This is a genomic window from Buttiauxella cochleicola (assembly GCF_021283185.1).
Lineage (GTDB): Bacteria > Pseudomonadota > Gammaproteobacteria > Enterobacterales > Enterobacteriaceae > Buttiauxella > Buttiauxella massiliensis.
This window is the reverse complement of sequence record NZ_JAJSOS010000006.1, coordinates 1-55,190: the sequence shown is the minus strand read 5'-3', so window position 1 is coordinate 55,190 and position 55,190 is coordinate 1. Positions and strand designations below refer to the sequence as shown.

General features: G+C 50.4%; 62 protein-coding genes and 1 tRNA gene (1 of these 63 running past the window's edge). 21 read left to right on the top strand and 42 right to left on the bottom strand.

Features of this window, described 5'->3' with window-relative positions:
• The 6 genes in view from flgG to flgB are tightly spaced (at most 31 nt apart) and all read right to left on the bottom strand, a layout consistent with a single transcriptional unit that may run on beyond the window.
• On the bottom strand, window positions 1–734 hold the 5' portion of the coding sequence (flgG, locus tag LVQ76_RS10625; RefSeq protein ID WP_064517889.1) for a flagellar basal-body rod protein FlgG. It extends 49 nt beyond the left edge of the window; only the first 734 of its 783 coding nucleotides appear in the window; the start codon lies at window positions 732–734; the stop codon falls past the left edge of the window.
• Between the two features lie 31 nt (window positions 735–765).
• Complete coding sequence (locus LVQ76_RS10620) at window positions 766–1,521, bottom strand: flagellar basal body rod protein FlgF (RefSeq protein WP_151992601.1); 756 nt, start codon at window positions 1,519–1,521, stop codon at window positions 766–768.
• Window positions 1,522–1,540: 19 nt separating this feature from the next.
• Complete coding sequence (flgE, locus tag LVQ76_RS10615) at window positions 1,541–2,749, bottom strand: flagellar hook protein FlgE (protein WP_232865542.1); 1,209 nt, start codon at window positions 2,747–2,749, stop codon at window positions 1,541–1,543.
• A 27-nt stretch (window positions 2,750–2,776) separates the two neighbouring features.
• Window positions 2,777–3,454, bottom strand: a complete 678-nt coding sequence (gene flgD / locus LVQ76_RS10610; RefSeq protein ID WP_064517883.1) for a flagellar hook assembly protein FlgD — start codon at window positions 3,452–3,454, stop codon at window positions 2,777–2,779.
• An 11-nt stretch (window positions 3,455–3,465) separates the two neighbouring features.
• Window positions 3,466–3,870 carry a flagellar basal body rod protein FlgC gene (gene flgC / locus LVQ76_RS10605; RefSeq protein WP_151992603.1) on the bottom strand — a complete coding sequence of 135 codons (405 nt, stop codon included), beginning with the start codon at window positions 3,868–3,870 and terminating at the stop codon, window positions 3,466–3,468.
• Window positions 3,871–3,873: 3 nt separating this feature from the next.
• Window positions 3,874–4,290: a flagellar basal body rod protein FlgB gene (gene flgB / locus LVQ76_RS10600; protein ID WP_064517881.1), complete on the bottom strand. Its 417-nt coding sequence runs from the start codon at window positions 4,288–4,290 to the stop codon at window positions 3,874–3,876.
• A gap of 152 nt (window positions 4,291–4,442) precedes the next feature.
• Here flgB and flgA point away from each other — a divergent pair, with 152 nt between their 5' ends.
• The 3 genes from flgA (at window position 4,443) to flgN (ending at window position 6,065) form a co-directional block, all read left to right on the top strand.
• Window positions 4,443–5,102, top strand: coding sequence for a flagellar basal body P-ring formation chaperone FlgA (flgA, locus tag LVQ76_RS10595; RefSeq protein WP_232921596.1), 660 nt, complete (start codon window positions 4,443–4,445; stop codon window positions 5,100–5,102).
• A gap of 119 nt (window positions 5,103–5,221) precedes the next feature.
• Window positions 5,222–5,542 (top strand): flagellar biosynthesis anti-sigma factor FlgM, encoded by a 321-nt coding sequence (gene flgM, locus LVQ76_RS10590; RefSeq protein ID WP_151992605.1) that lies wholly within the window; start codon window positions 5,222–5,224, stop codon window positions 5,540–5,542.
• Window positions 5,543–5,642: 100 nt separating this feature from the next.
• Window positions 5,643–6,065, top strand: coding sequence for a flagella biosynthesis chaperone FlgN (gene flgN / locus LVQ76_RS10585; RefSeq protein ID WP_232865544.1), 423 nt, complete (start codon window positions 5,643–5,645; stop codon window positions 6,063–6,065).
• 47 nt (window positions 6,066–6,112) lie between these two features.
• On the opposite strand, the gene LVQ76_RS10580 is transcribed toward flgN, so the two are convergent.
• The 5 genes from LVQ76_RS10580 to rimJ form a co-directional block, all read right to left on the bottom strand.
• Complete coding sequence (locus LVQ76_RS10580) at window positions 6,113–6,598, bottom strand: cold shock domain-containing protein (RefSeq protein WP_232865583.1); 486 nt, start codon at window positions 6,596–6,598, stop codon at window positions 6,113–6,115.
• Between the two features lie 112 nt (window positions 6,599–6,710).
• Entirely contained in the window at window positions 6,711–8,246 is a 1,536-nt protein-coding gene (gene murJ, locus LVQ76_RS10575) for a murein biosynthesis integral membrane protein MurJ (RefSeq protein ID WP_232903871.1), read from the bottom strand.
• Window positions 8,247–8,363: 117 nt separating this feature from the next.
• Window positions 8,364–9,287 (bottom strand): Gfo/Idh/MocA family protein, encoded by a 924-nt coding sequence (locus tag LVQ76_RS10570; RefSeq protein WP_232921595.1) that lies wholly within the window; start codon window positions 9,285–9,287, stop codon window positions 8,364–8,366.
• 3 nt (window positions 9,288–9,290) lie between these two features.
• Window positions 9,291–9,941: a YceH family protein gene (locus tag LVQ76_RS10565; RefSeq protein ID WP_232921594.1), complete on the bottom strand. Its 651-nt coding sequence runs from the start codon at window positions 9,939–9,941 to the stop codon at window positions 9,291–9,293.
• Window positions 9,942–9,950: 9 nt separating this feature from the next.
• Window positions 9,951–10,535, bottom strand: a complete 585-nt coding sequence (gene rimJ, locus LVQ76_RS10560; RefSeq protein ID WP_034456200.1) for a ribosomal protein S5-alanine N-acetyltransferase — start codon at window positions 10,533–10,535, stop codon at window positions 9,951–9,953.
• A 241-nt stretch (window positions 10,536–10,776) separates the two neighbouring features.
• Between rimJ and mdtH the strand changes: the two genes are divergently transcribed.
• From mdtH to solA, 7 genes are all read left to right on the top strand, one after another.
• A complete protein-coding gene (gene mdtH / locus LVQ76_RS10555) occupies window positions 10,777–11,985 on the top strand; it encodes a multidrug efflux MFS transporter MdtH (RefSeq protein ID WP_232865548.1) in 1,209 nt (402 codons plus the stop codon).
• Between the two features lie 75 nt (window positions 11,986–12,060).
• Window positions 12,061–12,708 (top strand): glutaredoxin 2, encoded by a 648-nt coding sequence (gene grxB / locus LVQ76_RS10550; protein WP_232921593.1) that lies wholly within the window; start codon window positions 12,061–12,063, stop codon window positions 12,706–12,708.
• Window positions 12,709–12,878: 170 nt separating this feature from the next.
• On the top strand, window positions 12,879–13,439 hold the full coding sequence (locus tag LVQ76_RS10545) for a lipoprotein (RefSeq protein ID WP_151992611.1): 561 nt from the start codon (window positions 12,879–12,881) through the stop codon (window positions 13,437–13,439).
• 133 nt (window positions 13,440–13,572) lie between these two features.
• Window positions 13,573–14,619, top strand: coding sequence for a dihydroorotase (pyrC, locus tag LVQ76_RS10540; RefSeq protein WP_232865551.1), 1,047 nt, complete (start codon window positions 13,573–13,575; stop codon window positions 14,617–14,619).
• Between the two features lie 73 nt (window positions 14,620–14,692).
• Window positions 14,693–14,938 carry a DNA damage-inducible protein I gene (gene dinI, locus LVQ76_RS10535; RefSeq protein WP_064517858.1) on the top strand — a complete coding sequence of 82 codons (246 nt, stop codon included), beginning with the start codon at window positions 14,693–14,695 and terminating at the stop codon, window positions 14,936–14,938.
• A gap of 352 nt (window positions 14,939–15,290) precedes the next feature.
• Window positions 15,291–15,545: a biofilm formation regulator BssS gene (gene bssS, locus LVQ76_RS10530; RefSeq protein WP_034456211.1), complete on the top strand. Its 255-nt coding sequence runs from the start codon at window positions 15,291–15,293 to the stop codon at window positions 15,543–15,545.
• A gap of 135 nt (window positions 15,546–15,680) precedes the next feature.
• Window positions 15,681–16,799: an N-methyl-L-tryptophan oxidase gene (solA, locus tag LVQ76_RS10525; RefSeq protein ID WP_232865552.1), complete on the top strand. Its 1,119-nt coding sequence runs from the start codon at window positions 15,681–15,683 to the stop codon at window positions 16,797–16,799.
• Between the two features lie 67 nt (window positions 16,800–16,866).
• On the opposite strand, the gene trhO is transcribed toward solA, so the two are convergent.
• Window positions 16,867–17,916: an oxygen-dependent tRNA uridine(34) hydroxylase TrhO gene (trhO, locus tag LVQ76_RS10520; protein ID WP_232903875.1), complete on the bottom strand. Its 1,050-nt coding sequence runs from the start codon at window positions 17,914–17,916 to the stop codon at window positions 16,867–16,869.
• A gap of 232 nt (window positions 17,917–18,148) precedes the next feature.
• On the opposite strand from trhO, the gene LVQ76_RS10515 reads away from it, so the two are divergent.
• The 3 genes from LVQ76_RS10515 to LVQ76_RS10505 all read left to right on the top strand — a co-directional run bounded on the left by LVQ76_RS10515 (window position 18,149) and on the right by LVQ76_RS10505 (window position 20,951).
• On the top strand, window positions 18,149–19,069 hold the full coding sequence (locus LVQ76_RS10515) for a Kdo(2)-lipid IV(A) acyltransferase (protein ID WP_232865554.1): 921 nt from the start codon (window positions 18,149–18,151) through the stop codon (window positions 19,067–19,069).
• Window positions 19,070–19,223: 154 nt separating this feature from the next.
• Window positions 19,224–20,447, top strand: a complete 1,224-nt coding sequence (gene mdtG / locus LVQ76_RS10510; RefSeq protein ID WP_232865555.1) for a multidrug efflux MFS transporter MdtG — start codon at window positions 19,224–19,226, stop codon at window positions 20,445–20,447.
• A gap of 129 nt (window positions 20,448–20,576) precedes the next feature.
• Window positions 20,577–20,951, top strand: coding sequence for a MysB family protein (locus LVQ76_RS10505; RefSeq protein ID WP_120066517.1), 375 nt, complete (start codon window positions 20,577–20,579; stop codon window positions 20,949–20,951).
• Window positions 20,952–20,954: 3 nt separating this feature from the next.
• Here the strand turns inward: LVQ76_RS10505 and LVQ76_RS10500 are convergent, their stop codons facing one another.
• The 3 genes from LVQ76_RS10500 to mdoG all read right to left on the bottom strand — a co-directional run bounded on the left by LVQ76_RS10500 (window position 20,955) and on the right by mdoG (window position 25,303).
• Entirely contained in the window at window positions 20,955–21,176 is a 222-nt protein-coding gene (locus LVQ76_RS10500; RefSeq protein ID WP_370639859.1) for a YceK/YidQ family lipoprotein, read from the bottom strand.
• A gap of 67 nt (window positions 21,177–21,243) precedes the next feature.
• Window positions 21,244–23,775 (bottom strand): glucans biosynthesis glucosyltransferase MdoH, encoded by a 2,532-nt coding sequence (gene mdoH / locus LVQ76_RS10495; protein WP_232921592.1) that lies wholly within the window; start codon window positions 23,773–23,775, stop codon window positions 21,244–21,246.
• Window positions 23,768–25,303, bottom strand: a complete 1,536-nt coding sequence (gene mdoG, locus LVQ76_RS10490) for a glucans biosynthesis protein MdoG (RefSeq protein ID WP_151992924.1) — start codon at window positions 25,301–25,303, stop codon at window positions 23,768–23,770. Before mdoG ends, mdoH begins: the two co-directional genes overlap by 8 nt.
• 294 nt (window positions 25,304–25,597) lie before the next feature.
• On the opposite strand from mdoG, the gene mdoC reads away from it, so the two are divergent.
• Window positions 25,598–26,752: a glucans biosynthesis protein MdoC gene (mdoC, locus tag LVQ76_RS10485; RefSeq protein ID WP_232903876.1), complete on the top strand. Its 1,155-nt coding sequence runs from the start codon at window positions 25,598–25,600 to the stop codon at window positions 26,750–26,752.
• Here mdoC and LVQ76_RS10480 read toward each other — a convergent pair.
• Together LVQ76_RS10480 and ymdB are read right to left on the bottom strand one after the other, a co-directional pair.
• Entirely contained in the window at window positions 26,733–28,220 is a 1,488-nt protein-coding gene (locus LVQ76_RS10480; RefSeq protein ID WP_232865584.1) for a phospholipase D family protein, read from the bottom strand. The genes mdoC and LVQ76_RS10480 overlap by 20 nt on opposite strands.
• Complete coding sequence (gene ymdB, locus LVQ76_RS10475; RefSeq protein ID WP_232865558.1) at window positions 28,171–28,695, bottom strand: O-acetyl-ADP-ribose deacetylase; 525 nt, start codon at window positions 28,693–28,695, stop codon at window positions 28,171–28,173. The genes LVQ76_RS10480 and ymdB overlap by 50 nt, the downstream gene beginning before the upstream one ends.
• Before the next feature lie 183 nt (window positions 28,696–28,878).
• Here ymdB and adiC point away from each other — a divergent pair, with 183 nt between their 5' ends.
• Both adiC and LVQ76_RS10465 read left to right on the top strand, forming a co-directional pair.
• Complete coding sequence (gene adiC / locus LVQ76_RS10470) at window positions 28,879–30,210, top strand: arginine/agmatine antiporter (protein WP_064517817.1); 1,332 nt, start codon at window positions 28,879–28,881, stop codon at window positions 30,208–30,210.
• Window positions 30,211–30,222: 12 nt separating this feature from the next.
• Window positions 30,223–32,526, top strand: coding sequence for an Orn/Lys/Arg family decarboxylase (locus LVQ76_RS10465; protein WP_232921591.1), 2,304 nt, complete (start codon window positions 30,223–30,225; stop codon window positions 32,524–32,526).
• Here the strand turns inward: LVQ76_RS10465 and LVQ76_RS10460 are convergent.
• From LVQ76_RS10460 to csgB, 21 genes are all read right to left on the bottom strand, one after another.
• The gene (locus LVQ76_RS10460) at window positions 32,516–33,130 is read right to left on the bottom strand and encodes a 4'-phosphopantetheinyl transferase superfamily protein (RefSeq protein ID WP_232921590.1); all 615 of its coding nucleotides are present in this window, start codon (window positions 33,128–33,130) and stop codon (window positions 32,516–32,518) included. The two genes, LVQ76_RS10465 and LVQ76_RS10460, sit on opposite strands and share 11 nt — an antisense overlap.
• Entirely contained in the window at window positions 33,121–34,350 is a 1,230-nt protein-coding gene (locus tag LVQ76_RS10455) for a beta-ketoacyl-ACP synthase (RefSeq protein ID WP_232865561.1), read from the bottom strand. The genes LVQ76_RS10460 and LVQ76_RS10455 overlap by 10 nt, the downstream gene beginning before the upstream one ends.
• Window positions 34,347–35,078, bottom strand: a complete 732-nt coding sequence (locus LVQ76_RS10450) for a 3-ketoacyl-ACP reductase FabG2 (protein WP_232865562.1) — start codon at window positions 35,076–35,078, stop codon at window positions 34,347–34,349. Before LVQ76_RS10450 ends, LVQ76_RS10455 begins: the two co-directional genes overlap by 4 nt.
• A gap of 12 nt (window positions 35,079–35,090) precedes the next feature.
• Window positions 35,091–35,549 (bottom strand): hotdog family protein, encoded by a 459-nt coding sequence (locus tag LVQ76_RS10445; protein ID WP_232921589.1) that lies wholly within the window; start codon window positions 35,547–35,549, stop codon window positions 35,091–35,093.
• Window positions 35,542–36,714 (bottom strand): beta-ketoacyl-[acyl-carrier-protein] synthase family protein, encoded by a 1,173-nt coding sequence (locus LVQ76_RS10440; RefSeq protein WP_232921588.1) that lies wholly within the window; start codon window positions 36,712–36,714, stop codon window positions 35,542–35,544. Before LVQ76_RS10440 ends, LVQ76_RS10445 begins: the two co-directional genes overlap by 8 nt.
• Before the next feature lie 2 nt (window positions 36,715–36,716).
• On the bottom strand, window positions 36,717–37,292 hold the full coding sequence (locus LVQ76_RS10435) for a DUF3261 domain-containing protein (protein ID WP_232921587.1): 576 nt from the start codon (window positions 37,290–37,292) through the stop codon (window positions 36,717–36,719).
• Entirely contained in the window at window positions 37,292–39,610 is a 2,319-nt protein-coding gene (locus LVQ76_RS10430) for an MMPL family transporter (RefSeq protein WP_232921586.1), read from the bottom strand. Before LVQ76_RS10430 ends, LVQ76_RS10435 begins: the two co-directional genes overlap by 1 nt.
• Window positions 39,582–40,187 (bottom strand): outer membrane lipoprotein carrier protein LolA, encoded by a 606-nt coding sequence (locus tag LVQ76_RS10425; protein WP_064517799.1) that lies wholly within the window; start codon window positions 40,185–40,187, stop codon window positions 39,582–39,584. The genes LVQ76_RS10430 and LVQ76_RS10425 overlap by 29 nt, the downstream gene beginning before the upstream one ends.
• Window positions 40,180–40,605 (bottom strand): acyl-CoA thioesterase, encoded by a 426-nt coding sequence (locus LVQ76_RS10420; RefSeq protein WP_232921585.1) that lies wholly within the window; start codon window positions 40,603–40,605, stop codon window positions 40,180–40,182. The genes LVQ76_RS10425 and LVQ76_RS10420 overlap by 8 nt, the downstream gene beginning before the upstream one ends.
• The gene (locus LVQ76_RS10415; RefSeq protein ID WP_232865566.1) at window positions 40,599–42,293 is read right to left on the bottom strand and encodes a glycosyltransferase family 2 protein; all 1,695 of its coding nucleotides are present in this window, start codon (window positions 42,291–42,293) and stop codon (window positions 40,599–40,601) included. The genes LVQ76_RS10420 and LVQ76_RS10415 overlap by 7 nt, the downstream gene beginning before the upstream one ends.
• The gene (locus LVQ76_RS10410) at window positions 42,284–42,634 is read right to left on the bottom strand and encodes an ApeI family dehydratase (RefSeq protein ID WP_232921584.1); all 351 of its coding nucleotides are present in this window, start codon (window positions 42,632–42,634) and stop codon (window positions 42,284–42,286) included. Before LVQ76_RS10410 ends, LVQ76_RS10415 begins: the two co-directional genes overlap by 10 nt.
• Window positions 42,621–43,937, bottom strand: a complete 1,317-nt coding sequence (locus LVQ76_RS10405; protein WP_232921583.1) for an AMP-binding protein — start codon at window positions 43,935–43,937, stop codon at window positions 42,621–42,623. The genes LVQ76_RS10410 and LVQ76_RS10405 overlap by 14 nt, the downstream gene beginning before the upstream one ends.
• Entirely contained in the window at window positions 43,930–44,499 is a 570-nt protein-coding gene (locus LVQ76_RS10400) for a COG4648 family protein (protein WP_232865569.1), read from the bottom strand. Before LVQ76_RS10400 ends, LVQ76_RS10405 begins: the two co-directional genes overlap by 8 nt.
• Window positions 44,500–44,502: 3 nt before the next feature.
• Window positions 44,503–44,751 (bottom strand): acyl carrier protein, encoded by a 249-nt coding sequence (locus LVQ76_RS10395; RefSeq protein ID WP_064517788.1) that lies wholly within the window; start codon window positions 44,749–44,751, stop codon window positions 44,503–44,505.
• A 19-nt stretch (window positions 44,752–44,770) separates the two neighbouring features.
• Window positions 44,771–45,043 carry a phosphopantetheine-binding protein gene (locus LVQ76_RS10390; RefSeq protein WP_064517787.1) on the bottom strand — a complete coding sequence of 91 codons (273 nt, stop codon included), beginning with the start codon at window positions 45,041–45,043 and terminating at the stop codon, window positions 44,771–44,773.
• Window positions 45,044–45,081: 38 nt separating this feature from the next.
• Window positions 45,082–45,852: a lysophospholipid acyltransferase family protein gene (locus LVQ76_RS10385; protein WP_232921582.1), complete on the bottom strand. Its 771-nt coding sequence runs from the start codon at window positions 45,850–45,852 to the stop codon at window positions 45,082–45,084.
• Entirely contained in the window at window positions 45,852–46,574 is a 723-nt protein-coding gene (locus LVQ76_RS10380) for a beta-ketoacyl synthase chain length factor (protein WP_232903890.1), read from the bottom strand. The genes LVQ76_RS10385 and LVQ76_RS10380 overlap by 1 nt, the downstream gene beginning before the upstream one ends.
• Before the next feature lie 217 nt (window positions 46,575–46,791).
• The gene (locus tag LVQ76_RS10375; protein WP_232903891.1) at window positions 46,792–47,109 is read right to left on the bottom strand and encodes a YmdA family protein; all 318 of its coding nucleotides are present in this window, start codon (window positions 47,107–47,109) and stop codon (window positions 46,792–46,794) included.
• A gap of 112 nt (window positions 47,110–47,221) precedes the next feature.
• Window positions 47,222–47,551: a curli assembly chaperone CsgC gene (csgC, locus tag LVQ76_RS10370; protein WP_154149409.1), complete on the bottom strand. Its 330-nt coding sequence runs from the start codon at window positions 47,549–47,551 to the stop codon at window positions 47,222–47,224.
• 62 nt (window positions 47,552–47,613) lie between these two features.
• Window positions 47,614–47,997, bottom strand: a complete 384-nt coding sequence (locus LVQ76_RS10365) for a curlin (RefSeq protein WP_232865573.1) — start codon at window positions 47,995–47,997, stop codon at window positions 47,614–47,616.
• Window positions 47,998–48,045: 48 nt separating this feature from the next.
• Window positions 48,046–48,501 carry a curli minor subunit CsgB gene (csgB, locus tag LVQ76_RS10360; protein WP_232865574.1) on the bottom strand — a complete coding sequence of 152 codons (456 nt, stop codon included), beginning with the start codon at window positions 48,499–48,501 and terminating at the stop codon, window positions 48,046–48,048.
• 767 nt (window positions 48,502–49,268) lie between these two features.
• Between csgB and csgD the strand changes: the two genes are divergently transcribed.
• From csgD to csgG, 4 genes are read left to right on the top strand one after another with little or no spacing between them, the layout of a single operon-like run.
• Window positions 49,269–49,934, top strand: a complete 666-nt coding sequence (gene csgD / locus LVQ76_RS10355) for a biofilm master transcriptional regulator CsgD (RefSeq protein WP_232865575.1) — start codon at window positions 49,269–49,271, stop codon at window positions 49,932–49,934.
• Window positions 49,935–49,938: 4 nt separating this feature from the next.
• Window positions 49,939–50,328 carry a curli production assembly/transport protein CsgE gene (csgE, locus tag LVQ76_RS10350; RefSeq protein ID WP_154149417.1) on the top strand — a complete coding sequence of 130 codons (390 nt, stop codon included), beginning with the start codon at window positions 49,939–49,941 and terminating at the stop codon, window positions 50,326–50,328.
• Between the two features lie 9 nt (window positions 50,329–50,337).
• A complete protein-coding gene (gene csgF, locus LVQ76_RS10345; protein ID WP_154149419.1) occupies window positions 50,338–50,751 on the top strand; it encodes a curli production assembly/transport protein CsgF in 414 nt (137 codons plus the stop codon).
• Window positions 50,752–50,792: 41 nt separating this feature from the next.
• Entirely contained in the window at window positions 50,793–51,626 is an 834-nt protein-coding gene (csgG, locus tag LVQ76_RS10340) for a curli production assembly/transport protein CsgG (RefSeq protein WP_154149421.1), read from the top strand.
• Window positions 51,627–51,670: 44 nt separating this feature from the next.
• Here the strand turns inward: csgG and LVQ76_RS10335 are convergent, their stop codons facing one another.
• The 4 genes from LVQ76_RS10335 to ghrA form a co-directional block, all read right to left on the bottom strand.
• Window positions 51,671–52,150, bottom strand: coding sequence for a DUF1097 domain-containing protein (locus LVQ76_RS10335; protein WP_232865576.1), 480 nt, complete (start codon window positions 52,148–52,150; stop codon window positions 51,671–51,673).
• A gap of 102 nt (window positions 52,151–52,252) precedes the next feature.
• Window positions 52,253–52,807, bottom strand: coding sequence for a TorD/DmsD family molecular chaperone (locus tag LVQ76_RS10330; protein WP_064517763.1), 555 nt, complete (start codon window positions 52,805–52,807; stop codon window positions 52,253–52,255).
• A gap of 37 nt (window positions 52,808–52,844) precedes the next feature.
• On the bottom strand, window positions 52,845–53,582 hold the full coding sequence (locus LVQ76_RS10325; RefSeq protein ID WP_232921581.1) for a phosphatase: 738 nt from the start codon (window positions 53,580–53,582) through the stop codon (window positions 52,845–52,847).
• A gap of 81 nt (window positions 53,583–53,663) precedes the next feature.
• A complete protein-coding gene (ghrA, locus tag LVQ76_RS10320) occupies window positions 53,664–54,605 on the bottom strand; it encodes a glyoxylate/hydroxypyruvate reductase GhrA (protein ID WP_232921580.1) in 942 nt (313 codons plus the stop codon).
• 206 nt (window positions 54,606–54,811) lie between these two features.
• Between ghrA and LVQ76_RS10315 the strand changes: the two genes are divergently transcribed.
• Window positions 54,812–54,899: transfer RNA gene (locus LVQ76_RS10315), tRNA-Ser, on the top strand.
• Window positions 54,900–55,190: the final 291 nt, after the last annotated feature.

Below are 55,190 nucleotides of genomic sequence, written 5' to 3'. Positions count from 1 at the left end.
TTACTGTTGATTTCGTAAGCGCGCTGAACCTGGATCATATTCACCAGCTCTTCTGCCACGTTCACGTTAGAGGTTTCAACATACCCCTGGTACAAAAGCCCCGCGCCGTTAAGCCCCGGAGTACTTTCATTAGGCGTTCCGGAGGACTGGGTTTCGGCATAGAGGTTTTCACCCAGGCTTTCCAGACCCGTGTCGTTCATAAAGGTGGTCAAGTTAAGCTGGCCTACCTGCACGGGTTGCGCCTGACCCTGCTGAGTCACACTCACGATGCCGTCACGTCCAACGGTAATCGTCAGGGCGTTAGCAGGAATGGTGATTGCTGGCTGAACCTGGAAACCACCCGCCGTCACCAGTTGGCCGTTTTGATCAACCTGGAATGAACCATCGCGCGTGTAGGCACTGGTTCCATCCGGCAGTTGTACCTGGAAGAAACCCTGACCTTTGATAGCCACATCTTTACTGTTGTTAGTCTGAGAAAGGTTACCCTGGCTATGCAGACGCTCAGTGGCGACCGGACGCACACCCGTACCAATCTGCAAACCTGAAGGCAACGTGGTTTGCTCAGAAGATTGCGCACCAGGCTGGCGAATAGTCTGGTAAAGAAGATCTTCAAACACAGCACGCTGACGCTTAAAACCGTTGGTGGAGACGTTTGCCAGGTTGTTGGCAATCACATCCATGTTGGTTTGCTGGGCATCAAGACCGGTTTTGGCGATCCATAAAGAACTGATCATTTTGAATTCCTGTTAGTTTCGCGGCTGATTATCACGTCATCGACAGCAGTTGGTTGGCCCGTTGCTCGTTTTCATCCACGCTCGAAATAATCTTCATCTGCATTTCAAAACGACGGGCGTTGGAAATCATGTCCGCCATGGCTTCAACCGGTTTAACGTTACTGCCTTCCAGTACGCCAGGCATCAAAGAGATGCTGGCATCGGCTTGTAAAGTCGCACCGCGCGTGGCTTGGGCAGCCGGGCTCAAACGGAAAAATCCATCATCGCCACGTACAACTTCTGTACCGGTAGCTTTCACCAGTTTCAGGCGGCCAATCGGTGCTACCGTATTAGGCTGGTCACCCGCGTTAAGTGCAGAAATGGTGCCATCAGCCGCGATAGTTAGCTGTGCGCCTTGAGGAACAGCAATCGGGCCACCTTCCCCCATCACCGGTTGCCCGCCGATGGTCAGTTGCCCGGCAGGACTCACCTGCATATTGCCGTTACGGGTATAAGCTTCTGTACCATCAGCACTTTGTACCGCCAGCCAACCATCTTGTTGCAGGGCAACATCCAGCGGGCGTTGAGTGTAATCAAGCTGACCTTGGGACATATCAGCGCCAGGCGTTGACGCGGTCACCAGCGTACGCGTTGGCAAAGAAAGCCCTTCCACCGGAACTGCGCGCAAAGCAGTTAGCTGTGCACGAAAGCCGGGAGTTGAAGCATTCGCCAGGTTGCTGGCCGTCACCGCTTGTTGATTCAGCGTCTGACTGGCCGCGCCCATGGCGGTATAAATTGCGTGATCCATTAAGCTTTCCCGTCAGTGCTTAGCGCAGGTTAACCAGGGTGTTAAGTATCTGGTCCTGGGTTTTGATGGTCTGCGCGTTAGACTGGTAGTTGCGCTGTGCGACAATCATATTGACCAGTTCTTTACTCAGATCGACGTTTGAGGCTTCCAGCGCACCGTTAGTCAGCGTACCGAAGTTACCTGAGCCTGCCGTACCCAACAGCGCAACACCTGAAGCATTGGTCGCCGCCCAGACGTTGTTACCCTCAGAGGACAAGCCTTCCGGGTTGGCAAAGTTGGACAACACAATCTGCCCGAGCAATTGGTTTTGTTCGTTGGAGTAGTTACCGACTACGGTTCCATCTTCATTGATCTGATAGCTCACCAAATCGCCTGGCTTGTAGCCATTCTGGTTCGCGGCAACGATGTTGTTGGAGCCGGTGTTTTGCTGCATGGAGTTGAGGAAGCTGAGATTGAATGTCGCAGGCGTTGCACCATTAATAGCCTCAGTCTTAAAATCGCTAGCGGTACCTTTGGTTAAGACACCACTACTACTGAACTCCAGAGATGTCCCTTTTTGAATCGGGCTCCCCGCAACGCTGCTGTCCTGGGTATAAACATCCCAGGTATTTGCCGTAGAAGACTTCACAAAGAAGACGTTCATATCATGGGAGTTACCCTGGCTGTCATAGACAGTGATTGAGCCTTTTTTGTTGTAACTCTCTGAATCTGCTGGATCAAACTTCGCGTTGGCGGGCACCTTATCAGTAGAGTTCAGGTTAATCTGCATTGAGGCCGTGGTAGTGATTTTCGCCGCCATCAAAGTATTCGGAATTGAAAGCCCTACCGGGTTTGCCCCTTCCTGAATCGTTGGCGGTGTGCCGGTTGCCGGATAACCCGTCAGTTGCATACCCTGCATGTTCACCAGGTTGCGGTTTTGATCCAGTTTGAACTGACCGTTGCGGCTGTAATAGACCGAACCGTTAGTGTCCACCATACGGAAGAAACCATTCTGGCTAATCGCCACATCCAGGCCACGCCCGGTGTTGGTCGTAGTACCGTCGCCAAAGTCCTGCGTGATGCCTGCGACTTTAACGCCCAGACCCACTTTAGAACCTGCAAACATGTCAGCGAAAGATACGCTGCCGGACTTAAAGCCATAGGTGGCGGAGTTGGCAATGTTGTTACCAATTACGTCCAGGTTGGTGGCGGCGGCATTCAGGCCGCTGACCGCTTGAGAAAAGGCCATGTCTTACTCCTGCAAAGGGTTATAGGCTTAAATAATCTGCCTGATGTCGTCGAGAGTGGAGGTGCCGTAAGTACCGAGGTCGAGCAAGGTCTTGCCATTACTGAGTGTCACACCGTTGACCATCGCAAAATTGAGCGGCTGAGCAACCAGCTGTGTCCCACCATTGGTGGCATTGATAGCGACGTTATAAGCACCGTCTGGCGCCGTCGAACCGTCCGTCATCGTCCCATCCCAGGTAAAGGTATGAACGCCTGCGCTTAGACCACCAATATCGAGCGTGCGTACCACTTTGCCGGTGTTATCGGTGATCGTTGCGGTAACTTTATCGGCGGCTTGTTGCAGCTCCACACCAAACGGCGTGGTCGCCTCTTTGCCTGCCAGAATTTTAGAACCAGGGATCATCACGCCATGACCAATCAGGGCGCTTGCCTGAACTGACTGGTTATTGTTTAACTGGCCTGACACTGAACCGAGCGTGGTGTTGAGTTTTTCAATACCGCTCACGGTACTGATTTGCGCAAGCTGCGTAGTCAGTTCGTTATTTTGCAGAGGGTTGGTCGGGTCCTGGTTTTTGAGCTGCGCAACCAGCAGGGTCAGGAAACTACTTTGAAGATCGGCAGCATTGTTCCCGGTAATGCTGCTATTTCCCGATAAAGTATTAACACCACTGGTCGTGGTGTCGTTCATATTAACGGCTATGCCCATCAGTCACTCCTTTACTGACCAAGAGTCAGGGTTTTCAACATCATGCTTTTCACCGTGTTGAGTACTTCCACATTTGCCTGGTAGCTACGGGAGGCAGACATGCTGTTGACCATCTCACCTACCACATCAACGTTTGGCATCCGCACGTAACCTTTAGCGTCAGCGAGCGGGTTACCCGGCTGAAAGACCAGCTTGTCCGGAGCCTGGCTCTCTTCAACACCCGTCACTTTCACACCACCGGTTTCAGCACCCGGTGCTGCATCCACCTGGAAAATAACTTGCCTGGCACGGTACGGTTGACCATCCGGGCCAGTGACGCTGTCGGCGTTAGCCAGGTTACTCGCCGCCACGTTCATACGCTTGGACTGCGCGGCCATCGCTGAACCGGCAATATCAAAAATATTCAGTAAAGCCATCTATTAGCCACCCTGTTGCAGCACAGACATCATGCCCTTGATTTGGCCGCCGAGAACTGTCAGGTCTGACTGGTATTTCAGGCTGTTATCGGCAAATTGTGTACGTTCGCGGTCCATGTCGACGGTGTTACCATCCATAGATGGTTGGTCAGGAATGCGGTAGAGGAGATCAAGCTGTGGGACAGTTTGAGTTTGTGCCGGAATATGGCGCGAAGAGGTAAGAGCAAGCGAGACACCGCTGCCTTCAACACGTCCTCTGTCCATCACTTTTTTCATTTCACTGGCAAAATCAATATCGCGAGCCTGATAACCTGGGGTATCGGCATTAGCGATATTCCCTGCCAGAATTTCCTGACGCTGGGCGCGCAAATTTATCGCTTCTTGCTGAAATCGCAGCGCGGCATCCAGTTTGTCTAGCATGTTCCCTCCGCATAATTAGGATTTGTCCGACAGCTTAAAGCCCCTTACGCGTGCGTTATCGTTGGAATAGACACAAAATGCGTCGCTATTTGTCGCCTTGATCAATTCCGAGTGCGGTTAAAATCACTGCAACCTGAACAAGGAGAGACGTTATGAACGGTCTGAAAACCTGGAGCACGATTGCGCTTTTACTGGCATGCCCACCGGCATTTGCCAGTATTCTGGATGCACCTTTGAACCAGTTTTTTCAGCAACGTCTGGCGGGCATAAGCGATGAAGTATCGGTAAAAGTGAAAACTCCCGATGCACAATTACCCTCCTGCCCGCTTCCGGATTTTTCAATGCCGGGTAATGGCCGCCTGTGGGGAACTGTGAGCGTGTTAGCTCGATGTGGTGATACCAAACGATTTATTCAGGCAGAAGTGCAGGCTATTGGAAATTACGTCGTTGCAGCCCAGGCGCTACCACGTGGCAGTGTCATTAATGAAAGTCAGGTACAACTTAAACGCGGGAGATTGGATCAACTCCCTCCGCGTGCCATGTTGGATATCCGCCAGGCAAATGATGCTGTAACTCTGCGCGACATCGCACCAAATCAGCCAATTATGCTGTCGATGGTGCGTCAATCATGGCGAGTCAAAGCCGGGCAACGAGTCCAGGTGGTGGCTGCAGGTGAAGGTTTTAGTGTGAATAGCGAAGGTAAAGCACTGAACAATGCCTCTGTCGCACAGAATGCGCGGGTACGAATGGATTCTGGTCAGATTGTGAGCGGAACAGTCGACGTTGATGGGAATATTCTGATTAACTTGTAATATTCAACGGGTGATTAAGAAGGGTATAAAGGTTCTGCGGCGACTGCCGATAGTGTGTTAACAGATGATAGATATTGGCAGGCTCAAATGCTGCGAGCCACCTCGATGAGGATAGAATAATGAGCATTGATCGCACTTCTCCTTTGAAACCGGTAAGTACCGTACAACCACGTGAAACATCAGAAGCTCCAATTCAAAAGAGCCGTCTGGAAAAAAGTACCACGCCAAACAGCACCAACGTGACACTCAGTGACGCGCAGGCTAAGTTAATTCAGCCAGGCAGCGGTGATATTAATATGGAACGCGTTGAAGCACTCAAAACTGCGATCCGTAACGGTGAGCTTAAAATGGATACCGGCAAAATCGCCGATGCATTAATCCAGGAAGCTCTCAGCGATACCCAAAATAATTTAAGTGGCGGGAAGGCGACCAGGCCGTAAGTCCCCAGGAGCATAGATAACTATGTGACTGGGGCGCACGGGTGCAGTCAACGCACCAGCAGCTTGAAGTATGACGGGTATATATCGAGTAAATAATTGCATGAATCGTCTGTTAGAAGTGATGGATCAAATGACTGTGGTGCTCAACTCTCTTAAAGAGGTGATGGACGCCGAGCAGCAACAACTATCCGCAGGCCATGTGAATGGCAGTGCATTGCAGCGCATTACCGAAGATAAAAGCTCGTTACTTGCGACGCTGGATTATCTCGAACAGCTTCGCCGTGACGCACAGAAAGCCGAAAACACCAGCAGCACGGATATTAGCCAGCGTTGGCAGACGATTACGCAGAAAACGCAGCACTTACGTGATATCAACCAGCATAACGGTTGGCTATTAGAGGATCAGTTAGCGCGTAATGAACAAGCGCTGGCGGTACTCAAACCGCATCAGGAACCTAATCTTTATGGGGCTGATGGGCAGGCGACCACTGTCAGTCGTGGTGGGAAGAAAATAACGATTTAGTGCCAGAAAGAATAAGGGCGGTTTCAAAGCACCGCCCTGGTAACGCGTTAAAGACCCTTCAGAATCTTCATTGTTGCTTCAACATCAATTTCATCTTCAGAGAAGATCAACGTTGTTCCCTGGAAAGTGGTCACTGCCAGCTTTTTCAAGGTACGCATCTCACCCTGTTTCGGGTCAGCCTTCGGACGAATGCTATTCATCAATACGCCCACAGACAGCACCGCATTCTCTTTATCAATCTTGGTTTCGGCAGGCACTTCTTCGCTGTAAACCAGGAAGGATTTAATCGACGTGATTTTGATGCGCTCGCCTGCGATATAAATGTACTTGCTATCAGGTTCAACCTTCACAGCAAACGCCGACAGGCCTTTATTGTTGGTCGTTGGCTCGAAAGTGACTGATGCATCTTTCTTAATCAGTTCAGGGTTGGCGACCTTAATCACATGAAAATAACGATTGTCACCGTTTTCATCTTTGATAAAACCGAAACCTTTATCTTCAAACCAGGTTGTGATTGTCCCGTGCATCGCTATTACCGCCTAATTAATCGTTCAATAAGTCAAATTTTGCAGCGCGCAGTTTAATGCAGAATGCGCGTGCCGACTATGCCTTTGGCACGTGTCGGCACGATAAATTGCCATCACGCTACATTGTGCGTCGGGCAAAATCCTTCACTCTGAATCCCAGGACCGTAAGCGTTGCGAAATAAGCCGCGATACCTGCCACGACAACGGCCATTAAGCGCAGTAAACGGTACGGCATGGTGCCCAGATCCCAGGCAGGCATGATGTGCATCACGCCAAGCAGAACCGCCGCCATCACAATGACACCAGCAAACAGACGCCAGAGGAATGCGCTCCAACCCGGCTGAGGTTGGAAAATATCCTGTTTACGCAGTTGCCAGTATAGCAGGCTGGCATTCAGACACGCCCCCAGACCAATCGACAGCGACAGCCCGGCGTGCTTGAGCGGGCCAATAAATGCAAGGTTCATTACCTGGGTTAAAATCAGCGTCACGATGGCGATTTTAACCGGGGTTTTGATGTCCTGGCGCGAATAAAAACCAGGCGCCAACACCTTCACTACGATCAGCCCCATCAAGCCGACGGAATAAGCCACCAGCGCACGTTGCGTCATAGAGGCATCAAAAGCGGTGAACTTGCCGTACTGGAACAGTGAAACGGTGAGCGGCTTAGCCAGAATCCCCAATGCAACCGCACTTGGCAGCGCCAGCAGGAAACACAGACGTAAACCCCAGTCCATCAGGCGTGAATATTCATCGTGATTACCGCTGGCAAAACTTTTCGCCAGTGAAGGCAGCAAAATGGTACCCAGTGCCACACCAAGCACACCAGATGGGAATTCCATCAGACGGTCAGCGTAGTACATCCAGGACACAGAGCCGGATGCGAGGAACGAGGCGAAAATGGTGTTGATGATTAATGAGATCTGGCTGACGGAGACGCCAAGAATGGCAGGTCCCATCTGCTTAATCACCCGCATTGCACCTGCATCTTTCAAGTTCACACGCGGTAAAACCAGCATGCCAATCTTTTTAAGATGCGGTAACTGATACGCCAGTTGCAAAACACCACCAACGGTAACCGCCCACGCCAACGCCAGAATCGGCGGGTTAAAGTGCGGTGCGGCAAAGAGTGCAAAGCCAATCATGCTGAGGTTTAAGAAGGTTGGCGCGAACGCGGGGACCGAGAAGCGGTTCCAGGTATTCAGTATCGCCCCACACAGCGAGGCCAGAGAGATCAGGAAAATATACGGGAAAGTAATTCGTAGCAGGCTGGAGGTGAGCGCGAATTTATCGGCAGTATCCGCAAAGCCAGGTGCTGTGACCAGAATAACCCACGGTGCTGCAATCATCCCGATAACAGTAACAACCGCCAGTGCCAGCGTCAGCAGTCCGGAAACATAAGAGACAAACACGCGTGTTGCGTCTTCACCTTGCTTACTTTTGTATTCAGCAAGAATCGGGACGAACGCCTGCGAAAATGCACCTTCGGCGAAAATACGGCGCAAAAGGTTCGGTAATTTGAATGCCACAAAAAAGGCATCCGTCGCCATCCCTGCCCCAAAAACCCTTGCCACAATGGCGTCACGTGCAAATCCGAGCACGCGAGAAAACATCGTCATCGAGCTGACTGCTGCCAGCGATTTTAATAGATTCATTTATTATATGGTTCCACAAACATCAACGCCTGCAAGGCAGGCGTTGTTAAGGGCATTTCGATCAGGCGCTTAGTCTACCGATACCCAGCCGAATTACTACTATCAGATGTTACCGCATTATTCGCTCATGGCATCGCGCCACAGTTTCTCGACCACGCGCTGGGCCATCAATGCCTGCTCACCGGAGGTTTCAGGAACTGTCTGATTTGCCACACAATCAAGAAAATGACGCGCACATCCAGCGAAACCGCGTTGTTCGAGTGTGGTTTGCCAGCCCGGAATTGGACGATTCACCACGCCATTGCCGCACTCTTCACGCCATTCACGCATATCTGTAACATCGTACAAACCACCCTCTGTGACCGCCTGAACCCACTCACGTTGGCTACCCGCCCGGCGATGCATACTGGTGGTGATTTGTATGTTGCCCCGGGCAAAGTGATGCTCAGCAAAAAGCATCTGCCCCTGGTCGTTGGTCAACAGGGTCCCACTTTGCAATTGTGCTTCACCGCCAGACAGCCACAGTGCGGTATCAACCACATGCAGATAATCATCAAGCAAGGTAAAACGCAGATCGTTGGGCCCAACGCTGTCTGCTCGATGTTTATCCATCCGTACTGATGAACCATTCGCCAGTGTCGCTTTCAGATCCTGGTACAACGGTGAAAAACGGCGGTTAAAACCAACCATTAGCGTACGCTTTTGACGCTGTGCCATTTCCACTAAGCGTTCAGCATCGGCAAGGTTTTCAGCAAGCGGCTTATCCACACAAACATGGACACCTGCCTGCAATAACTCGCTCACTACCGCGTAATGGCTGCTGGTCGCACTGTGAACGAACACGGCATCACACTGTGCCGCAAGTTCAGCAATAGAAGGAATATAGGGGATACGCCAGGTGTCACAGACTTTCTGCGCTTTCGCCTGTGTTGGGGAAAATGCCCCCTGAAGCGTCCAGTCGCTGGAGGCCCCCAGAACGGGTAACCATGCTTTTTGTGCAATGCCACCTAAACCGACAACGCCTACGCGAAGTTTAGTCATCAATTAATCTCCGAGATGAGCGAGCAATGAATCCAGGCGTTGCTTAAGATCGGCAACTTCATTTTCGAGCTGTTCGACACGCGCCGTTAAATCACCAGCAGGTGTAACGCTGCTTTCTTGCGCTGTTACCTGGGACGCATCAACCTCTCCGCTGAAAAGATGCATATAGCGGCTTTCGCGTTTGCCTGGTTCGCGCGGTAAACGCACCACAAAAGGGCCGTCTTCGCGATTCGCGAGATGTTCAAGGGTCGCTTCTACCTGCGCCATATCGCTGAATTCAAACATTCTTCCGGAGCGGGTGCGCAATTCTCCTGGCGTTTGGGCGCCACGTAGCAGTAAGGCAGTGACCACCGCAACTTCTGCCGCAGAAAGTTTAAGGTCACCAAACTCTGAATTACAGAAACGTTGCTCATATTTCGTTACGCGATTGCCAAACCCGCTGACGGTGCGCAAAAAATGGCGTTTGACCAGAGTATCCAACGTTTCCTGAACATCATGCTCTTTCAGATCCATCACCGGCTCGCGGTTGGTCTTCTGGTTACATGCCGTCACCACACCGTTGACCGACATCGGATACTGTTCGGGAGTGGTCACCTGCTTTTCCATCAAGCTACCCACCACTCGCGCTTCAACCGCAGTTAACTGATATTTCATTTCTTGTCCTTAACGGCCAGGGGTCCATTCTTTGGTGGTTAGCGCGGTCAAAACATGATCCCGCCACACGCCATCAATCAGTAAATACTCTTTGGCATAGCCTTCTTTTTCAAAACCAAGGCGAGCGAGCAGATCGCCGCTGCGCTGGTTATGCGGCATGTAGTTCGCCATGATGCGATGGATATGCTGGCTACGCTGCATATAGCGAATAGCCGTGGTCAGTGCTTCAAACATCATTCCCTGCCCTTGCCATTTCTCACCAAGTGAGTAGCCGAGATAGCAGGCATGAAATGAGCCCCGTACTACGTTGGAGAAGTTGGCAACGCCAAGGATCTCTTTCTCTTCTGGATCGAGCAGCGCAAAGTAATAAGCGCTACCGGTTTTATGCATTTCGCTAATCATGCCAAGCCGCGCTTGCCAGCCGGAAGGATAGCAATGGCTGTCATCACGAATGGGTTCCCAGGGTTTCAGGAACTGACGGTTTTCGGCGTAATAATCTGCCAGACGCCAGGCATCTCGCTCGTACACCAGACGCACCACCATGCGGTCCGTTGTTAAGCGTACTTTCGGCACGTTACTGCGGTAGCCAAACATGTTCACCCTACTCCTCACATCCCACGTATTTTTGAGCCCACGTAATTACTATACCTGCCCCTTGCGATGGAAGGAAAACAACAACATGCAGATTTCTCATCCGGTCATACTTTTTTCGATTAACGAGTTAAATCAAAGCGCCGGATTGATAAAAAAATATTGTCACCGTACGCCCTGTCAAAAACCCTGAGAGCAGTGGAGAATAGAGGTTTGTCACACTTTTAAGTTCCCTGGAGGGGAGATGTCACGGGTAGCGCAGGCCAGGAGCCTGGGTAAATACTTCTTATTGCTCGATAACATGTTAGTTGTATTAGGCTTCTTCGTGGTTTTCCCTCTTATTTCCATTCGCTTTGTCGACCAAATGGGTTGGGCGGCGTTAATGGTCGGCATTGCGCTGGGCCTGCGTCAGCTTACTCAGCAAGGGCTGGGTATTTTCGGTGGTGCTATCGCCGACCGGCTAGGTGCCAAACCGATGATTGTCACCGGAATGCTGCTGCGAGCCGTTGGTTTTGCGCTGATGGGCATCGCTCATGAACCCTGGGTTTTGTGGCTGTCGTGTTTTATTTCCGCTATCGGCGGCACGCTATTCGACCCACCGCGCGCAGCCCTTGTCGTCAAACTGGTGCGTCCACATCAACGAGGTCGTTTCTTCTCGATATTAATGATGCAAGACAGCGCTGGAGCAGTCATTGGGGCGCTGCTCGGCAGTTGGCTGCTGCAATACGATTTTCGTCTGGTGTGCGGTGCGGGCGCGGTGATGTTTGTGATTTGTGCGATGGTCAACGCCTGGCTGCTTCCAGCTTATAAACTCTCTACCATTCGCACGCCAATGCTTGAAGGCATGGGGCGCGTGCTGCGTGACAAACGTTTCATCACTTATGTGTTAACGCTGGCCGGATATTACATGCTGGCGGTGCAGGTGATGTTAATGCTGCCGATTATGGTGAACGAAATTGCCGGTACGCCTGCCGCCGTGAAGTGGATGTATGCCATTGAAGCGGCACTATCCTTAACTCTGCTATACCCGATTGCGCGCTGGAGCGAAAAACGCTTCCGTCTCGAGCAGCGCCTGATGGCGGGTTTATTCCTGATGTCACTCGCCATGTTACCGATGGGATTGGCTAACAACCTCCAACAACTGTTCACTCTGATTTGCGTGTTTTATGTTGGTTCAATCATTGCGGAACCTGCCCGTGAAACGCTGGGCGCATCACTTGCTGACTCCCGCGCTCGCGGCAGTTACATGGGCTTTAGCCGACTGGGTCTGGCGATTGGCGGCGCATTTGGTTACGCCGGTGGCGGTTGGTTATTTGATGCCGGGAAAAGCATCAACCAGCCGGAACTTCCGTGGCTGATGTTAGGGATTATAGGTTTCATCACGCTTATCGCATTATGGTGGCAATTTAGCCCGAAACCGATAGACCCCTCTATGCTTGAGCCCGGCAGCTAGTTTGCAGCCCCTGGTATTCTCCTCCATACTCAAAAATTGACGGATTTTTCCTGACGATTGATATGGAGGAGTAACGTGAAGCTTTATATTTACGATCACTGCCCTTTCTGCCTTAAAGCACGCATGATTTTTGGCTTAAAGAATATCCCCGTTGAGCTGGTCGTCTTGCTAAACGACGATGAAGTAACCCCGACGAAAATGATTGGCAGGAAAATGGCGCCAATCCTGCAAAAAGATGACAGTCGCTACCTGCCTGAAAGCATGGATATCGTGCACTACGTCGACAAACTTGATGGTGAACCACTTTTGACCGGCGCTGCTAATTCGGCCATCAGTGACTGGTTGCGTCACGTCAATAGCTATGTCCAACACCTGTTATTGCCGCGTATTGCGAAAGCGCCTTTTGATGAGTTTGCCACGCCTGCTGCCCGTGCTTACTTCACACAGAAAAAAGAGGCAATGATCGGTTCTTTTGCCGATCATCTGACGCATTCACCGGGTCTGACCAAAAAAATCAGCGACGACTTACGCAAGCTCGATAAACTTATCGTACAGCCCAATGCCGTCAACGGTGAGTTGTCCGATGACGATATCCACCTCTTCCCGCTGCTGCGTAACCTGACGCTGGTTGCCGGAATTGAGTGGCCGAGTCGTGTTGCGGCATACCGCGATAATATGGCCAAACAGACTCAAATTAACCTGCTGTCATCCCACGCTATTTAAAGATTGTTAATGGTTCTAAGGCGGGTAAGTTAACCCGCCTTTATCTCATGATTAAGAAACTCATTGTGTCTAATAAAAAATTAAGCCTTTTCCTGTAGCACGCCCGGCACTGGTACATCATGATGCTTTATGTCAGGATCTGTGACCGATGCAGCATGTTAAGGATATCCATGAAAAAAATAGTATTAGCCGCAGCCTTGATGCTCAGCGGATTAGTGGTGGGTTGTAACCAGCTAACGCAATACACCGTCAGCGAACAGGAAATCAACCAGGCGCTGCATAAACGGAATAATTTCTCTAAAGACATTGGCCTGCCAGGCGTTGCCGATGCCCATATTGTCTTAACTAATTTAGCCAGTGCGATTGGCCGAGAAGAACCAAACAAAATCACCCTGACTGGTGATGCCAAACTGGATATGACATCTTTGTTCGGCAATCAAAAAGCTAATATCAAACTTAAACTCAAAGCCCTGCCAACCTTTAATAAAGAGCAAGGTGCTATCTATTTGCAAGAAATGGAAGTGGTAGACGCAACCGTCGAGCCTGAGAAAATGCAGACGATCGTCCAGACACTGATTCCCTATCTCAATCAGTCGCTACGCAATTACTTCAACCAACAGCCAGCTTACGTGTTGAGTGAAGATAACAGTGCAGGCGAAAAACTGGCGAAGAAATATGCCAAAGGGATTGAGGTCAAGCCAGGCGAAATCATTATCCCGTTCACCGAGTAAGCCCTCAAACACAGGGGAGGCACATCCTCCCCAAGAAAATCTCAACGAAAATGGTGCAAAGCTAAACGTTTGCGCTTATCCTTTGTGCCCGGCATAAATCATCGTTATTTCCTTCCTACGCCGGAGCACTTTCATGACCGTATTACCTCAGGTATTAAAAATTCGCCGCCCAGACGACTGGCATGTTCACCTTCGTGATGGTGATATGCTAAAAACGGTTGTGCCTTATACCAGCGAAATTTATGGTCGCGCGATTGTGATGCCAAACCTGGCGCCGCCAGTGACAACGGTTGAAGCTGCCATTGCTTATCGCCAGCGTATTCTCGACGCCGTACCGCAAGGGCATAGTTTTGAGCCTTTAATGACCTGCTACCTGACTGACTCTCTGGACCCGAACGAAGTTGAACGTGGGTTTAACGAAGGTGTGTTTACTGCGGCAAAACTGTACCCGGCAAATGCGACAACTAACTCAAGCCATGGTGTCACCAGCACTGCTGCGATTTTGCCAGTACTTGAGCGCATGCAGAAAATCGGTATGCCGCTGCTGATTCACGGTGAAGTAACTCACGCTGACATTGATATTTTTGACCGTGAAGCACGCTTTATCGAAACTGTGATGGAACCGCTGCGTAAGCAACTGCCGGAACTAAAAGTGGTATTTGAACATATCACCACCAAAGACGCCGCACAGTATGTGAAGGAAGGCAATTCCCTGTTAGGTGCAACTATTACCCCGCAACACCTGATGTTTAACCGCAACCACATGCTGGTTGGCGGCGTGCGCCCTCATCTGTATTGCCTGCCTATTTTAAAACGCAGCGTGCATCAGGAAGCGTTACGCGCGCTGGTAGCAAGCGGATGCGACCGTGTGTTCCTGGGGACTGACTCCGCACCACACGCACGTCATCGTAAAGAAGCAAGTTGTGGTTGTGCTGGCTGCTTTAACGCCCCTTCTGCTTTGGGTGCTTACGCGACGGTATTTGAAGAGATGAATGCAATGCAGCACTTCGAAGCGTTCACATCCCTCAATGGCCCGCGTTTCTATGGTTTACCTGTTAACGAAGAGACTATCGAACTGGTTCGCACGCCGGTTGAAATGCCAGAAACCATCGAAACATCCGATGACAGCATCGTGCCATTCCTGGCCGGTGAGAAAGTAGCCTGGTCAGTTAAAGCATAATTTTTACCGCCCCCTGTTGCATTACTGGCAATATGACTGTATAAATATCCAGTATATTATATAGGGGGCTGTTATGCGTATTGAAGTCACTATTGCCAAAACTACATCTCTGCCACCAGGCGCTATTGATGCGCTTGCCAATGAACTTTCACGCCGTATTACTCAACACTATCCTGAAAACGTTAACCACGTTCAGGTACGTTATGCAGCTGCAAATAACCTGTCGGTTTTAGGGGCTACCAAAGAAGACCGCGATCGCATTAGCGAAATATTGCAAGAGACCTGGGAAAGCGCTGACGACTGGTTTGCTGCGGATTAAAAAACATAATGGGAATGGGCTGGCTTTAGATCAATTCGCCGTTCATTTCAGGTAAAAATTCCCTCGTTGTTATCTTTATACCGGGTGTCGCCATCCGGTTTTTTTAATTGTATGAAATTTACTCATTTAAATAATTTCCCTTCTTATACGTTACCCAGAATCATCTGATTCAATAAAGAATATCATGCCGGTTTATTGTGCAATTAAGCGCTTTATTGTAAAAAAAGTGTTGCAGGGTATTTATTTCTCCGTCGAATTAGCTTAATCATTGATATACTTAACTGGCTTCACATTAAACAAGCATTAAACCTCACGAACCGTTGTCTCAAACACACGTATAAAAGGGGTTATGATGGAAAAAAATAGTGATGTTATCCAGACCCATCCCCTTATCGGATGGGACATCAGCACCGTTGATAGCTACGATGCGCTGATGCTTCGCCTGCACTACCTGACCTCGAATACGCAAAAGCACGACGAAACTGAAATCGGTCAAACTTTATGGCTGACCACGGATGTTGCCCGGCAATTTATTTCTATTTTAGAAGCCGGGATTGCTAAGATTGAATCTAGTGATTACCAGGTAAACGATTATCGTAAGCATTGATTGTCGATGCTGCTCAAATAACGCAAGGCACCGTAGAGGTGCCTTTTTTATTATTCAGGTTTCGCTCAATTGCCAGTCGGTCGAGAATTAATTAACCTGCTATATACTTTTTGCCAGAGAGAAGAGAAAAGCATCATGCATTATGACCTTATCATCGTCGGTAGTGGTTCCGTTGGCGCAGCCGCCGGATGCTATGCCACTCACTCCGGCTTAAACGTGCTTATGATCGACAGCAACCACCCTCCCCACCAGCAAGGTAGCCATCATGGTGATACTCGCCTGATGCGCCACGCTTATGGCGAAGGGGAAAAATATGTCCCGCTGGTGTTACGCGCTCAGACTTTATGGGATGCGTTGCAGGAAATCAGCGGTGAGAAAGTCTTTCATCGCACTGGTGTGATTAACCTCGGCCCTGAGGATTCAGCATTTATATCAACGGTGCAAAGCAGTGCGCAAACCTGGTCACTACCGCTTGAAACGCTGACGGCTGAACAAGTGATGACACGCTGGCCGCAAATTACCGTTCCTGAAAACTATCTTGGCTTGTTTGAGCCAGATTCTGGTGTGCTGCGCAGCGAGTTGGCGGTGGAAACTTATATCCGTCTGGCAAACCAGGGTGGTTGCGCGCAGCTGTTTAATTGCCCGGTGACGGACATTCGCCATACCTCAGACGGTGTGGTAGTCGATACCCCAGAAGGCGAATTTACCGCCGATAAACTTTTGGTGAGCGCAGGAACCTGGGTCTCTAAATTATTACCCGAACTGCCCGTAACGCCATGGCGCAAAATCTTTAGCTGGCATCAGGCCGACGGGCGCTATAGCGAAAAAAATAACTTCCCAGCGTTTACCGCTCAATTGCCTGACGGGAGCCAGTACTACGGGTTCCCGGCTGGTGAAGATAACGAGCTGAAACTGGGCAAGCATGATGGCGGGCAGATGATAAGCGAGCCGCAACAGCGTAAACCGTTTGGCGCTATCGCCACCGACGGCAGCGAAGTGTTCAGCTTCTTGCGCCAGATAATGCCAGGTGTGGGGGTTTGTATGCATGGCGCGGCCTGCACTTACGATATGTCACCGGATGAAGATTTTATTATTGATACCCTGCCCGGTCATGACAACACGATGGTGATCACCGGCCTGAGCGGGCATGGTTTTAAATTCGCTTCGGTGCTGGGGGAAATTGCCTGTCAATTTGCACTGGGCAAAGAGTCGAGTTTCGATCTGACGCCGTTTTCGCTTTCACGATTTAGCTAGTATTGAATAATGTCGGATGACGCTTACGCTTATCCGACCTACTTAAGCGCAAGCGACATCCATTTTTTCACTCTGGGTCAGGAATGCCCAACGTGGTGTTCAACACGCCACGCGATTTATTGAAAATCTTATTGCCGTTTTCACGGCCAGCGCGGCGGCGGCGCTGTTCTTCAGGTGAGAGTGCCAGTTCTTCGCGGCAAATGTCGCTACAGCATCCGGCATATTTCTCAGCGCAGCTTGGGCACTGAATAAACAGCAAATGGCAGCCGTCATTTTTGCAGTTGGTGTGGCTGTCGCAGGAAGCGCCACACTGGTGGCAATGCGCAATCACATCATCCGAAATGCGCTCGCCCATACGCTCGTCAAAGACAAAGTTTTTGCCGACAAAGCGCACTGGGATCCCTTGCTCACGAGCACGACGGGCGTATTCAATAATCCCGCCTTCGATGTGGTAGACGTTCTTGAATCCGTTATGCATCATCCAGGCGCTGGCCTTTTCACAGCGGATCCCACCGGTGCAATACATGACGATTTTTTTGTCTTTGTCGTCCTGCAACATATCTACCGCTTTCGGCAACTGCTCACGAAACGTGTCTGCGGGGATTTCCATAGCGTCCTGGAAATGGCCCACTTCATATTCGTAATGGTTCCGCATGTCGATAAACACGGCATCCGGGTCGTCGAGCATCGCGTTAACGTCTGCGGCTTTCAGATAAGCACCGACATTGCTGGCATCAAACGACGGGTCATCAATCCCATCGGCAACAATACGGTCACGCACTTTCATGCGCAGCACCCAGAACGACTTTCCGTCGTCTTCAAGCGCGATATTCAGACGCACGCCATTGAGCGCGGCATGGAAACCGTAGAGTGTTTCGCGGAAGGCATCGACACGGCTTTGAGGAACGCTAATTTGCGCGTTGATCCCTTCATGGGCGAGATACACGCGACCAAAAACATTCAGCGCGGTAAAAGCCTGATAAAGCGCATCGCGCGTGGTTTGAGGTTCTTCAATATGGAAATATTTATAGAATGAGATTGTGGTGCGTGGCTCGGTTTCAGCCAACATACGCACGCGCAATTCATCATTCGATATGCGGTTGTGTAACACTGGCATGGTGTTCGCTCGGCTATCGTTGATAAGAAAAAACTGGGCAGCATCATAAAGCAATTATCGTTAATTTACATCCACGTATTTTGCGCTACATTTCAATTATTACTTCGCATTTAATTCAACAATTGCTGAAATATCAAACACTCTGCTGCCGTTAATTTTGGATGTTCCATGATTAATGTCACAATAGACCGACTCAAGAAGATCCGGCATTTGCCGTCACAATAGGTTTTACATGACGAACTTACCGCAATTCTCGCGCGCTTTGCTTCACCCCCGCTATTGGGGAATCTGGTTTGGTATTGGCCTGCTGTATCTCATTACCCTGCTCCCCTACCCCGTGATTTATCGAATTGGCTGCGGCCTCGGCCATTTAGCTATGCGGTTTATGAAACGCCGCGTCAGAATTACCCGCCGGAATATTGAACTCGCTTTCCCACACGTCACGCCCGAAAAGCGTGAATATTATCTGAAGAAAAATTTCGAGTCCGTGGGGATGGGGCTGATGGAAACCGGCATCGCCTGGTTCTGGCCAACATGGCGTATCCGGCGCTGGTGCGACGTTAGCGGCGTCGACCAGATTCATGCGGTACAAGAAGCCAAACGCGGCGTACTCCTGATTGGTATTCACTTCCTGACGCTTGAATTAGGTGCACGCATGTTCGGCATGAACACACCCGGCATTGGCGTTTACCGTCCGAATGACAATCCCCTGTTAGACTGGCTGCAAACCTGGGGTCGAATGCGCTCCAACAAAAGCATGATCGATCGTAAAGATCTCAAAGGGATGATCCGCGCGCTCAAACAGGGCGAGATCATCTGGTACGCGCCTGACCATGACTACGGCCCGCGCGGCAGCGTCTTTGTACCATTTTTTGGCGTTGATCAGGCGGCTACAACCACCGGCACCTATACGCTGGCACGCATGTCAGGTGCGGCGATTGTCCCGATGGTGCCACGCCGCAAACCTGACGGAAAAGGCTATGAGTTGATTATTCTACCTGCAGAGTTTTCACCACCATTAGAAACCCCGGAAGGCACAGCGCTGTGGATGAACAAAATCATCGAAGAATGCATCATGATGGCGCCTGAGCAATACATGTGGCTGCATCGCCGTTTTAAGACACGTCCAGAGGGTGTGCCGTCGCGTTACTGATTCGCTATTCGATTAAGTCATAGGGCGACGTAAAGTCGCCTTTAATCGTTCTAAAACTGCATTTCATAAACATTGCCACTCTCCATTCATCAGGCGCATAATTAGCAAGGTAATAATTCCCCCGCATATCTTCTCTGCACTAAACTGGAGCGTTATGACTCTCCCCGAGAGCAACATCAACTGGAAAAGAAATCTCACCGTCGCCTGGCTTGGGTGTTTTCTGACCGGCGTCGCATTCAGCCTGGTCATGCCTTTCCTGCCCTTGTACGTCGAAAGTCTTGGCGTGACGGGCCACAGCGCATTGAATATGTGGTCGGGCATCGTTTTCAGTATTACGTTCCTTTTCTCCGCGATAGCATCGCCTTTCTGGGGCGGGCTTGCCGACCGTAAAGGCCGCAAAATCATGCTGCTGCGTTCAGCGCTTGGCATGTCTATCGTGATGGTGTTGATGGGCTTTGCGAGCAATATCTGGCAATTTTTAGCGCTGCGCGCCCTGCTCGGTTTGCTGGGTGGATTTGTCCCCAATGCCAACGCGCTGATTGCGACTCAGGTTCCGCGCCATAAAAGCGGCTGGGCGCTCGGCACATTATCGACCGGAGGCGTGAGCGGTGCGCTGCTCGGCCCAATGATTGGCGGTTTTTTGGCGGATACTTACGGCCTGCGCCCGGTGTTTTTCATCACCGCCGCCGTGTTATTTACCTGCTTCGTTTTCACTCTTTTCTGCATCCGCGAGCAATTCACGCCGGTTAACAAGAAAGATATGCTGCACGCGCGTCAGGTTCTCATGTCGCTTAAAAACCCAAAACTAGTGCTGAGTCTGTTTGTCACCACCATGATTATCCAGGTGGCGACCGGTTCGATTGCACCAATTCTGACGCTTTATGTGCGCGAGCTGGCAGGGAATGTCAGTAACCTGGCGTTTATTAGCGGCATGATTGCTTCCGTTCCCGGTGTGGCCGCGTTGATAAGCGCACCGCGCCTCGGGAAGCTGGGTGACAGAATCGGGCCGGAGAGAATTTTAATCTGCGCGCTGGTGATTTCGGTTCTGCTACTTATCCCCATGTCGATGGTGCAAACGCCATGGCAGCTTGGCGTGTTACGTTTTCTGCTCGGTGCCGCCGACGGCGCGCTGTTACCCGCCGTACAAACGCTGCTTATCTACAACTCCAGCAACCAGATTGCCGGGCGTATCTTTAGCTACAACCAGTCTTTCCGCGATATTGGTAACGTCACCGGCCCGCTGGTCGGGGCCGCCGTTTCGGCCAACTACGGCTTCCGCACGGTATTTTTAGTCACCGCTTGCGTGGTGCTTTTCAACGCGCTTTACTCCTGGATTAGCTTGCGACGCCCTACTGAACGAGTGACGGCTCCCGATTAAGGAGCAGAGACAACTCGAAGTACGACGAGGATTAAATTTCATACTTGCAACTTTGCAAACAGCGTCAACAATTAACTTGAAATTGCACCGGAGCGCGTGCTCCCTGACCTGTAACAAAAGGAGATGAGTATGAGTCTGTACGCGACGCTGGAAGAGGCCATTGATGCCGCACGCGAGCTTTTCCTTGTAGACAACCCTGAACTTGATGAAGAGAGTGCCAGTGTTCAGCAACTGAACATTCAGAAGTACATTCTTCAGGATGGCGACATCATGTGGCAGGCTGAATTCTTTGCCGATGATAGTGAAGATGGCGAATGTTTCCCGATGCTGAGCGGTGAAGCGGCACAAAGCGTGTTTGATGGTGACTTTGATGAAATCGAGTTACGTCAGGAATGGATTGAAGAAAACACGCTGCATGAATGGGACGAAGGTGAATTTCAACTTGAGCCGCCGTTAGATACCGAGGAAGGGCAAACTGCGGCTGATGAATGGGATGAGCGGTAACGCTTATTCGTACGGGCCGTGGCTGGCATCAATCGGCAGCAACAGGGTGTCGAAGACCAGCGAAAACGGTAAGTCTAATACCGTGATATAGCGCCATGCACTATCACGCACGTCCCACTGCACGCCGGGGTAATACTGATTACCATGTCCCTGCCCCGGTACTGCACGGCTGATAATGCTGCCACAGCCGCTGAGCAAGCACGCAACCGTTATCACAACCATCATTCTTAACATGCTTTTACTCCAAAAAAATACCGGCCCGAAGGCCGGCATTGTGAGCGCGTTTGCCGGGTTACTTAGTCGGCAACGCCTCAGGGTTAAGCTCAACCGTTTTGTAGCTATCCACCCACGAAGAGTAACGCTGCGGGTTGGACCACACACGATAATGCAGACGGGACATAGTCACCGGGTCGCTTAAAAGCACCAGACGACGATCGCGGTTCAGCTTATCAGGCGTTTCGTTCAGCGCCTGTTCAACGTGACGATCGCGGGCGATTTCCAGCACCTGGCTGGCACGGTGACGTGCAGTTGCCATTGCGGTTGCCAGGGCATTAAACGACGGGTTAAACACCGCGTGCATAAAGCCATCGTCCAGCGTGCGGCTGCGGTTCAGCTTCAGGTAGTTGTCGGTATCGACCAGCACCTGCGGAGGAGAATACTCTTCCGGGATCAGGAACAGCTTCCAGCGCTTGGTGCGTAAACCGAGGGTCGCGCGGCTCGACAGCACCGAAACAAACGGCGACAGGATCAGCGAGAACACGATTGGCGCAAGCCAGAACAGGAAGCGTAAATCCAGCCACGCCATGCCAACAGCCCACACCAGACCCAGCAGAAGCTGAGAACCGTGGCGCATAAACGCTTCGCCCCAAGGGGTTGAATCGTCATCACGCTGTGGTGAATTCCAGACCACTTCCCAACCGAGGAACGCGCTCACCACAAACACTGTGTGGAACAGCATACGTACCGGTGCCAGCAGCACGGAGAACAGCACTTCCAGCAACAGAGAAGCCGTTACGCGGAAGAATCCACCGAACTCTTTCGAGCCTTTGCACCAAATCAGAATGATGCTCAGCAGCTTCGGCAGGAACAGCAACACCATGGTGGACGCGAACAACGCAATCGCAAGCTCCGGACGCCACTGCGGCCACACCGGGAACAACTGGCGCGGTTGCAGGAAGTATTGCGGTTCTGTCAGCGCATGCACCACCTGCAAGGCAGTTGATAATGCGAGGAACATAAACCACAACGGCGCAGACAGGTAAGACATAACGCCCGTCAGGAACACCGCACGGTGAACCGGGTGCATGCCTTTTACCAGGAACAGACGGAAGTTCATCAAGTTACCGTGGCACCAGCGGCGGTCACGCTTGAGCTCATCCAGCAAGTTCGGCGGCAGCTCTTCATAAGAACCCGGCAAGTCATAGGCAATCCACACGCCCCAACCCGCACGACGCATCAGCGCTGCTTCTACGAAGTCGTGAGAGAGGATGGAACCGGCGAATGAACCTTCACCTGGCAGCGGTGCTAAAGCACAGTGCTCAATGAACGGCTTAACGCGGATAATCGCATTGTGACCCCAGTAGTGGGACTCACCCAACTGCCAGAAGTGCAAACCCGCCGTAAACAGCGGCCCGTATACACGTGTCGCAAACTGCTGGCAACGCGCATACAGAGTGTCCATGCCCGACGCTTTTGGTGAAGACTGAATGATGCCCGCATTCGGGTTAGCATTCATCAGGCGCACAAGGTTAGTCAGACAGTCACCGCTCATTACTGAGTCGGCATCCAGCACCACCATGTAGCTGTACTGATTACCCCAACGACGACAGAAGTCATCGATGTTGCCGCTTTTACGCTTCACACGACGACGGCGACGACGGTAGAAAATCTGCCCTTCGCCCTGCACTTCGTTGATCAACTCCATCCACGCTTTCTGCTCGGCAACACAGATATCCGGGTTGTAGCTGTCGCTTAAGATGTAAACGTCGAAGTGCTGCTGTTGGCCAGTTGCTTTTACCGATTCCCACGTCGCGCGCAGGCCCGCAAATACGCGGTCTACGTCTTCGTTACAGATAGGCATAATCAGCGCGGTGCGGTTCGCCGGGTCAATCGGTTCATCGCCCACCGTTGAAGCAGAGATACTGTATTTATCTTTGCCCATCAGCAGTTGCAGGAAGCCCATCAGCGCGGTCCAGAAACCCGCCGACACCCAACAGAACAGGATAGCGAACAGGATCAGGATGCCCGTTTGCAGCACATACGGCAGCAGCTGCATGAAGGAAACCCATAAATCCTGGCCAATCATGTCTGACGGATTGATCAGCGCCCAGCCCTGGTAAGGAAGAATGGTCTTCATATACCAGGTTGCTACGACAGTCTGAGCAATAGTCAGCACCAGCAGAATGTAACGTCGGATAGTCCCGACGGTACGCCATTTCTGCTCAGCTTCAGCCTCTTCCTTCGACATATAGCGAGGGTTAACTTCACGCCCGCGTAAACGATCCCAGAAACGACCAATCGGGTTGGTGCGCCACGGATCGGGGAACATAGAAGAACGCGTTGCTTTAGGCATTGCCTGCAGCTGGGTGCGCCCCTCTTCGTCCTCAATCAGTTGGTCACCGCCCAACGATCCAGGCCAGCTTGCTTCAAGCCGGGCCTTTACCGAGGCTAAAGGGGAATCATCGGCTCTGTCATAGTGGTGCCCTTGCGCATCAAGCGCTTCATGCACCGCTTGCAGATCTGATGCAGGAAGAGCCGCCTTCTGCTGCGCAGAAAGCGGAAGAACATCAATATAATCAGACGCAGTATCAGTAATCTTATTCATTGGCAGGTAGCTGGTAGCTCCAGGTTTCACTCAACGTTTGATCACCATTGACCAGCGCTGCACGCATTTCAGTCGGTTTCTTCTCATCTTTGACTTTCACACGTACAGTCAAACGCCAGCCTTTAGTGACCGGGTTGTAACGTACCTGGCTGTCAACGATTTCACCGTTGTCACCAATGCTGGTTTGCGCGGTAACCGGCGTATCTTGCGGCAGTTTTTTCATGTCCGCGCCGACATAATCCACGACAAACGCAATAGTGCCGTCTGGCTGGCGAATCAGATTCGACTGCTTCACATCACCGGTTGAGCGGCGAGTCTGCGCAACGTATGCGTTATCAGGCGCATGCATTTTGTCTTCATCACGGCTGAAGGTAATGGTGTACTTGAAGTTCATCTCTTTGCCGGGTTCCGGGAGCTGATCCGGAGTCCAGTAAGCAACGATGTTGTCGTTAGTTTCGTCGTTGGTTGGAATTTCAACCAGCTCAACGCGACCTTTACCCCAATCACCTTGCGGCGCAACCCATGCACTTGGGCGCTGATCGTAACGATCGTCTAAATCCTCGAAACGAGAGAACTGGCGGCCGCGTTGCAGCAAACCGAAGCCAACTGGATTCTCGGTTGCAAACGAGCTCACCGCCAGATGTTTCGGGTTATTCAACGGACGCCAAATCCATTCACCGTTACCGGCATGGATAGACAGACCGTTGGAGTCATGCAATTCCGGACGGAAGTTGGTGCTTGGCGACGGCTGATTTGGCCCAAACAGGAACATACTGGTCAGCGGTGCAACACCCAGTTTGCCGACTTTATCGCGCAGATAAACCTTCGACTGCACGTTAACCACAGTGTCGCGACCAGGAGTAATCACAAAGCGATACGCACCGGTTGCACGTGGGGAATCGAGCAACGCATAAAGAGTCAGCGTTTTCTCGCCAGCTTTCGGGCGTTCAATCCAGTATTCACGGAAACGTGGGAACTCTTCGCCAGATGGCAAAGCAGTATCAATAGCCAAACCACGAGCAGACAGGCCATAAACCTGACCTGAGCCAATCACACGAAAGTAACTCGCCCCGAGCATGCTGACAATTTCGTCGTTCTTATCTTTGCTGTTGATCGGATAGAGCACTTTGAACCCGGCAAAGCCGAGATCTTTCACGGTGTCTTTATCGTGTTTTACATCACCGAAATTAAAGTAATCCGGGTTGTATTTGATCTTATGAACCGCAGTTGCTGTCACTTCATTGATAGCAACCGGGGTGTCGAAATACATACCCTGGTGATAAAATTCAAGCTTAAATGGGGTCTTTAACTTGCTCCAGTAGGCTTTGTCGTGATTGAACTGGATCTGCTGGTAGTCCGCATATTTCATGTCACGGAACTGCGATGGCAGATTAGTTTTAGGTGCTTCGTAGCTTTTGCCCGCTAATGTTTTCGCTTGTTTTGCGACATCATCGATATTGAAGGCCCAAACTGAGGTGGTATAAAGTGACAGCATGACTGCAGCACCGAGCCCACACACTTTCATCATTTTTAGTTTATGTTTCATATTAACCAGCACATCCCCCTTTGTGTGCTTAAATCAATCCAATCCATTTTAATGGAAACTTCTGCTTTCCGACAACCAATTACCCGCATTGTTCAGCGCACCGGCTCAGCCTTTAAGCAAAAAAAGACAACTGCTTACGCTTTCAGCATCCATCCTGGAGACAGGATGTCATGGTTAGTGTAGGGTTGCCACGGAATTGATACCGTTCGGGACTTTAAGCCTATTGGGATATGTTCTTAAGGATAAGGCGATTCGTCCGATAATGTTTGGAGTATTATGAGTAAAGCACCACAACAACGCGAGTTTTTCCTGGATTCTATCCGGGCCTGGTTAATGCTTTTAGGCATCCCGTTTCATATCTCGCTCATCTATTCAAGCCATACCTGGCATGTCAACAGCACTGAAGCATCGTGGGGTTTAACCCTGTTTAATGATTTTATTCATGCCTTCCGCATGCAGGTATTCTTTGTTATTTCAGGATATTTTTCTTACATGCTGTTTCTGCGCTACCCGCTAAAACGCTGGTGGAAAGTACGCGTGGAGCGCGTCGGCATCCCTATGTTGACGGCCATTCCATTGCTAACCTTGCCGCAATTTTTAATGTTGCAACACGTTAATGACAAAGCAAAAAACTGGCCAGGACTGACGCCATACGAAAAATACAACACACTGGTGTGGGAGCTAGTTTCTCACCTCTGGTTCTTATTAGTCATGGTGGTGCTGACGACTATTTGTTTATTTTTGTTTCAACAAATGAAAGCACGTATTACTGAAAAGTCAGAAAACATCCCATCTTCTATTACTTTAGGAAAGCTCTCAATCGCCTTCCTGGGGTTCGGTATTCTATACGGTGTTATTCGCCGTACTATTTTTATTATTTACTCACCGATATTAAGTGATGGATTATTTAACTTCGTAGTGATGCAAACGCTGTTTTATCTACCATTCTTCATGCTCGGAGCTCTGGTGTTTGTACGCCCACAGTTAAAAGCGCTATTTACCACACCGTCCCCATGGTGTGCGGTGGGAGCGGCACTGGCATTTTGCGCCTATCTGCTTAACCAACGTTACGGTAGCGGTGACGCCTGGATGTATGAAACCGAGAGCGTGATCACCACGGTGATGGGTTTGTGGATGGTCAACGTGGTGTTCTCGCTGGGCCATAAGCTGCTGAACTTCCAGTCAAAACGTGTGACCTATTTCGTGAATGCGTCGCTGTTTATTTACCTGGTGCACCATCCGTTGACGCTGTTCTTTGGCGCGTACATCACGCCGCATATTGCGTCTAACGCGCTGGGCTTTATCACCGGATTAATTTTCGTGATTGGTATCGCGGTGATTCTGTATGAAATCCACCTGCGCATTCCGTTGCTGCGTTTCCTGTTCTCCGGCAAGCCGCAGAATGTAGCGGTTAAAGTAACCACTCAATAGGCAGTCGATAAACTAACCTCACCAACACCCGCTGCCAAAAGCGGGTGTGCGGTTCTTTCTTCCAGACAATCTCTTTGCCTTCACTGTGTTCCACCCAATTCACTCGCCCCCACTTATCCAGACGCAGCGCCCAGGCATTCTCTTTCTGGCTTTGGGTAAAACGCTGGTGAATATCTTGCGCCAGCGCTTCGCTCTCAATGACAAATCCCATTTCGGTATTCAACATCGCCGAGCGCGGGTCAAAATTAAATGAGCCGATAAACACCTTTTGTTTATCCACACTAAACGTTTTGGCATGCAGGCTGGAACCTGAATTCCCTGTTAAGCCACGATCATGTGGTCTGCGTAGGCCATCCTGCTCAGGCTTTAACTCATAAAGCTCGACTCCGTGGCGCATCAGTTTTTTGCGCCAACGCGCGTAACCAGCATGAACGACCGCCACATCGTTTGCGGCCAGTGAGTTAGTCAGGATGGCTATTTTTACCCCTTTACGCACAAGCCCTAAGATTTGTGCGATGCCCGCGCGAGTGGGCACAAAATAGGCTGAAATAATATCTATCTCACGCTCCGGCATACCAATCACATTCATCAGGCGTTGCGGCAGTAACGTGTGATTGCGCGCTCTGCCCTGCCCCTTACGCGGGTCATCGCTGAGTAAGCGTGTTTTCGCCCAGTACATATTCAGCGTGCGGGCGACCAGATCGGTAGCAAACTGGCTGGTTGTCAGGCGGTCAAGATAGCGGCGAGCCTTCGGGTCATCGCGCCAGTCATCTGGCAATTGCACCCGCTGCTGCAAGGCATCGGTATCGACATCCAGCACCTTTTCCAGTGTCGAGACACACTGGCTATTCCAGTAGCGCTCAAAATCCTGGCTGACATCCTCGACAACCGGGCCTACGGCCAGCACATCTAAGTCTGAAAACAGCGGTTGTTTACCCACACCAAAGTACTCATCCCCCACATTTCGCCCGCCAATAATCGTAGTTTCACCATCAACAGTGAATGATTTGTTGTGCATACGACGGTTAAGCCTGGCAAAGTCGGTCAGATAGCCGATGGCGCGAAACAGGCGAAATGAAAAAGGATTAAACAGGCGAACTTCAATCTGCGGATGGGAATTGAGCAACTCTAAAATATCATCAAGGCCGTTGGTGTTGTTATCGTCAAGCAACAGGCGAACTTTCACTCCACGGTCAGCCGCCGCCAGCAACGCGCTGAACAGCAAGCGCCCGGACATATCGTCCTGCCAGATGTAATACTGCACATCGAGGGTTTTCTCGGCCATCCCGCACAGCAGATAGCGCGCAGCAAAAGCGTCGAGGCTATCCGACAAAGGGTGAATCCCGCTAAACCCAGGATGTTCGGCAAGCGATGGAGTAATCGCCCTTCCAAGACGTGTGGCGTGATGATTTTTCAAATTAGAGTTGAGCAAGAAGTTGTTGATAGATGAGGGTATTTTCGTCATCAAAGCAGACAAAAACGACCTCTTCAGGTAATGGACGTATGCCTATGTAGCGGTAAACGGTATCAACGGCGATTTTCGCGGCCTCCTCTTTCGGATAACCATAAGCACCCGTGCTAATTGCCGGGAAGGCAATGGTGCGATAACCGTTGGCGGCGGCTAAGTCCAGGCAGTTACGATAGGTTTGTTCGAGCAACTCGGCCTCGTGTTTTTCGCCACCGTGCCACACCGGGCCAACGGCATGAATCACCGCCTTAACCGGAATATTCCCCGCTTCGGTAATCACCGCGTGGCCCGGCGCACATTCGCCCTGTTGGCGAACAATCACTTTGCAGGCTTCCAGTAAAACAGGCCCCGCCGCACGATGAATCGCACCATCAACACCACCGCCCCCCATCAGGGATGAATTCGCCGCGTTAACAATAACGTCAACCTCGACGCGGGTGATATCACCTTGTATCACCGACATTCTTTCGCTCATTGGGAAATCTCCAGTTAGTCTTTGAGAGTAGTCTAAACTTACCGAATAGTCGGCGTATATCCCTTACTTAGGATTTGTTGACATTGCCCCACCCCAGCTTTTTTCTCGTTTACTACAAGACCCAGCAAAGCTAATGCGTTTATTAACGCATTTCAGTGGCAACTTCGTTTCAGGAGAGGTTCTATGGCTAGTGAAGCGCAAAAAGTCGGGCTGGTCCCGGTGATGTTAATGGTTGCGGGTAACATAATGGGTTCCGGGGTTTTCCTGCTCCCGGCGAACCTTGCAGCAACGGGCGGGATTGCCATTTTTGGCTGGATGGTGACGATTATCGGTGCGCTGTCGCTATCCATGGTATACGCCAAAATGTCATCTCTCGATGACAGTCCCGGCGGCTCATACGCATACGCCCGGCGGGCATTCGGCCCGTTCCTGGGTTATCAAACCAATCTGCTTTACTGGCTGGCCTGCTGGATAGGTAACGTCGCCATGGTGGTGATTGGCGTCGGTTATCTGAGTTATTTCTTCCCGATGCTAAACCAACCGTGGCCGCTCACCGTTACCTGTATTGCCATTTTGTGGTTGTTTGTCGGGCTCAATATTGTTGGCCCGAAAATGATCACCCGCGTGCAGGCGGTCGCCACTATTCTGGCACTGATTCCGATAGTCGCCGTCGCCGTCTTAGGCTGGTTCTGGTTTAAAAGCGACACCTACATGGAAGCCTGGAACGTCAGCGGTAAAGGCACTTTTGGTGCGATTCAGAGTACCTTGAGCGTCACGCTGTGGTCGTTTATCGGCGTGGAAAGTGCGTCTGTAGCAGCAGCGGTGGTTAAAAATCCCAAACGCAACGTGCCCATCGCCACCATTGGCGGGGTATTGATTGCCGCAGTTTGTTACGTGCTTTCCAGCACTGCCATTATGGGAATGATCCCTAACGCCGAGCTGAGACTTTCTGCGTCGCCATTTGGCGATGCCGCACGCATGGCGATGGGGCCCACTGCCGGGGCAATTGTTTCGTTCTGTGCCGCAGCCGGGTGTTTAGGAAGCCTTGGCGGCTGGACGCTACTCGCCGGGCAAACGGCGAAAGCCGCCGCCGACGATGGTCTGTTCCCGCCTATTTTTGCCAAAGTGAATAAAGATCAGACTCCGGTTGCGGGTTTGCTGATTGTTGGCGTCCTGATGACCATCTTCCAACTTGCCAGTATCTCGCCCGACGCCACCTCACAATTCGCGGTGGTTTCATCTGTATCGGTCATCTTTACGCTGGTGCCGTATATCTACACCTGCGCGGCTTTAATGCTGGTCGGTCAGGGGCATTTGGGCAACCAACGTCTGCCGTTCCTGTTCATCACGCTGATTGCTTTCATTTACTGTATTTGGGCCGTCGTTGGCACAGGCGCGACCGAAGTGATGTGGTCGTTTGTCGCCATCATGGTGATTACTGCGATGTACACCGTTAACTACAACCGTCGTCATAAAAACCCCTACCCGCTGGATAAACCTGTGGTTAACGACTAACTGGAGATCGCTATGCTTGATTTAGGCACGCATCAAAAACGTAAAATTCTGGTGGTCGATAGCAGTATTCAGGACGTTAACACCGCCAACGGGCGCGCAGTGGCAGAGCTTATCGAGGCGCTTGAAGAGAACAACTTTGCCGTGATTTCAGCGGCAACATTTGAAGATGGCATCGCAACGGTCACCTCCGATGCCTCACTGTGCTGCATTTTTGTTGACTGGACTTCCGGCGGCAATGACGACCAATCCCACAGCCAGGCTTTCGCGCTGTTGCAAACTATTCGCCGCCGCAATAAGAGTGTGCCGGTGCTGTTAATGGCCGAGCACTCTTGCGTCGATACATTAACGCTCGATTCAATGCGGCTGGTGAATGAGTTCGTCTGGATGCATGAAGATACTGCCGAATTTATTGCTGCCCGTGCACGTTCGCTGATCCAGCGCTATTACGAACAACTGCTCCCACCTTTCACCCGCGCACTGTTTAATTACACCCTGGAAAACCCGGAATATTCATGGGCGGCACCGGGACATCAGGGTGGTGTTGCCTTTACTAAATCGGCGGTGGGACGAGAGTTTCTCGATTTCTTCGGGGAGAACTTGTTCCGCACAGATACCGGTATTGAACGCGCAGCCATGGGTTCGCTGCTTGACCACAGCGGGCCCATTAAAGCCTCAGAAACTTACGCAGCCGAGGTGTTTGGCGCACATCAAAGCTATTCGGTGTTAAATGGCACCTCCGGTTCTAACCGCGCCATTATGCAGGCGGTTGTGGGCGAATTGGAGATTGCGCTGTGCGACCGCAATTGCCATAAGTCCATCGAACAAGGGTTAGTGATGACGGGGGCGCTGCCAGTCTATTTCGTGCCGACGCGCAACCGTTTTGGCATTATCGGGCCGATTCCGAAGCGCCAGTTCACGCCAGAAAGCATTCGTGCAGCCATTGATGCCAACCCACTCAAGCATGAAGTAGTGAGCGATAAACCCGTGTACGCCGTGGTGACTAACTGTACTTATGACGGTATGTGTTATCACGCCGAAGCGGCGCAGGAGTTGCTGGCGCAAAGCGTTGACCAGATTCACTTCGACGAAGCATGGTATGCCTACGCCCGCTTCAATCCGATGTACAAAGGTCGCTTTGCCATGCGTGGAGATCCGAAAGACTTCGACCGTAATGGGCCAACGGTTTTTGCTACTCACTCCACACACAAACTATTGGCAGCACTGTCGCAAGCCTCATACATCCATATTCGCAACGGCAAAAAGCCCGTCGAGCATTCGCGGTTTAACGAATCATATATGCTGCAAGCCACCACTTCCCCGCTGTATGCGATTATCGCTTCCAACGAAATCGGTGCAGCGATGATGGATGGCGGCCAGGGTGAAGCGTTGACCCAGGAAGTTATCGTTGAAGCGGTAGATTTCCGTCTTGCGCTGGCAAAAGTGCATGCCGCATTTGCCAAAAAAGGCGAGTGGTTCTTCTCGCCATGGAATGCGCCAACCATTACCGATGCATCCGGTGCTGAAGTGCCGTTTGTTCAAGCCTCACGTGAGCAACTCACCACCGATCCCGCCTGTTGGACACTCAAGCCTGGGGATAAATGGCATGGCTTTGAGCAACTGGAAGATGAGTGGTGTTTACTTGATCCGATCAAAGCAGGGATCCTTGCTCCCGGGATGGGAGATGATGGCAACTTACTTGAGTCAGGTATTCCGGCCGCGATGGTGACCGCCTACCTTGGCGAGCGTGGGATCGTTCCCTCGCGAACTACCGATTTTATGGTGCTGTGCCTGTTCTCAATCGGCGTAACAAAAGGCAAATGGGGCACGTTGATTAACGTGTTGCTGGAGTTTAAAGATGACTACGACAACAACACGCAACTCAAACGTTGCTTGCCCGACCTTATCAGTGCGGACGCCGCACGCTATGCGGGTATGGGGCTAAAAGATCTGTGCGATGAGATGTTTAACTACATGAAAACCAGCCAGATGGACAAACTGCAGGCAGAGGCGTTTGGCAATATTCCCGTGCCGGCAAAACGTCCGCGCATTGCCTTCCAACAACATATGGCAGGCAAAGCAGACCATTTACCTATCGACCAATTACCGAACCGGATTTCCGCCGTCGGTGTGATCCCTTATCCACCGGGCATTCCGATTGTGATGCCTGGTGAAAGCTTCGGCGCAGCGGACGGGCCGTGGCTGAAATACATTCACAGCATCGCGCAATGGGGCGAGAAATTCCCTGGTTTTGAGAAAGAACTGGAAGGAGCAGAGTTAATTGATGGGGTTTATCACATCTGGGCGCTTAAACAATAATTAGCTCAGGGGAAAAAATCTCGGGAAAAGGCTGTTCGCCGCAACACGCGATCAGCCGGTTCTCGACGCAAACATGATGAAGATATCGGTCTGGCGGGCAAAGTGACTCCAGCGGTAAATTGAGCTGATTCATTTGCCAGACCGTTCCTCCGCGCTGTTTGAGCACCGCCTCGTGCGCCGTCCACAAGCGCCAGAACGACACCATTTTTTCATCTTCAGGCAACGATTCTAGCCAATCACAAAGTGGCGCACTAAAACTATGCCGGGCAATCGCCATAAAACGCGCACGCGGGCGAATGAACTCAATATCGCACCCCACATCCCCTTCACCCACCAGCACCGCAACAGATGAACCTGTGTTACTGATATTGAAAGCAGGTAGTGCCGGATGAAACGGTTTGCCGTGAGCACCCCGCTCCAGTTTAGGTAACGGGCCGTCATTGAGCAGCATCGCCAGCAAAATTCTGGCAGCCAGCCATTCTGCGCGGCGTAACCCCACAGGTGCTTCTTCCAGCAATTGAGGTGACAGCCAGCGTGTAGCGAGTACATCACCCGCTAAACACGCCGCATCGGCGAATGCCAGGTGATAGCCGTTTACCGCCAACGGCGCATCACCAGTGACGTGTTAATTCCACCAAAGGCGAAATTATTGCTCTGCACAAACTCAGTGTCGATTTTACGCGCTTCACCCATGATGTAATCGAGCTCACCGCACGCCTCATCTGGCTCAGTCAAGTTGAGTGTTTCGGCAAACCAACCTTCACGCATCATCTCGATACTCATCCATGCTTCCAGCGCACCACAGGCACCGAGCGTATGGCCCAAATAACTTTTCAGTGAAGATATAGGCGTATTGGCACCAAAAATTGCCGCCGTAGCGTGGCTTTCCGCAATATCACCACGATCGGTTGCGGTGCCATGGGCGTTAATGTACCCAATGTCGCGAGCCTCAAGCCCCGCCGAAACCAGGCCGCGCTCGATACAGATTTGCATGGTTTCTTTCTGCGGCTGCGTGATATGTGCTGCATCACAATTGGTATGAAAACCGACAATCTCAGCATAGATCGTCGCGCCACGTGCCAGGGCATGATCGAGATCTTCAAGGATCAACGTCCCTGCACCTTCACCAATGACTAGCCCATCTCGTTGTTTATCAAACGGTGACGGTGTGCTCTTTGGCTGGTCGTTACGCTGGCTGGTGGCAAAAAGCGTATCAAATACTGCCGCTTCCGAAGGACATAACTCTTCAGCTCCCCCCGCAACCATTACTGTCTGGTAGCCATGGCGAATCGCTTCCCAGGCATAACCAATCGCCTGACTACCTGACGTGCAAGCACTGGAGGTTGGGATCACCCGCCCACGCAAGCCAAAAAACAATCCGGTATTGACCGCTGCGGTATGCGGCATCATCTGCACATAGGTCGTGCCGGTAATATTGCGGGTATGTTTTTCAGTGAGCATGGTGGCGAACTCGCTCACCGGCCCGGTGCTACCGGTCGAAGAACCATAGGCAATGCCAGTTTCGCCACTGGTGAGAATAGGGTCGTCGAGCAAACCCGCCTGAATTAACGCAAGTTCCGTGGCCCTGGTCGCGAGCAGCGAAACGCGCCCCATCGCCCGAATACGCTTTCGCGTGTAGTGCTCCGGCAACGTAAAATTATCGACCGGCGCACCGAGCATGGTGTTCAGCCCATCGTAAATTTGCCACTCTGGCATATGACGGACCGCGTTTTTACCAGACTTCAAGCCCGCAGCCACATCCTGCCAGTGAGAGCCAAAAGCAGTCACGCCACCCATTCCAGTTACTACTACACGGCGAATCACAACATACCTCCATTGATGGAGATAACCTGGCGTGTGACATAACCTGCAACCGGTGACATTAAATAGCGCGCAAGTCCTGCCACTTCTTCAGGCTGGCCCATGCGTTGCAGCGGAATCATGCGCATCGCCTCACTTAGCGCCGCCTCTTCCATTTCAACCATGCCGGTATCAATCAAGCCCGGTGCGATACAGTTAACGGTGATTTTGCGTTTCGCCAGTTCTATAGCCAGCGCTTTAGTGGCACCGATAATGCCCGCTTTTGCGGCGCTATAGTTCACCTGACCACGGTTGCCCATCAGGCCAGAAACCGACGAGAGCGTAATGATTCGCCCACCTTTGCGCAGACCAATCATCGGCATGACGCAGGGTTGAATTACATTATAAAAACTGTCGAGATTGGTACGAATAACACCATCCCAATCATCATCACTGAGTGCAGGAAATGCGCCATCGCGAGTCATACCCGCATTATTGACCACCCCCCAATACGCACCGTGAGTTTCGATATCAGCCTCGAGGACGTTGCGACATTGGCTACGGTCTGAGCTATCAAACTGCATCAGCCGCCCTTTTCCACCCTGAGCCGTAATTTGCTCAAGCGTATGCTGGGCACCCGCTTCGTCACGATGGTAATGCACCACTACTGCAAATCCGTCGGCGGCAAGCCCCAGAGCAATCGCCTTGCCAATCCCCTTGCTGGCGCCGGTTACTAATACCGTCTGTGTCATCTTGCTATCTCATCAAAATAATTGTTTTAATTCATTATTATCAGGCTGATATGTATTAACTCGCCCGCTCGCTAGTACGTTGCCGTCCGCGAGAATTTGTCCTTCAAAACTACCAATCTTTTCATCACGCATCAGCAGCGTGACGTGGCATTCCAGTAACGCGCCTTGTGGGAAGGCGCCAGCCGGGCAGCGTATTCCACGCCCACCCAGCAGCATTCCAACCAGGCTTTCTTCTTCACCGTTTTTTTTCGCATGCCAGCCTGACCACACGCCGACCGTCTGGGCAATCAATTCGATAGCAAACCAGCCCGGTAAATTGCCTTTCCCATCAAGAAAAGGTGCAAGCACACCGAGGTTGCTCACCGTTACCTGACAATGCGCACTTTCTTGTTCCACCGCCACTACCGATTCGAGCAAGCACATTGGTGCTTCGTGCGGTAAGTAGTGTTGTGGGGCAAGAAAATCAGTCATGAGAAACTCCAAAAATCAGGCAAGCATTATTGCCGCCAAAAGCAAATGAGTTCGATAGCATTATCGGTTTGAGGAATGGTTGTGGCGCGGTGAGTAGACCACAGGGCGCAAGGCTCATGTCTTGATGCGCGTCAGTGAAATCTTGCGCAGGCAGCAGTAAGTCGCGCGCTAACAGCAAATAACAGAGCACCGCTTCACAAGCCCCTGCGGCACCTAATGTGTGCCCGGTCAGATGCTTAGTAGAGCTTGAAGGCACGCTTTCACCAAAAAGTTGATTCACCACTTTGGCCTCGATTTCGTCATTCAGACGCGTGGCAGTGCCGTGCATATTAATATAGCCAATATCATGCGCCCCGATTCTGGCCTCACGCAGCGCCATTTCAATTGCGCGAATTGCCCCGGTTCCTTCCGGGTGTGGAGCTGACATATGCCAGGCATCAGACGACTCACCCACTCCCAGTAAACAGACTTTCCCCGGCTCTTTGGTGAGTAAAATCAAGGCGCCAGCCTCACCAATGGTAATGCCGTTGCGCTCGGCGCTAAACGGCTTGCAGCGCACGTTACTTAATGACTCCAGACTATTGAAACCGTTGATAGGCATCCGGCTGAGGGTATCTGCGCCACCCACAATCGCAGCATCCACCATTCCCGACTCAATCAGCCTTTTACCGGTAATCATTGCTCGCGCGCTGGAAGAACAGGCGGTTGAAATGGTCAACGCCGGGCCAAACAGTTGCAAATAGTCGCTCAGAAAACGTGAGGGATCGCCAAGCTCTTGCTGGCCATAATAATAAGAAGCGGGCGGAGAACCTTCGTGGCTGCCGCTGACCATACGGTCACCTTCATCAAGCCCGGAAGTACTGGTCCCTAACACGACTGCCACGCGCTCGTTTCCGTATCGTGCAATGGCGTCATCCACCTGCGGGCGAATTTGTGTCAGAGCAGCCAATAACAGACGGTTATTTCGGCTATTGAACTGCGCCATTTCTGGCGCTATTTCTGGTAATTCGCCACATACACGCCCGACCCAACATTTGCCCTGCTGCAACCAGCCATTGGTATCTGGCCCCATACCTGGTGCCGTGTTGGCCTGCAAATTTGCTGCGATTTCGTCAAGATTGTTGCCCAGGGCGTTGACCATTCCGGCAGCAGATAGAGTAATCATATTTAGCTGTCCAGATGCTGAATACTGATGACATAACCGAAACGATGATGGTGCACGCTCACCGGCTGTCGACTACCGTTACGCATCAGATAATGAATTGTCTCAATCAACTCCCCCTGGTCATCGCGCAGTTCGCGGCGGGAATCGACATCTTTTAATGTCCAGCCTTTAGGTAACTGCGGCTGCCAGGCGCTTATCGGCCAGTAGCTCAACATAATATCGGCAAGAACCTGACTTGCTGGAGGCAATTCTGGCAACGTCATTGACTGCTCGGTTTTCACGCCCTGACTGTCATACGTCAGGCGGAATAAACGAATCCCTAATGGCGACAAACCAGCCAGCATGATTTTCTGCTGGTCGGCATTGAGCAGCACCATCAATGATTGGGTTTTGCCTTTGACTTGCGCAGTCAGCAATTGTTGTTGGGTAATTGACGGCGAAATCCCAGGCGGGGGCAACGTTACTAAAGTGCCGGCTTTTAACCAAGCCTGCGGCCTTGAGCTATCTGGTTTTGTTGTGCTGCACGCACTCAATAATAAGGAGCCAAGCAACAATGCCAGTGTAGGAAGTATTTTCATTATTCTCTCTTTCCCTGAGTAGGTAGGGCTAAGGGGGCAGTCAGGAATGCACAGAAGATGCCGCAACTGAGCACAATGCCAAAGCTTGCGATAGCTTGAGTCTGGCTAAAGACCAGCATGCCTAATGTGAAGAGTGTGGTCAGCAATGCCACACTTATTGCCAGAAGCGACGTCAACGGGGTGCCGCGTGGGTTACTAAAGAACAGCGTGTAATTGATGCCAATCCCGAGGACTAGCACCAGCGCCAATAGCGAGAACAGGTTTAATGTATGTCCACTGAAGGCAAGTGCTGCAAGCCCACAACCCAGCGATAACAGCGAAGGTACCACACTTAATAACCCGCGTTTTACACCAAGTCGCAGCACATAGCTGATGGCAATCGCCACAACAGCCGCTGCCAGTAAAATAGTCAACAAACTACGGAAGTGGCTGAATAATTCGTTAAACATCACTTTTCTGTCGACCCAACTTACCCCAGGTAACTTTGCCGCAATGTTGGCAAGAAATTCACTATTGTGAACACCATTTACTGGCACCAGCGCACCGCTTTTACCGTCCGGCAGCGATAACCACAACAAGCGCCAGCCGCTACTGATCACGCTCTTTTGCCAAAGATCCGGGGTCACTGCCATCTGCTGTAAATTGGGCGCTGTCACCGGAATGCCGCTTTCGGCAAGGCGTTTTTGCAAAATGGGTGCGGCTTCGCGCAGCAGAAGCAAATCCGCCTGTTGCTGCTCAAGAGAGGCTAACGGAATCAGGCGGTAGCTATCGATAGCTTTTTGCTTTTTAGCCTCTGCAAGTTCAGGAGCCAGTTTTTCCAGGCGTTGCAGCGTTTGCTCGGCGGTGTCGCCATAAACCACAAACCATTTCTGATCCATGCCCTGCCCGGTCAAAGCGGTAATGGCCTGCTCTTCACGTACCAGATCCTGCGGCAATGCCTGGAAACTGGCGATATCGTCATTGATTTTTAAGGATGCCATTCCCGCGAGGCTAACCACCAGCAACGCAAACGGTACTCCAAAGCGCACCGCTTTTTTGTTCTGCCATGCATCAAGCCAGGCAGTAAGTAACCGGCTATAAGGCACAGCCCTAACCGGCAAGCCGCGCACCGCAAACGGGTACCAGCAAACCACCGTCAGGCAGGAAGCAATTAAACCACTGGCGGCAAAAACGGCGAGTTGGCGAATACCGGGGAACGGCGCGAGGATCATAATCAGGTAGGCAATAGCGGTTGTTGCCAGCGCCAGCAGTAAAGCAGGAAGCACTTTGCGTAAACTCGCGATGGGTGAGTTTTCACGGCCATGCACCATTCGTTCGGTAAGGTAATAGAGCGTGTAATCGGCCGAAACACCAACGATGCTCATGCTCATAACAAGCGTCATCAGGTGCAGTTCACCAAAGCAAAGTAGTGTGATAGCGGTGCCTGCCAGTGCTCCAATCGCAACCGATGTGACACACAATAGTAAAGGCCGAACTGAGCGAAACACCGCAAGCACCAGTAGCAACACGCCAATCACCGTCGCCAGGCCAAGCGTTGAAACATCATGCTTTGCCTGTTGGCTTGCGTAATCACTGTAGAACAGCGTGCCACGTGACATCACTTCAGCCTGCGGGAAGTGCTGTTTCAGGTTTTGTTGCAAGGCTTGCAGTTGCTCAACCGCTTTGCGCCCCTGCTGCATATCAAACGATGAACCTTTCAGCTCACCATGCAGCAAGTACCAGTAACGCCCCTGTTTATCACGTCCCACCAGCCAGCCGTTCATCAATCGCATCTGACTGGCCGTTTGTTGCAGCGCCAGTTGAGACCCACGCACCAGCATCAGCGGATCGTTTGTCAACTCTTTACCACTGACCCCAGAAAACGCCGAGTACAGTTGCGACAACACCCACTGAGCCTGCGCTTCGCCACCATTTTGCAAACGACCGCGAGTTTGGTTATCAACCAGGCCATTGCGATGCTCGAAGTAGAATTTCCCCCACTCCTGCTGGCCTTTTGCATCCATTGGCCCCTGCACACCCGCAAGGAATGGCTGCTGTTGCAGTTGCGTTTGCCACCATTGGGCCGCGGCTGGATCTGGTTGATTGCCGGGGCTGACCATCCACATCATTTGCCTGTCGAGACGTTGCAGAAAACCGTTCTCGATTTGTGCTGGGACTTTACCTAGGCTGCTGGCGGGCAACAGGGACAGCACGCTGCTGTCGAGCCGCGCCTTTGGCAACAAAGTTGCGAGCAACACCACCAGCACAGTGACTATCACAAGCCAGCCCCATGCCAGACGACGATGCATATTAGAAAGCGAAGCGCTGCTGCTCTTCATGAGTCAATTTTCGTGGGTTTAGTCGGTGGTCGCTAAAGGTGATTTCCGTAAAATCGCCCTGCAAATCATTCAGTGCAATGCGATTAAGGTATTTATCGCCTTCCAGGGTAATCGTACTAAACAGCTTATCGAGCGGCGTCGTAGTTGGCGTTAAGACCAGTTGCCATTTGCCATTGCCCTGGTCGGTAAAGGCGCTGGAAAAGTTTTCATCAAGCACTTTACGGTCGGCCTGGAATAGAGCGCGTAGCAAATGATTGAACTGGAACATTTGCGGGTTGCTATCTGCGGTAATGATTTGCGGGGCCTGACTGCCCATGACCTGCACCATGTGGCTATCATCAAGCACCAGCGTCATCGGGAATGGGTGTTGTTGCTGCCACCACAAGCCTTTGCTTTTAGCGATCAACACTTCACCGCTGGAATGCAGCGGTTGCGCCATTCCGCTAATTTGACGGTCTTGCTGGAATTTTGCCCGCACCACCGGCTGCGATGCAAAGCTACGTTGCACGTCATCGAGGGTAATTGCGTTCGCCATAAAGCTGATACACAGCAAAGCCATTAAAATAATCTTATTCATGACTCAAGCCCATGCGTTCAAAAAGTATCTGAGGGGAGACGAAACAAAGTTCTCCGCTTGTTGCCTCAACGGCAACCTGGATGGTGTAACCCGATGTAGCGCGTATGCCCGTTTGGGCATCAACAATTTCATAGCCGATTTTTAGGCGGTTTTCATACTCGAGTACCGTTGCGCGCACCAGAATCTGTTGTTCAAATTTCACCGTATCACGGTATTTAACTCGAGTGTCGACAACCGGCCAGACAAAGCCAGACTCACTCATGGCACGATAGCCATAATCAAATTGGTTGAGCAATGCTTCGCGCGCCACCTCAAAGTAGCGGAAATAGTTGCCATGCCACACAACGCCCATCGCATCGACATCATGGAATGGGACTTTGATGCTGACCTCCACAGTAAAACGTGGGTCATTTAACATCCGGACTCCTTTTCTGGAGGTAATTGCCAGAAATCATAAAAATTAAACCAATCGAGCGGCGAACGCAGTGCGTAACACTCCAGACGACGCGCGTAATTATCAATATGTTCTTGTAGTGCTTGTTGCCGAGTTGCACGTGGCAACACCAAAGGATCGGCAAAATTCTCAGCATGAATACGCAGTTTGCCTTGTTCACGCAAAACCATCATCAAAATGACCGGGCATCGTAATGCGGCGGCAAGAATAAACGGCCCTTGCGGGAAAGGGGCCTGGTTGCCCATAAACTGGCTCCAGCATACGCGCCGCTCACCACCACGTTGCGTGTTAACGGCAACCCGATCACCGACGATCGCGACCCACTCCCCGGCATCGAGTTTTTCTTGTAAAAGCATGGCAGTTTCCGGGCCAATATGGCTAACCGGCAGCAGATTCACACCGGCCTGTGGAGCAATTTCTTCAATAATCTGACGAAAGCGTTGGGCGTTGTCAGTGAAGACGAGCGCATTAATCACAAGCCCAGCCTCAACCTGAGCCAGTGCGCGGCTGGCTTCGATATCACCCAGATGTGCGGCGAGGATTAACTTCCCCTGCCCGGCCTGCGGTTGTAAAACTTCACGGCTACCGGGGGCAAACTCGATATCACGCCCCCAGAGAATGTCGCCACGCCAGGCAGCAATTTTGTTAAGCATTGCATCACCAAAGCGTAAGAAGTGGCGATAGCTGTTTAACCCTGTGGGCAGTGTGACGCCCAGGCATTGTGCCTGTTGACGAACCTGAGCCAACCACTGCTGTGATGCCTTACGCTGCGTGCCGCCGGTTAACCACATCCACGCCACCACCGGATAGAGCAATGCGTTAAATGCACGCCGCCCCAGACGTTGGTAGATATTCAACATTAAGCGCATTCCCGCCAGCCCCTTACGTTCTGGCACTTGCGCCCAATGAGTGCTCTTTCGACGACGCGAGAGTAATGCCGGAACGCGCGGTAACATGCCGAAGAAGAGTCGCGTATGCATCCACGAGATGCGCAAGTTGTCGCGAAGTGCGTCAAAGTGCGACAGGCCATCTGCCGGATAAATCACTCGCGTGCGCAAAAAATGGCTGTCGGTGCCAGCCCAATATAAACGCACCATAATTTCGGTATCGAAATCCATGCGTTTACCTGGGGAGTGTTTCGCAATAACCGCAAGCGTTGCCGCCAACGGATAAACACGGAACCCACACATGCTGTCTTTTAACGAGAGTGACAGAGTCTCAATCCACACCCAAACGTGCGTGACATAGCGCCCGTAAAGACGCGATTTTGGAACAGAATCATCGTATTCCGGCATTCCAGAAATCAGGCAGCCAGGATGCTTGCGCGCTTCATCTAAAAAGCGAGGGACATCTTCAATGCAGTGCTGCCCGTCAGCATCAAGTTGAATAGCATGGCTAAACCCTGCCTGTGACGCCGCTTTAAGGCCGGTAATGACTGCCTCCCCTTTTCCCTGATTGGTTTCCAAATGGATAAGGGTGACTCCGGTTAACTGCGCCAGTTCCTGCTTTGTTGCAGCATCACTACCGTCATCAACAATAATCACTGGCAGTGCAAAAGGTTGCAGACGTTTCAGCACCACCGCCATTGTCGCGCCGTGGTTATAACATGGGATCACCACACAAGGGCGAAAAGCCGTGGTCGTTACGGACATAGCTTAATTTTCCCGCTGCTGGCAGCAACACCACCCTCTTCGTTTAACAGGGTGTAAGTGAAACTCAATACGCAACGCGTAGCATCCCATTGCAGATTCAGCTCAAGTTCGCTGCCCGGCACAATCGGGCGTTGGAATTTAACGCTATCAATCGAACAAAAGCGCATTCCCGGTGCAAGTGTCGCTCCATAAGCCATGACCCAATCGAGCTGCGCCACGCCAGGTAATAACGGTTGAGTGGGAAAATGGCCAGCGAACCAGCCTACCGTTGCCGGAACTGCTAAACGTAGGCACAGTTTTCCTGCTTCGGGTTGCGAGCGCTGTAACTCAACGGGTTTCATCAAATAACTCCTGTAATTGCACCCACGAACGCTTGCCTTGGCTATTGTGCGGAATAAGCTCAACGATGCGCCAATAACGTGGAATAGCTATTGGCTCAAGCCAGGCGCGGAGTGCTTCACGCCAGAGTTGTTTATTAGCCGTTTGTTCACAAGCAACCACCACCGCCCCCAGCGCAATTCGGTTACCGCGCATAATGGGAACGACAGCGGCATCCTCAATACCGGGGAGCGCCAGTAATCGGCGTTCGATTTCACTCAATGAGATACGCTTTTCTTCGATTTTTATAATGCGATCGCGGCGACCTAATAAGCGAAAACTTCCCTGCGGGCTAAATTCGAGAATATCGTCTAACTGCACGCATCGGTGATGAATCAATGCTGACTCAATCTGCCAGCCATCACTCTGCGGGGTAAAACGCACTTCCGGGAAGGGCTGCCATTCAGGCGAGATTTGCGAATGTTGCCGCCATGCCAGCACACCTGTTTCGGTGGTACCGTAAATTTCTGATACCGGTGTTTTAAGCCACGCTCGCGCATTTTGCGCGGTATCGTCATCGAGTTTCCCGGCGGCGGAAATCACGCTTTTAAAAGTTGGAGCCGCGAGGTTCGCATCGAGGCGTTTTAAAAATGCCGGGCTGCTGATAAACAATAAAGGATGGTTTGAATACGCCACCAGTTGCTCAGGGAAGTGAATCATTGCAGCATCACTGGCAAGACCAAGGGCCATTGGCAGCATCACACGGAAAGTAAAACCATAGAGATGCTGGTGTGACACCGAGCCCACCACGCGACAATCACGTAGCTTTTCGCCCCACAATGCCGCAAGCCAGGCGATCTCTTCATCCAACGCTTGTAGCGTTTTGAAGATTTGCGCAGGTTCACCAGTAGAGCCCGAGGTAAATAGCACCACACCCGCATCGACATGAACCGGTTCGAAGGATTGGACTGCCGTATACGCCAGAGTTTGCGGGTTTATCACCGGGCAGTTAAGGTTGAGCGGCACATCGCTAATGACGCCGCAAAAATGCATTTGCTGTTCGCGAAGCTGTGCTTCCCGGCAATGCCCAGGGATCACTGGGGTTTTACCCGCATGCAGTGTCGCCAAAAGCGCGGTAATAAAGGCGTAGCTGTTATCAAGACAAAGCGCCCAGCGATCGCCCGGCTGTGTTTTTAGCCAGCCATAAATACGCTGAACATCAGCGATTAAATCGGCCTGGGTCCAAAGATGCGCCCCTTCAAACGCCACAACATGTTGCGGATGGCGACCGCTTAGCCACAGCTTTAGTGGTAAAGGATTATTCATAGCGACGTTTCACCCGCTGCCTCACCAACCATTCACCGGCAAATAACGCCCCCATCAGCAGGTAACTCGCCATTCCATTCCACAATGTCCACCAGTGGATGTTACCCGCAAGGCAGGTGAATAGTGCCATGCTGCCATTCAGGATAAAGAAAATGCACCACACTTGCGTCACGCGACGGGTATATCGCACACCCGCTGCCGGTAAATCCCCTTCACGCCAACGAGCCAGGCGTTCAATCAAAGATTGGCTACTCCACAGCGAGGCACCAAATAGTGCCAGCATCACCACATTGACCACCACCGGATACCACAGCAACAGCTGTGCTTCACGCATCCAAATACTGGCAAGAGATAACACCGCTCCCGCAATGGCCAGCCCTTTGAACGCACGGCTCAAAGCACCCGTTTTGCCACGCAATGCGCACAAACGCAGCACAAAGCACAACGCCAGAATAGGCAGCAAAATGTGTAATTTTGGATATGAAAGGGCTAACCAGACGGCAAAGGGCCAACCTATTACGGCTAGCCCTCCGACAATACTTAGCGCACGTTTTGCCAGCACGCTTTAAGACCCGCTATGCAAACGCTCAACCGCGTCTACGACATCCTGTACGGTACGAACCGTTTTAAAATCTTCCGGTTTGATTTTTTTACCGGTGCGTTTTTGCAGATGCACAACCATATCTACCGCATCGATACTATCGAGATCCAAATCTTCGTAGAGACGAGATTGCGGGGTGATTTGCTCAGGAGAGAGTTCAAATAACTTAACCAGTAACCCGGTGACTTCCTGATAAATATCTTCTTTATTCATAGCGTACTCGTGGTTTCAATCAGGCGCTGTGCGCAGGGTTTTGACTATTAATAAATGCGGCCAGATTCGCGACCGAGTAAAAATGTTCACGCATCGTTTCGTTTTCTGCGGATAACACCACACCATAACGTTTTTTAACCGCCAGACCCAATTCCAGAGCATCGATGGAATCAAGGCCAAGGCCGTCGTTACCAAATAACGCAGCCTCACTTTCAATCTCATCGACACTTATCTCTTCGAGATTCAGGGTGTCGATAATGAGTTGTTTAATATCGGTCTCTAGAGATTGCATATCACCATCCGAGTCTTAGAGTCTATCTGAGTAGACTTTTAAAAAGGGTCAGGAACCAATTCCTGACTTAAAAATTGGCTAAGGCGGCGCGCCGCAATCGTCGGGGCATCGTCTTGGTTTGCCATAAAGCTTTGGCTGTCGATCCGCTGTTTAACACTCACGGTAATCATCGGCTTGCGCTGAGGTATCTGGTACCAGCGGCTGCGTTTGTCCAGATAACGCTGGTCACAATGAATATGCACCAGACGCAATTCACATCTACAACGCACAGCAATATTCGCAGCACCTCGCTGAATAACCAGCGGTTCACCCGGACGGGTACGCGTCCCTTCCGGGAAAATCAGTATCGCCTCCCCTGCCGCTACGCGTTTCTGGCTTTCAGGAAGTAATGTTTCGCCCTGACTATTAACCAGATAGTCAGCGGCTTTAATCACGCCGCGAAAACAGGGATTGTTCACAAGGCTTGCTTTCACCAGGCAACCAATATGCGGCGCCTGAGAAGCAATAAACACGTAATCGAGCAGCGTCGGGTGGTTTGCGACTATCAAACATCCATGATCGTTTGCTAATTGCGCACAATTTTCGAAGCGATAATCAAACACGCCAAGCAGGCGTCCGATGCGTAAAAATAGCCGGAAACTGGCGGAGATGCTACGGCGAGCAATCTCACGGCGTTTGCCATTATCGCGAACAAACAGTAACAGCAAGTTAAACCATACCAGTGACAACGCCAGGCCACCGCTACCAAACAGAATGAACAACCAACCGGTCATCAGCACGCGCCAGCACCACTCTAAGCGCCCCCACATTAATGACGACTCCAACGCCAGCACAGGCGTTCACCAATAAGGGTAAAGGTCTGCTCGTCACTGAGCCAGCCGTGCAAAAATGCCAGCCCCTGCGGTAAACCTTGCGCACCAGGGGTTTGGCTCGGTGTTGTATCACACTGGATCTGCGAGCCAGCTTCCAGCAACAAGGCCACCGCAAATGGCATGCTGACCGTCTCATCTGGAAGATGAGAGTGATAAAACTCAGGAATCAGCCCATCGAAATCCACCAGCATCACGCGTTGATACCCGGAGTGATGCAGCGATGCCACTTCAATTAATGCCTGCGCAAAGCTGTCAAAACCCGCAGAAACAGAGGACGAAACCAATGCTTGTTGGGCGGCAATCGTGGTATTGCCTACCGCTGAATTGTGTACTGACATCGCAAAATCAGTTGGTGAGAGACTTTCTTCGCACGCTAATGCGGTTAAAATCCGAAAGTTTCGCTCCAGCTCACCATGGCGGCTGGAAAAAACCAACGCATCAACATTTTGTCGGGACAAAATAGCAAGGGCACAATCAACAGCAAGCCTGCTACCTGATGCCAGACGGCGCGCAGTCATCATAGGTAGATGGCGACTTTTGGCAATCGGGGATGAAATATCAATAATCGCTGCGGTTTTCCCCCATGCCTGCCAGTCATCATGTTCAGATAAACCTGGTGCACTGGCCTGCCAGTCGACAATGTTAAACGCTAACTTCATGCTCTGTACCATCAATCATCTGCGACGTCCCGTCAGATATATATCTTCGAATTTATGCCGACTATAAAATAAGTCTTAATTTTACGGGATTTTTCTTAAGCCGCTTATATTTTGCGCGTGTTGAATTCATCAACGGCGGGGAATAGTAACAAAAATGACTGGGAAATAAATATTCATACATCAATTCCAACGGCCTGCTAATCACAGGCCGCGGATTCTAACGGTATGTGACTTCCAGCACTGCCAGTTGGTGTTGCGCGTCAATGTAGCGCATTTTGGTAGAAAACGGAGCATCGCCACCAGCCGTATAATTATTCAGCTTATTGAGTGCAATGGTCTGAACAACTGGCTTTCCGTTTTGGGTACAGGAAAATTTAACTGACTGTGCCTGAGGTGATTGCGATAAACGACAACCATCTTCTACTACTGCCCCCTGAAAATGAATCACACCACCACTGGCATGAGCATTAAGTAAAGGGAAAGCAAGAACAAAAATAGGCAAAAGCAATGAACGTCTCAAGCTTACTGTTTTCACGCTACGGACTCCTCAACTGAAGTGGTATGAGGGTTATCGGCACAAAACGGTGAACGCTACAGTTAAAACCTGGTATATAGAAGAAATAAAATCTACATAATCGCAACATTTATTAAACATTGCCCGGCGGAGCCCACTCTTTTTCCAGATGAATATCTTTTCCATCCGACACGGTTACCGTAATGGTCACATTATCTCCAGGAGAGATATTCATGCTCATCCGCGTTAACCTGGCAGGTTCATTCGCTTTTATAAAAATATTCCCGCTTTGGGTGCTGTTGCTTTGCCCTCCTGAGCCGGAACGTAGCGCGGTGAATTTGTAGGAACACTGGCAGTCCTGAGTAAGCGTAGCGACAGGTACGATGGTGTACATATCTCCCTGCTGCTGGGTATCGAAAGCAAGCTGATTACTTAGCGCGACTAATAAAAGTAATGTGTGCATAGTTTCCCCCAATAAAAAGAACAGGGCATAAAGGCCCTGTTCTTTTTTGTCTGGATTAGCAGTTAGTGCTGATAGACATTGGCCTGGTTACCCCAGCCAGACTGAGTTACAGCTGCCGAAGCGCCAGTTGTAGCTTGTGTCACATTGGCACCGTTAAAGTTGCCGTATTGTTGGACATTCAATTCGGCACGAGTACTTGCCTGAACAAGATTAGCCTGGTTATTATTACCGCTTTGCAGTAGATCAAGGCTGCTGGATTTTGAACTTTGGTTAACGTTAGCGCCGTTAAAATTACCAAGTTGAGTCACAGTCAGACCTTGATTGGTGTCGCCATAATTGCCATGACCACCACTACTACCATGTCCGCCCTGATAGATTTGACCAGCCAGTGCACTTCCCGAAACCACCAATGCTGCTGCGATTGCTGCTACTTTAATAAAGTTCATGGTGAAACTCCCATCGGATTGATAATTTAAGCCCAAATAGCTAGTGTATTATCTTTGGACAACACGGACTGCCATTTGTGACCTTACTTGCACTACAACTGCGGTATAACCAGTACCCGTTTGGATAATATTTGCTTTATTACCAGAACCTATCTGTTTAATTAAAGCAGTATTACCCGAAGTTGTTTGCTCAATATTCGCATCGTTAGCACTGCCAACTTGTGAAATATAAGCAAGATTATAACTCCCTGATTGTTCAACATTAGCTCTGTTAGAAGAACCTGTCTGAGAGACCAGTGCTAATTGCTTGCTTCCATTCTGGTCAACGTTGACATTATTATAATTGCCAGCCTGACCAATAATTGCTGCCTGATTTAGCGATGACCTACTTAATTCGTTCATCGCAAAGTTATATTCTGATCTGGCAAGATCGGGATTATTTGCAAGAACATAACCAGGCGTTCCCAACAATGCTAACATCACAAGTAACGATCTGTTCTTCATGTTGTCACCCTGGGTCTAAATACTTCTACTAATAACACTTGCCGTAAACGTTGAGAAGAAATGTTATCTCTGCGTTACGAAAATGAGTATGTCCGTCGAAACATTTAAAATATCTCACCCGCATGTTGTATTTTTATATTTCCACTCATTACAAAGTATTAGTGGAGTAAAAAAAACCAAATACAACAAAGGGTTCAAAAACGATTATTTTAATTCGCGTATGTTTTTTAAATTCATCACATTTATCAAGCATGGATTTGCCGTCTGGTTGAATTTAAAGACTGCTATTTGGCAATTTTTAGTGTGTCCATGTCACGGTGATGAGTTTTCTTAAGACAGCTAACAACTGCGAATGTAATGCCAACAATTTACATGTGTTAAGTTGAAAAACGCATAAGGATAAAAATAAATAATCAATACAAATCAATGATATATACTTATTTGTATGATTTTTAAAACTATGCAACTTATAATTTATGTACAACTTTAGTGCTAAAACTAAATAGAAAAAATCTCCACCTGCAACATTTTAATATCTACAGTTACATCCTGTAACAGCTTTAACACTTGCTTTAAGATTAGTAACCGCTAGATTGAAATCAGCAGTAACATTTTGTTTAACACATTAAGTCAGGTCGTAACTTAACGATATTTGACAGTGTTATATTAATTTCAAACACAGCAGTGCAGCACCTATCAGTACTTCTGGTGAATTAACTTTCTGTTAATTCAGCTGATTGATGCGCAAACTCGGACGGAGTTTCATCATGTTTAATGAAGCCCATACAATAAATAGTCAGGCGTTAAGTGCTCAAAGTTTATTGTTGATCACAAAACCCTCGCTACAAGCTACTGCGTTATTACAGCATTTAAAATCCTCACTCTCTATAAATGGGAAACTTCATAATATTCAACGCTCTCTTGAAGAGGTCGCTGGAAATGTTGTGGTGCTTTTCGATATGGTCGAGGCCGATAAAAAGCTGATTAACTATTGGCAAGATAACTTAAGTCGTAAACATAACAGCATTAAGTTGTTGTTATTAAACACTCCTGAAGAGTATCAATTCCGTGACATAGAAAATTGGCCACATATTAATGGTGTGTTTTATATGTCAGAGGAAGAACCGCGTGTGGTAGAAGGTATCCGTGGTGTAATGGATGGAGAATGCTACTTCTCGCAAAAGTTAGCCAGCTATCTTATTAATCACTCAGGGAATTATCGTTTCAATAATGTTGAGTCCTCCCTTCTGACTCACCGTGAAAAGGAAATACTTAATAAATTGCGTATTGGCGCCTCGAATATCGAAATCGCTCAGTCGCTATTTATAAGTGAAAATACGGTAAAAACGCATCTCTATAACCTTTTCAAAAAGATATCCGTAAAAAATCGCACTCAGGCGGTTTCCTGGGCAAACGATAATCTCAGGCGATAAGGCGATGAAATTACAAGCTGCTTTACTGCTGGCGTCAGTATTAGTCTGCGCCTCCGGGGGCGCTCGCGCCGTAGAAGTGGAAGTTCCCGGATTGTTGACGGATCACACCGTTTCATCTGTAGGGCATGAGTTTTATCGTGCCTTTAGTGACAAGTGGGAAAGCAGTTTTACCGGAAACTTAACCATAAATGAGCGGCCCAGTGCCCGTTGGGGAAGCTGGATAACCATTACTGTTGATCAGGATGTCATCTATCAGGCTTTTTTATTCCCCTCAAAACGTGATTTTGACCGAAATGTCACTATTGCATTAATCCAGACTGATGAAGCAATTAAACGCCGGCAAATTGATAAAACATTATTGAGTACCGGTGATTTAACCAGCGACGAATTTTAGGAGGCTGTCATGCGTATCACTCATGCAGTTTTATCTTTACTGCTGATATCCCCTTTATCCTGGGGAGGAAATATGACTTTTCAGTTTATAAACCCTAATTTTGGTGGTAACCCAAATAATGGGTCCTTTTTACTTAATGAGGCACAGGCTCAGAATTCCTATAAAGACCCTAGCTCAAGTGATTTTGGTTATACCGCGCCTTCTGCATTGGATAGTTTTACTTCCGCAATTCAGTCGCAGCTGCTCGGTGGGTTATTGACCAATATAAATACCGGTAAACCAGGCCGGATGGTCACAAACGACTTTATCGTAGACATTGCTAACGTTGATGGTCAGTTACGACTTAGCGTCACTGACCGTAAAACTGGCCAGATTTCCATAATTGATGTCTCAGGATTACAAAACAACGCTACTAATTTTTAGTGGGCATTAAACGACAAAAAAAGTATTTAAGGATAAACATTATGCAGCGCTTACTTCTCATCGTAGCAGTGTGTTTATTAAGTGGTTGTTTAACCGCACCACCTAAAGAAGCTGCGAAACCAACACTTTTGCCTCGGGCACAAAGTTACCGTGACTTAACCCACTTACCACCGACAAAAGGTAAGCTATTTGTCTCAGTTTATAATATTCAGGATGAAACAGGGCAATTTAAACCCTATCCTGCAAGTAACTTCTCAACCGCGGTACCACAGAGCGCAACCTCTATGTTGGTTACTGCTTTAAAAGATTCACGCTGGTTTGTTCCATTGGAACGTCAGGGCCTGCAAAACCTGTTAAACGAACGTAAGATCATTCGTGCAGCTCAGGAAAATGGCACCGTTGCAGAGAACAACCGTAGACCACTAGATTCTCTAATAGCGGCAAACGTGATGGTTGAAGGTTCAATTATCGGTTATGAAAGCAACGTGAAATCGGGCGGTGTTGGCGCACGCTACTTTGGTATCGGTGGCGAGACACAATATCAGCTTGATCAAATAGCAGTGAATTTACGAGTAGTAAATGTTAGTACCGGTGAAGTATTGTCATCGGTCAATACCAGCAAAACAATTTTGTCTTATGAAGTGCAGGCCGGGGTATTCCGTTTCGTTGATTATCAACGATTACTGGAAGGTGAAATCGGCTACACCACCAATGAACCTGTAATGATGTGTCTGATGTCAGCAATAGAAACAGGGGTTATTTATCTGGTTAATGATGGTATTAATCGCGGCTTGTGGGATCTACAAAATCCGAAAGATATTAACAATCCGATACTGGCTAAATACAGAGAGATGTCCGTACCTCCTGAATCTTGATAATCAACAGATAGTAAAAAACCAGCCTCGGCTGGTTTTTTTATTTATTCGGCTATCACTTGAGATTCAGACTTCGTTTTCCGTGCTGCAAGCCACAGTCCGCTATTTTTCATTGCAAAACCAAACACCAGACCAAGTAATAAAGAAGGCACGACAATCCGCCATTCACCCTGGTTTGCAAAGGTCGCGCAAGCACCAATAAATGTACCCGGCACAAACGAGAGCAACATATGCTTAGCCTGAATACACATCAGAAATGCCACAACGCCGGTAACCATGTAGCCCAAAATCTCCAGGTGAGGCGCGATCGCGCTACCGTGAATGATGACCTGAGCCCATAATACGCCGCTACATAATGTGCATGCAGAAATGAAAAGACCTTTGATACCGCCTTGCGGACACGCAAAATATGCGGTGCAACCAAGGAAGCCTGCCCAACTGATTAAACCAAGACTCACCGCAACCCAACCCCAGAGGCCAGAGAGAATACCGGTGGTCAATGCAAGAGAGATAAGTATGTTCATAGCGGCACATCATAGCAGAGCCTTATAGTTCAACCACGATCTGCCGCACATTTTTTGTAAACCAAAAATCAAAGTTGCACTTTATATGTGATTTAAATCACATTACTCATCGTCGGATTCTTCAAGTTCATCGCGCATTGCCTGAATGGCTTCACGGCTAATTAACGCCAGTGTGCGGTAAAACGGCGTTGTAGAATGTGCTTCGACTTTGCCAAGGAAAGTGCCAGCCCACGGCATCAGATAGTCGTCAAACAAGCGAACTTGCGCTTCAAACTCATCTTCCTGTGACTGATCTTCAAGCCAGGAAGCTGCCAGCAACAAAGTCCCAAAATGATCGGCTGGTGTTTCGGCAAGCGGCATGCCGCGCTGTTTTAGAAACTCGCGCACATCGCCCTCATTACTGCCTGCTTCCCATACTGAGCGATAAGGCGGCACGCTACACTCTTCACCAACAAACAGCGCATTGTAATCAGCAGCCAGCTGTTGAGGATCGCAGCTCTGTTGCAGACGAGTCAGTAACTCATCTTGTTCCAGCGGCCAGTGCTCTGCCAGTTTGCCTTCGCGGATCATCGTCAACAACGGAACCAGAAGCGGATCCTGAGGCTGGCGATAATAAAGTGATCCTAAAATGCGGCAAATAATTGAAAACTCATTCATGCTAACGATCCATTTAGTAGAGATTTAAAAACAGAAATTAAAGTGTGACGAACTCTTCGATCGGCGCCATACCGCGAGCTTCGAGGAAGCCAAGCATACGGGCGACTGAAACATTCAGAATACGATCTTCAGGGAACTCAACTTCGTCGAGAATTTTGCGGCACTCATCAAAATCCCCGAGAGTAAAGGCGGTGTGGGAATCTGAACCCAACGATAACCAGCCACCGGCATCACGTACTGCGGCAGCAATCGCACGGCAGTTCGGGCCGCTGCCCTTACGTGAATGAGTAAATGAGGAGTTATTGAGCTCCAGCGCGACATTATATTTTGCTGCCGCCTGCGCTATAGCAGGAATATCGACCGGGAATTTGGGGTTTCCTGGATGGCTGATAATGTGGACATTGCCACTCGCCATTGCAGCAATCATCGCTTCGGTGTGAGTAGCACTATCCTGAGGCGGGAAAACAGGCTCATGGAAACCAGCGATAATCAGATCCAGTGAGTCCAACATCGGCCCGGTGCAGTCAATTTCACCAGCGATATTTTTTATATTAGATTCGATACCACGCAAAATACCGACACCATCAACCAATCTCGGCCAGATGCGCATATTCACAAAGTGCCAGTAATGAGGCGCGTCAGCCATGTCCGGGCCGTGATCGGTGATAGCAAACAACTTGATACCTTTGCTTTTAGCAATCGCAATGTAGTCATGAAGGGTGCTATAGGCGTGGGTGCTGGCGACGGTGTGCATATGCAGGTCAACGGGATACATGGCTCTCTCCTTATATGTCTTTCTCGCAAGGATAGCAGTTATCACCGTGGTTTTTTAGCCCGGCGCAAGCCGGGCTGTGCATTAATAACCGTGATGCAAAGAAACCTGGCCACTCGGCGACTCACCGTTTTCAATCTGGCGGATCGTTTTGGCAATATATTCCATTGCCTCCTGAGGACGGGTGACGGCTGCCAGATGTGGGGTTATGGCAATACGCGGGTGTTTCCATAGCGGGCTTTCCACAGGAAGCGGCTCTTTGGCGAAGACATCGAGCATGGCCCCTTTCACTTTTCCACTCTCAAGAGCGGCGAGCAAATCACTTTCAACCAGATGCACCCCACGCGCCAGGTTCATAATGTAAGCCTCATCCGCTAGTTGATTGAGCAACTGGCTGTTAATAATACCCACAGTTTGGGGAGTATTCGGCAGCAGGTTAATCAACACACGAGTGCCTTTAAGGAAGTCACCCAGTTGTTCAGTACCCGCAAAGCTGGTTACGCCCGGATACTCTTTTTTGCTGCGGCTCCAGCAACGCACCGGGAACCCCCAGGCCGCCAGGCTTTCTGCAACTTTCCCGCCCAGTACACCCGCGCCAAGCAGCCCGATAGTGAAGTCTTCACGGCGATAATCATCCAGCGGCTGCCATTTTGCCTGCTGCTTTAATGCCTGATAATCATCGAACCTACGGAACCAGTGCAATACCTGACTCACCGCGTATTCCTGCATCTGCAGCGCCATACCGGTATCTTCCAGGCGAAATAGCGGAACACCTGCTGGCAGCATATCCGGATGAGCCTGAAGCTTACTCAGAATAGAGTCCACTCCCGCTCCCAATGCAAATACCCCTTTCAGCGTCTCGCGCCCACTGAGCATCTCCACCGGGGGATGCCACACCAGGGCGTAATCCGCAGGCTGGTTATCACCAGGATGCCATTGGCGAACCGTGGCACCAGGAAGTTGCTGCTGCATACCTTCCAGCCACAGTTGCGTATTAAATGTTGGGTGATGAAAAATAATGTCCATGCTTTCTCCATTTATTCTTAGGCTTACGCGCAGCCCTAAACAATACATGAGATGAATGTAATAAAAAATCAGCGTGTAATGCTGTTTTAAGAAGCAAGTTGCTTGAAGTTTGGCTGAACGCACCAGATTTACTCAAAAGTGAATTGACGCAGGCCGTTCTTTTCCCTACATTAGCGCCCGTTCCAGATGTCAGGGAACAACAAAACGGTGAGGTGTCCGAGTGGCTGAAGGAGCACGCCTGGAAAGTGTGTATACGGCAACGTATCGAGGGTTCGAACCCCTCTCTCACCGCCATATTTAAAGAAGAGCTCGCATGTAAATGCGGGCTTTTTTTTCGCCCGAAACCCGTGGAGAGATGGGTGAGAACCCTCGACCCGAGGTTCGACAAATGCTTTAGCATTTGGACGTCAGGGACGCTCGCGGCCATGACGCCCGTAGGGCAAGCGCAGCGCAGTCAGCCCCTCTCTCACCGCCATATTTAAAGAAGAGCTCGCATGTAAATGCGGGCTTTTTTTTCGCCCGAAACCCGTGGAGAGATGGGTGAGAACCCTCGACCCGAGGTTCGACAAATGCTTTAGCATTTGG

What these genes read in the sequence shown, in the direction of transcription:
- LVQ76_RS10620 (WP_151992601.1), bottom strand. Translation starts at nt 1,521, where the DNA reads ATGGATCACGCAATTTATACCGCCATGGGCGCGGCCAGTCAGACGCTG.
- flgE (WP_232865542.1), bottom strand. Translation starts at nt 2,749, where the DNA reads ATGGCCTTTTCTCAAGCGGTCAGCGGCCTGAATGCCGCCGCCACCAAC.
- flgD (WP_064517883.1), bottom strand. Translation starts at nt 3,454, where the DNA reads ATGGGCATAGCCGTTAATATGAACGACACCACGACCAGTGGTGTTAAT.
- flgC (WP_151992603.1), bottom strand. Translation starts at nt 3,870, where the DNA reads ATGGCTTTACTGAATATTTTTGATATTGCCGGTTCAGCGATGGCCGCG.
- flgB (WP_064517881.1), bottom strand. Translation starts at nt 4,290, where the DNA reads ATGCTAGACAAACTGGATGCCGCGCTGCGATTTCAGCAAGAAGCGATA.
- flgA (WP_232921596.1), top strand. Translation starts at nt 4,443, where the DNA reads ATGAACGGTCTGAAAACCTGGAGCACGATTGCGCTTTTACTGGCATGC.
- flgM (WP_151992605.1), top strand. Translation starts at nt 5,222, where the DNA reads ATGAGCATTGATCGCACTTCTCCTTTGAAACCGGTAAGTACCGTACAA.
- flgN (WP_232865544.1), top strand. Translation starts at nt 5,643, where the DNA reads ATGAATCGTCTGTTAGAAGTGATGGATCAAATGACTGTGGTGCTCAAC.
- murJ (WP_232903871.1), bottom strand. Translation starts at nt 8,246, where the DNA reads ATGAATCTATTAAAATCGCTGGCAGCAGTCAGCTCGATGACGATGTTT.
- LVQ76_RS10570 (WP_232921595.1), bottom strand. Translation starts at nt 9,287, where the DNA reads ATGACTAAACTTCGCGTAGGCGTTGTCGGTTTAGGTGGCATTGCACAA.
- LVQ76_RS10565 (WP_232921594.1), bottom strand. Translation starts at nt 9,941, where the DNA reads ATGAAATATCAGTTAACTGCGGTTGAAGCGCGAGTGGTGGGTAGCTTG.
- rimJ (WP_034456200.1), bottom strand. Translation starts at nt 10,535, where the DNA reads ATGTTTGGCTACCGCAGTAACGTGCCGAAAGTACGCTTAACAACGGAC.
- mdtH (WP_232865548.1), top strand. Translation starts at nt 10,777, where the DNA reads ATGTCACGGGTAGCGCAGGCCAGGAGCCTGGGTAAATACTTCTTATTG.
- LVQ76_RS10545 (WP_151992611.1), top strand. Translation starts at nt 12,879, where the DNA reads ATGAAAAAAATAGTATTAGCCGCAGCCTTGATGCTCAGCGGATTAGTG.
- pyrC (WP_232865551.1), top strand. Translation starts at nt 13,573, where the DNA reads ATGACCGTATTACCTCAGGTATTAAAAATTCGCCGCCCAGACGACTGG.
- dinI (WP_064517858.1), top strand. Translation starts at nt 14,693, where the DNA reads ATGCGTATTGAAGTCACTATTGCCAAAACTACATCTCTGCCACCAGGC.
- bssS (WP_034456211.1), top strand. Translation starts at nt 15,291, where the DNA reads ATGGAAAAAAATAGTGATGTTATCCAGACCCATCCCCTTATCGGATGG.
- solA (WP_232865552.1), top strand. Translation starts at nt 15,681, where the DNA reads ATGCATTATGACCTTATCATCGTCGGTAGTGGTTCCGTTGGCGCAGCC.
- trhO (WP_232903875.1), bottom strand. Translation starts at nt 17,916, where the DNA reads ATGCCAGTGTTACACAACCGCATATCGAATGATGAATTGCGCGTGCGT.
- LVQ76_RS10515 (WP_232865554.1), top strand. Translation starts at nt 18,149, where the DNA reads ATGACGAACTTACCGCAATTCTCGCGCGCTTTGCTTCACCCCCGCTAT.
- mdtG (WP_232865555.1), top strand. Translation starts at nt 19,224, where the DNA reads ATGACTCTCCCCGAGAGCAACATCAACTGGAAAAGAAATCTCACCGTC.
- LVQ76_RS10505 (WP_120066517.1), top strand. Translation starts at nt 20,577, where the DNA reads ATGAGTCTGTACGCGACGCTGGAAGAGGCCATTGATGCCGCACGCGAG.
- LVQ76_RS10500 (WP_370639859.1), bottom strand. Translation starts at nt 21,176, where the DNA reads ATGATGGTTGTGATAACGGTTGCGTGCTTGCTCAGCGGCTGTGGCAGC.
- mdoH (WP_232921592.1), bottom strand. Translation starts at nt 23,775, where the DNA reads ATGAATAAGATTACTGATACTGCGTCTGATTATATTGATGTTCTTCCG.
- mdoG (WP_151992924.1), bottom strand. Translation starts at nt 25,303, where the DNA reads ATGATGAAAGTGTGTGGGCTCGGTGCTGCAGTCATGCTGTCACTTTAT.
- mdoC (WP_232903876.1), top strand. Translation starts at nt 25,598, where the DNA reads ATGAGTAAAGCACCACAACAACGCGAGTTTTTCCTGGATTCTATCCGG.
- ymdB (WP_232865558.1), bottom strand. Translation starts at nt 28,695, where the DNA reads ATGAGCGAAAGAATGTCGGTGATACAAGGTGATATCACCCGCGTCGAG.
- adiC (WP_064517817.1), top strand. Translation starts at nt 28,879, where the DNA reads ATGGCTAGTGAAGCGCAAAAAGTCGGGCTGGTCCCGGTGATGTTAATG.
- LVQ76_RS10465 (WP_232921591.1), top strand. Translation starts at nt 30,223, where the DNA reads ATGCTTGATTTAGGCACGCATCAAAAACGTAAAATTCTGGTGGTCGAT.
- LVQ76_RS10450 (WP_232865562.1), bottom strand. Translation starts at nt 35,078, where the DNA reads ATGACACAGACGGTATTAGTAACCGGCGCCAGCAAGGGGATTGGCAAG.
- LVQ76_RS10445 (WP_232921589.1), bottom strand. Translation starts at nt 35,549, where the DNA reads ATGACTGATTTTCTTGCCCCACAACACTACTTACCGCACGAAGCACCA.
- LVQ76_RS10440 (WP_232921588.1), bottom strand. Translation starts at nt 36,714, where the DNA reads ATGATTACTCTATCTGCTGCCGGAATGGTCAACGCCCTGGGCAACAAT.
- LVQ76_RS10435 (WP_232921587.1), bottom strand. Translation starts at nt 37,292, where the DNA reads ATGAAAATACTTCCTACACTGGCATTGTTGCTTGGCTCCTTATTATTG.
- LVQ76_RS10430 (WP_232921586.1), bottom strand. Translation starts at nt 39,610, where the DNA reads ATGAAGAGCAGCAGCGCTTCGCTTTCTAATATGCATCGTCGTCTGGCA.
- LVQ76_RS10425 (WP_064517799.1), bottom strand. Translation starts at nt 40,187, where the DNA reads ATGAATAAGATTATTTTAATGGCTTTGCTGTGTATCAGCTTTATGGCG.
- LVQ76_RS10420 (WP_232921585.1), bottom strand. Translation starts at nt 40,605, where the DNA reads ATGTTAAATGACCCACGTTTTACTGTGGAGGTCAGCATCAAAGTCCCA.
- LVQ76_RS10415 (WP_232865566.1), bottom strand. Translation starts at nt 42,293, where the DNA reads ATGTCCGTAACGACCACGGCTTTTCGCCCTTGTGTGGTGATCCCATGT.
- LVQ76_RS10410 (WP_232921584.1), bottom strand. Translation starts at nt 42,634, where the DNA reads ATGAAACCCGTTGAGTTACAGCGCTCGCAACCCGAAGCAGGAAAACTG.
- LVQ76_RS10405 (WP_232921583.1), bottom strand. Translation starts at nt 43,937, where the DNA reads ATGAATAATCCTTTACCACTAAAGCTGTGGCTAAGCGGTCGCCATCCG.
- LVQ76_RS10395 (WP_064517788.1), bottom strand. Translation starts at nt 44,751, where the DNA reads ATGAATAAAGAAGATATTTATCAGGAAGTCACCGGGTTACTGGTTAAG.
- LVQ76_RS10390 (WP_064517787.1), bottom strand. Translation starts at nt 45,043, where the DNA reads ATGCAATCTCTAGAGACCGATATTAAACAACTCATTATCGACACCCTG.
- LVQ76_RS10385 (WP_232921582.1), bottom strand. Translation starts at nt 45,852, where the DNA reads ATGTGGGGGCGCTTAGAGTGGTGCTGGCGCGTGCTGATGACCGGTTGG.
- LVQ76_RS10380 (WP_232903890.1), bottom strand. Translation starts at nt 46,574, where the DNA reads ATGAAGTTAGCGTTTAACATTGTCGACTGGCAGGCCAGTGCACCAGGT.
- csgC (WP_154149409.1), bottom strand. Translation starts at nt 47,551, where the DNA reads ATGCACACATTACTTTTATTAGTCGCGCTAAGTAATCAGCTTGCTTTC.
- LVQ76_RS10365 (WP_232865573.1), bottom strand. Translation starts at nt 47,997, where the DNA reads ATGAACTTTATTAAAGTAGCAGCAATCGCAGCAGCATTGGTGGTTTCG.
- csgB (WP_232865574.1), bottom strand. Translation starts at nt 48,501, where the DNA reads ATGAAGAACAGATCGTTACTTGTGATGTTAGCATTGTTGGGAACGCCT.
- csgD (WP_232865575.1), top strand. Translation starts at nt 49,269, where the DNA reads ATGTTTAATGAAGCCCATACAATAAATAGTCAGGCGTTAAGTGCTCAA.
- csgE (WP_154149417.1), top strand. Translation starts at nt 49,939, where the DNA reads ATGAAATTACAAGCTGCTTTACTGCTGGCGTCAGTATTAGTCTGCGCC.
- csgF (WP_154149419.1), top strand. Translation starts at nt 50,338, where the DNA reads ATGCGTATCACTCATGCAGTTTTATCTTTACTGCTGATATCCCCTTTA.
- csgG (WP_154149421.1), top strand. Translation starts at nt 50,793, where the DNA reads ATGCAGCGCTTACTTCTCATCGTAGCAGTGTGTTTATTAAGTGGTTGT.
- LVQ76_RS10335 (WP_232865576.1), bottom strand. Translation starts at nt 52,150, where the DNA reads ATGAACATACTTATCTCTCTTGCATTGACCACCGGTATTCTCTCTGGC.
- LVQ76_RS10330 (WP_064517763.1), bottom strand. Translation starts at nt 52,807, where the DNA reads ATGAATGAGTTTTCAATTATTTGCCGCATTTTAGGATCACTTTATTAT.
- LVQ76_RS10325 (WP_232921581.1), bottom strand. Translation starts at nt 53,582, where the DNA reads ATGTATCCCGTTGACCTGCATATGCACACCGTCGCCAGCACCCACGCC.
- ghrA (WP_232921580.1), bottom strand. Translation starts at nt 54,605, where the DNA reads ATGGACATTATTTTTCATCACCCAACATTTAATACGCAACTGTGGCTG.